Source organism: Serratia sp. PL7 (assembly GCF_945957435.1).
Genome location: NZ_CAMFLB010000009.1, coordinates 1 through 56144, shown reverse-complemented (window position 1 = coordinate 56144; position 56144 = coordinate 1). Strand labels below are relative to the sequence as shown.

The window sequence follows — 56144 nt, the reverse complement described above, 5'->3', positions numbered from 1 at the left end:
ACAGCGCGCCGATGGCCGCCACGCTCATCAGCGTTTCGATGGCGAACGGCGTGCCGGAGCGAATCAGACGTAGCGCCTTGGCGGCGACCGGCGCCAACCCGACCAGCGTGGTGGCGATAAAGGCGATGCGACCCAGCTCCGGGTTAATCCGATCCAGCACCCAGCTGACCACCATCAGGGTAGTTAACAACAGCAGCGGCGCAAATTCGCCGAAGCGCGAGGCTTTTGGCGCGGCATCTTTGGCGGTCTGAGTGCCGAGCAGGGTAAAACCGGCCTGGGCGACCGCGTCCTGGATCCGCAGGCTGAGATCGGACTGTGCGTCGACCACCAGTTTTTCAGTGGCGAACAATACGCGTGCGCTGTCAACGCCGGGGAGCGCGGTGACGGCATTTTCGATTTTCTTGGCGCAGCTGGGGCAGTCCATACCGGTGACTTTCCAGCTGAAACGTTGGCTGCCGGAAGGGGGAGCGGCGGCCAGCCTGTCGCTTTCCTCGTCCGGATCGTCGGGGGCGGCGGTGCAGCAGCCGCTATCGCCATGATCGTGATGATGGTGGGCGTGTTCGGCCTGTACGGCTGCGCTTTTCGGCTCGCTGCTGCAGCCATGCTGCGTTTTGCTGTGGCTGTGGTTGCAGCCGCACCCGCCTTCGGCGTGGTGATGTTCCTGATGATTATGGTTTTGCTGATTGTGCATAACGTCCCCCTTCGGGCTGTTAAACGGGTTTGCTCAGCTGACTCTACACCCTGGAGTCCACTCCAGAGTCAAGCGCCGGATGAGAATTATTGCTAACGGCGTTCGGGCGTAGAAAAGGGGGATTCATTCAATAATGAATAATGCGAATTTAAATATATCGGCTTTTCTTATCCCCTATTTGGGCGAAAAGGCTCGCTGCCGTTAGTTTAAATAAGAAAATAATATTCCTATAGAAACTAAAAAATCGCCCGACCTAATAATAAAGAGTTATTAATCTATAACGCTTTAGCAAAATTTACCTTTTCCCCTAAGTAAAGCCAGCATGATTCGCTTGAGTCTGCAGGCCGCGTTGCTATTGAAGTTTGGTGCCAACTTATCCTCATCAAGTTTCGTTTGCTTTGTAAATAAGCCTAAAAAGCAGCATAACAAACTTTCGTTGCGATAATAAATGGTTGATTATTTTATGTGCAGTTTTACGGTCCTGCCTATAATTGGAATCGATTACCATTTTTAATGGTGATCTTATTTGCTGATATATATGCATTAATTCTACCTAACACACTGCCGGTAACGGCGCATAAGCCCCTTCCAGCAAGCTTGAGGTTCATTAACCGTGGCTTACGGGGAGGTTATGTCTATCTGTCTGATTGATATCAATCAGGTAATGAGTGGAATCGAACCAATGCAATCTACTAAAAAGGCAATTGAAATTACTGAATCCAGCCTCGCGGCCGCGACAACCGGTTACGATGCTGTAGACGACCTGCTGCATTATCATGAGCGGGGTAACGGGATTCAGATTAATGGCAAGGATTCATTTTCTAACGAGCAAGCTGGGCTGTTTATTACCCGCGAGAACCAAACCTGGAACGGTTACAAGGTATTTGGCCAGCCGATCAAATTAACCTTCTCCTTCCCGGATTATAAGTTCTCTTCCACTAACGTCGCCGGCGACACCGGGCTGAGCAAGTTCAGCGCGGAACAGCAGCAGCAGGCTAAGCTGTCGCTGCAGTCCTGGGCCGACGTCGCCAATATCACCTTCACCGAAGTGGCGGCCGGACAAAAGGCCAATATCACCTTCGGCAACTACAGCCAGGATCGCCCCGGCCACTATGATTACGGCACCCAGGCCTACGCCTTCCTGCCGAACACCATTTGGCAGGGCCAGGATCTGGGGGGCCAGACCTGGTACAACGTCAATCAGTCCAACGTCAAGCATCCGGCGACCGAAGACTACGGCCGCCAGACGTTCACCCATGAAATTGGCCATGCGCTGGGCCTGAGCCACCCGGGCGATTACAACGCCGGTGAAGGCAACCCGACCTACCGCGACGTCACTTACGCGGAAGATACTCGTCAGTTCAGCCTGATGAGCTACTGGAGTGAAACCAATACCGGTGGCGACAACGGCGGTCATTACGCCGCGGCTCCGCTGCTGGATGACATTGCCGCCATTCAGCACCTGTATGGCGCCAACCTGTCGACCCGCACCGGCGACACCGTGTACGGCTTTAACTCCAACACCGGTCGTGACTTCCTCAGCACCACCAGCAACTCGCAAAAAGTGATCTTTGCGGCCTGGGATGCGGGCGGCAACGATACCTTCGACTTCTCCGGTTACACCGCTAACCAACGCATCAACCTGAACGAGAAGTCGTTCTCCGACGTGGGCGGCCTGAAGGGCAACGTGTCGATCGCCGCCGGTGTGACCATTGAGAACGCCATTGGCGGTTCCGGCAACGACGTGATCGTCGGCAACGCGGCCAATAACGTGCTGAAAGGCGGCGCGGGTAACGACGTGCTGTTCGGCGGCGGCGGGGCGGATGAGCTGTGGGGCGGTGCCGGTAAAGACATCTTCGTGTTCTCTGCCGCCAGCGATTCCGCACCGGGCGCTTCAGACTGGATCCGCGACTTCCAGAAAGGGATCGACAAGATTGATCTGTCGTTCTTCAACAAAGAGGCGCAGAGCAGCGACTTCATTCACTTCGTCGATCACTTCAGCGGCGCGGCCGGTGAAGCGCTGCTGAGCTACAACGCGTCCAACAACGTGACCGATTTGTCGGTGAACATCGGGGGTCATCAGGCGCCGGACTTCCTGGTGAAAATCGTCGGTCAGGTAGACGTCGCCACTGACTTTATCGTGTAACTCAGCAACGGAGCGCCCGGCGCAGTCTCGGCCGGGCGTGATGTGGGAGCCGGTATGAAAGGTACTTTAACGCGCGCCGCGCTGGCGGCGGGAGGCATGATGGTGACGAGTGCGGTGATGGCCGGCAGTTTGGCGCTGCCGACCGCGCAGTCTCTGGCGGGGCAATGGCAGGTAGCCGACAGCGAAAGGCAATGCCAAATCGAGCTTCTGGCCAATGAGCAAAGCGAGACCAACGGCTACCAGCTGGTGGATCGGCAGCGTTGTCTGCACAGCGTATTTGCGGCCGAGGTGGTGGGCTGGCGCCCGGCGCCGGACGGCATCGCCCTGCTGCAGGCGGATGGCAGCACGCTGGCGTTCTTCTCGCGCGACGGCGATCTGTACCGCAATCAGCTGGGTGCGGGTGATGCCCTGACGTTGAAAGCGCTGGCTTGATGAAGAAACGGGTTCGGCGCGCCGAACCCGCGGCAGGTCTCTACAGGTAGAGCGAACGCACGATCAGGAAGTGGCCGGAAAAGTAACAGAAAGCCACGATGGCGTCCGCCGCGCGGAAGGTGAAGCGGTAGCGGTTGAGCAGCCAAACCACGTTGGCCAGCAGCAGCAGCGAGGTGCCGGTCAGCAGCGAGAAGCCGAAATCGGTGCTGCGCAGGAAATATTGCTCACCCGCCAGCCAGACCATCAGCAGCGTCATCGCCACATAGGTGACGATCGGCCAACGCATCTCTTCCAGCCGGGTCCAAAGGGCGGCCAGCAGCAATGCGCCGATCGCCAGCAGCGCCAGCGGCAGCGGCCAGAACAGACTGAACGTCATCTGGCTGGCGAAACTCAGGGTGTACAGCAAGTGGGACAGGAAAAAGGCGCCGATGGCGTACAGCACCCGCTCGCGCGGCAACAGAAGCAGCGCATCGCCGATCAGCGTTGCCAGCAGGCCGAGTACGATCAGATAACCCGCCGCGCTGAGCACCGGCGCCTGCCAGGCAAGCAGCAACAGCAGCAACAGCGTGACGGGTTTGAACACCCAACGCTGCCAGCGCGGCCCGCGGTAAGAGGCGTCGACGAACAGCCAACCGGAAAAGAATACGGCAAGGAACGGCCAACTCATTGATGTCATCCTTATGTAGGAGGGAGCCGCAACCACCGGCTCCAAACTGTCACCCATGTCACTTCTTATTTCAGTGTAGGTAGCCTGCCGACGATCGACAATGCTTTCTTGAGAATGCTATGTTTACGCCGATTTGGCCGTGAAGGAAATGGGAAACCGATGAGTAAGCCACCGTTATTTTTTGTCGCCGTCATTGCGTTGATCGCCGTGCTGGCCACGCAACGCTACTTCAAACAGCGCCAGCAGGAGGCGGAAAACGATCGTGCGCCGATGCGCAGTCTGCAGGTGACGGTGAGCGACAAGCGGAGCTTCCCGGTCGCCAAGACCCGTGCGCCGCAGCGCGAGCCGTTGGTCAACGAGCCGATGTATTACGAGGTGGTGTTCAGCCCGAACCAGGGCGGTGAAGACATTACGCTGCGGCTGAAGCAATGGCAGTACAACCCGATAGAAAAAGGCGCGCACGGCACGTTAAACATGCAGGGCACGCGGTTCGTCTCGTTCACCGTTCAGCCGTAGCGGTCACTTTTTCTTGATGGGCGGCTGTTTCTTTTGCCAGGCCAGCAGCTCAAACACGCCAAAGATAAAGATCTTGGCCTCTTGCCAGTAGCTGATCGGCTGATCCTTCGGCTGGGTGGATTTCAACAGCACCAGCTGCAGGCCATGCATCACCACCATAAAAAACAGCGCCACGTCGATGAAATACTTCAGCGGCTTGGGAAACGGATGGAACAGGTTAGAGAGCAGGAAGCCCCATACGCACAGCATCAGCAAGCGGCCCAGATTAATCAGCATGGTCGGTTTTCTCTTTCGAACGAAGATAAAGGCGATAAGCCACCTGACCGGCGACCTTCTCCCGGTGCAACTGCCAGCTGGCAGGCACGTCCGCCGCGGCGCTTTCCGCCTCGGCTTCTACATAGATCCACGCCTCGTCGGCCAGCCAGCCACGCTGCTCCAGTAACAAGACGGTCTCCGCCAGCAGGCCTTTGCGAAACGGCGGATCGAGGAACACCACGTCAAACGGTTGACCGTCGCCCGCCAGCCAGCTCAACGCGTTGGTGTTGATAACCCCCCCTTTGCCCTGCAGCAGCGCCAGATTTTTTTCCAGTTGCTGCGCCACCGGCCGCTCGAATTCTAACAGCGTGGCGCTGCCGGCATAGCGCGACAGCGCTTCCAGCCCTAATGCGCCACTGCCGGCGAAGCAGTCCAGGCAGCGCGCGCCCTGAATCACCGGCGCCAGCCAGTTGAACAGGGTTTCACGCACCCGATCGGTGGTGGGGCGCAGCCCCGGGCTGTTTGGCACCGGGAGTTTGCGGCCGCGCCATTGGCCGCCGATGATGCGGATCTGTCCGGCTGCGGCCTGGGGCGGCTTTTTGGCCGCGGCCCGTGGCGAGAGTCTTGTCATAAGCGTTGTTTGATTTCTTTTGCGGCGCGGGGCCGCAGAGGTTAACGAAAAGTTGTCCCTATTCTACCGGTGACGGGCGTCGGGGGGAACGGTAAAACGTTGTTGTCTGATTTCACACCGGAAAGCATGCCGGATACGTGTTGCTGCGCGAGGGAAAGTGATAGACTCGGCGGATTATTGTCAGCATATATCCTTCAGGTATGTAGGGTAAGCGAGCCTTCGGTACGGAGTAGAGTCATAACATGGCAAAAGATAAGAAACGTGGGTTTTTCTCCTGGCTGGGCTTTGGCCAGAAGGAAAAGGAAGAAGAGCAACAGCAACCTGAGCAGCCGGTAGAGCAGGCGGAACCTCAGGCCGCGGAGACGCCGGCTGAACCGGCCGCCGCCAAGCTGGATGACAAGCTCCCCGCCCAGGAATCTGAACCTGCCGCCTCCGTCGACACCCCGGGGGAGTGGGATAACGGTCAGGCCGGCGAGCAAATCGCGGAAAACCTGCCGGCGGCGGCTGAACATCCGGCGGCGCCGCAAGCGTTGGCTGAAGAGATCGTCAGCGTCACCGAGCAAGTGGTGGCGCAGCAGCAACCGGTGGTTGAACCTGAGCCGGTCGTCGAACCTGAGCCGGTCGTCGAGCCTGAGCCGGTCGTCGAGCCTGAGCCGGTCGTCGAGCCTGAGCCGGTGGTCGAGCCTGAGCCGGTGGTCGAGCCTGAGCCGGTGGTTGAGCCCGAGCCGGTGGTTGAGTCCGAGCCGGTCGTCGAACCCGAGCCGGTGGTTGAACCCGAGCCGGTCGTTGAACCCGAGCCGGTCGTTGAACCCGAGCCAATCGTCGAACCTGAACCGGAGCCGGAAGAAGCGCCGCTTGAACCTGTGGTGCCGGCCGCGGCGCAAGAACAGGAAAGGCCGACCAAAGAAGGCTTCTTCGCCCGCCTGAAGCGCAGCCTGCTGAAGACCAAACAAAACCTCGGTTCCGGCTTTATGGGGCTGTTCCGCGGTAAAAAGATCGACGACGACCTGTTCGACGAGCTGGAAGAACAGCTACTGATCGCCGACGTCGGCGTGGAGACCACGCGCAAGATCATCACCTCCCTGACTCAGCACGCCAGCCGCAAGCAGCTGAAAGACGCTGAAGCGCTGTACGGCAAGCTGAAGGAGGAAATGTCCGAAATTCTGGCCAAGGTCGATCAGCCGCTGGATGTCAGCGGGAAAACCCCGTATGTCATCCTGATGGTCGGCGTGAACGGCGTGGGTAAAACCACCACCATCGGCAAGCTGGCGCGTCAGTTCCAGGCGGAAGGCAAGTCGGTGATGCTGGCGGCGGGGGATACCTTCCGCGCCGCCGCGGTGGAGCAGCTGCAGGTGTGGGGCGAACGCAACCGCATTCCGGTGGTGGCGCAGCATACCGGCGCGGATTCCGCTTCGGTGATCTTCGATGCGGTGCAGGCCGCCAAGGCGCGCGGCATCGATGTGTTGATCGCCGATACCGCCGGCCGTCTGCAGAATAAATCGCACCTGATGGAAGAGCTGAAGAAGATCGTCCGCGTCATGAAAAAACTGGACGACCAGGCCCCCCATGAGGTTATGCTGACGCTCGATGCCAGCACCGGCCAGAATGCGGTCAGTCAGGCGAAATTATTTAATGAGGCCGTGGGCTTAACCGGCATCACGCTGACTAAACTGGACGGTACCGCCAAGGGCGGGGTGATCTTCGCCATCGCCGATCAGTTCGGTATCCCGATCCGCTATATCGGCGTCGGGGAAGGCATCGAAGATTTGCGGCCGTTTAAGGCTGACGATTTTATTGAGGCACTTTTTGCCCGAGAGGATTAATACGGATGATTCGCTTTGAACAGGTCAGTAAAGCTTATCTGGGCGGACGGCAAGCGCTGCAGGGGGTTGATTTCCATCTGCGCCCGGCGGAAATGGCGTTTCTGACCGGCCATTCCGGCGCGGGGAAAAGTACCCTGCTGAAACTGATTTGCGGTATCGAACGGCCCAGCGCCGGCCACATCTGGTTTGGCGGGCACGACATCAGCCGTTTGAAAAACCGCGAGGTGCCGTTCCTGCGTCGGCAGATCGGCATGATCTTCCAGGATCACCACCTGCTGCTGGATCGCACGGTGTATGACAACGTGGCGATGCCGCTGATCATCGCCGGCGCCAGCACCGAAGATATCCGCCGCCGCGTTTCCGCCGCGTTGGACAAAGTCGGTTTGCTGGATAAAGCGAAAAACTTCCCGATTCAGCTGTCCGGCGGTGAGCAGCAGCGCGTGGGCATCGCCCGCGCGGTGGTGAACAAGCCGGCGGTGCTGCTGGCGGATGAACCGACCGGTAACCTGGATGATGCGCTGTCGGAAGGCATTCTGCGCCTGTTTGAAGAATTCAACCGCGTCGGCGTGACCGTACTGATGGCGACGCACGACACCGGGCTTATCGCCCGTCGCAATTACCGCATCCTGACGCTGAGCCAGGGCCGCATGCAGGGGGGCGCTCACCATGGCCAATAACGCAAAAACCGCCAAGAGCAAGGCGCTGCGCGGCGGCTGGCGCGAACAGTGGCGTTATGCCTGGATGAACGCCATCAAAGACATGCTGCGCCAGCCGTTGGCGACGCTGCTGACGGTGATGGTGATCGCCATTTCCCTGACGCTGCCGAGCGTGTGCTACATCGTGTGGAAAAACGTCAGCACCGCGGCCAGCCAGTGGTACCCGACGCCGCAACTGACGGTCTACCTGGATAAATCGCTCGATGACGACGCGGCGCTGAAAGTGCTCGACGCCATCAAGGCGGAAGCCGGCGTGGAGAAGGTGAACTACCTGTCGCGTGAAGAAGCGCGCGGCGAGTTCCGTAACTGGTCGGGCTTTGGCGGCGCGCTGGACATGCTGGAAGAGAACCCGTTGCCGGCGGTGGCGATCGTCACGCCGAAGATGAGCTTCCAGAGTTCGGACACCCTCAACACCCTGCGCGATCGCGTAGCGGCGGTGCAGGGCGTGGAAGAAGTGCGTATGGATGACAGCTGGTTTGCCCGACTGGCGGCGCTGACCGGGCTGGCGGGCCAGATCGCGGCGATCATCGGCGTGCTGATGATCGTGGCAGTGTTCCTGGTGATCGGCAACAGCGTGCGTCTGAGCATCTTCAGCCGTCGCGACACCATCAACGTGATGAAGCTGATCGGCGCCACCGACGGCTTTATTCTGCGGCCGTTCCTCAACGGCGGGGCGATGCTGGGCTTTGCCGGTGCGCTGCTGTCGCTGGTGCTCTCCGGCGCGCTGGTGTGGCAGCTGGAGTCGGTGGTCGTCGGGGTCGCCAAGGTATTCGGCACCACCTTCACCCTGCACGGGCTGGGCTGGGATGAGGCGCTGTTGCTGCTGATCATCTCCGCGATGATCGGCTGGATCGCCGCCTGGCTGGCGACGGTGCAACATTTACGCCGATTTACACCACAGTAAGATTTTTTTGGTATACTCTTCTCCTGCTGCTTTTGATCGCGTTGCGGGAGAAGAGTGACCTCAAGCGAAGTCAGCACCACCCCTCTCTTCTTAGCGCACAAATTCCCTATCGGCCTTCACCCTCGTCACGTATTGTCAGCGACAATGCTTGCAAAAAAGGGTGAACTTTTAGGGCGGAGTACGGTCAAAAATTGCAGCAAATGTTAAGGTGCCCGGCGTGTGGAACCGCTTTTGCTTCAGCAACTGCCGTAGAATCAATCATTTCCCCGCTGTAATAATCACCTGCATGATTTTGTATTCTCATAGAGAGGGTTTGAATGACCAAAGAAATGCAAACTTTAGCCTTAGTACCCCAAGGTAGCTTGGAAGCCTATATCCGGGCAGCCAACGCCTATCCGATGCTGACGGCAGAGGAAGAGCGGGAGCTGGCTGAACGGCTGCATTATCAGGGCGATCTGGATGCCGCTAAGCAGCTCATCCTGTCTCACCTGCGCTTTGTCGCTCATATTGCCCGCAACTATTCAGGCTATGGTCTGCCGCAGGCGGATCTGATTCAGGAAGGCAATATCGGCCTGATGAAAGCCGTTCGCCGCTTCAACCCTGAAGTCGGCGTGCGTCTGGTTTCCTTTGCGGTGCATTGGATTAAGGCGGAAATCCACGAGTACGTATTGCGCAACTGGCGCATCGTGAAAGTGGCGACCACCAAAGCGCAGCGCAAGCTGTTCTTTAACCTGCGCAAAACCAAACAGCGTTTGGGCTGGTTCAACCAGGACGAAGTGGAACTGGTGGCCCGCGAGCTGGGCGTAACCAGCAAAGACGTGCGCGAGATGGAATCTCGCATGGCGGCGCAGGACATGACGTTCGATCCGACTCCGGACGACGAGGCCCGCGATGGCCAGTCGATGGCGCCGGTGCTGTACCTGCAGGACAAAAGCTCGGACTTCGCCGAAGGCATCGAGGAAGATAACTGGGAAAGCAACGCCGCAGACAAACTGGCCTATGCGCTGGAAGGTCTGGACGAGCGCAGCCAGCATATCATCCGCGCCCGTTGGCTGGATGATGACAACAAATCGACGCTGCAGGAGCTGGCCGATCAGTACGGCGTTTCCGCCGAACGCGTGCGTCAGCTGGAAAAGAACGCCATGAAGAAACTCAAAATGGCGATCGAAGCCTGAGTCGATGCGAGATTCGATAAAAAAAGCCCGGCAAGCCGGGCTTTTTAGTGCCTGAAATTCGGCGTTATGGCGCCACGGCGGTGAAGTCCGGCGCCGGGCAGTCGTAGCCGAATTTCGCCGCCCACGGATAACGGGTGCCGGTGTTGATATAGCGCTGATAAAGCGCACGGCCGGTTTTGGCATCACGCTTGATAACCCAGCTGGCAGCGTTACACAGCACGGCGGCATAGGCCTGGCTCTTCGGCGGCAGCAGATCGGCCGCCTGTTGCGCCAGCCCCACCGCCTGCCAGCGATAGTGCAGGAAACGGTTGTCTTCCTCCGGTAGCGCCGCCTTGGCGCGCGCCGCTTCTGCGCTGTCGATCCAGCTTTTATGCTTCAGCTCGCGAGTATCGAACGCATCCCCCAGATAGGAATAGCCGGCGCCATAGATGGCGTAATCCGGCGTCATCTCATACCCGGTAAACTCCAGCCCCTGGGCGCGCAGCAGGTTGGCGGCGCGATAGTAAGCCTGCGCGCGCGTCAGCGGCGCGGCGGATTTGTCCTTGGCGGCCTTCAGTTCGTCGGCGAACTGCTGCGCCGCTTGCCGGTAGTTGGGGATATCGAAATAGGCCAGCGCTTCCGGCGCTCGCCCGGCGCGCATCAGCCGCCGCGCCAGCAGTTCGCGCAGCTGCACTTCCGGCGTGATCTGCTGGCCGCCGTAGTCGTCCGGGTTTACCGGCTTGAGCGGCGTCGTCGGCGCCGGGGCGTGCTTATCGACAAAGCCTTTCAACTCATCGACGGTCAGCACCCGTTCCGCCACGTCGGCCACGTCGGCCCAGTAGAGCGCTTTGCCGCGATACAGCAGGTCCATCGCCTGCAGATAGTCGCCGCGGTTCAGCGCCAGGATGGCCTGTTCGCCGGCCACCCGGCACTCGGGCACGATGGTTTCTGCGACGAAGTCGGCGTTGCGTTGTTCACCCCAGCTTTCGTCGGCGGGGAACGCGCTTGCCGCCTTGGCGTAGGCGGCAGTGGCGGCTTTCACGTCGCCGTCGCGCAGCGCCATTTTCGCGCGCAGCCACCACGCCAGGCCGCTGTCGCCGGCGTTTTTCAGCAGGCTCGCCGCCATCGGGTACTGCCCCGAACGGTAAGCCAACGCCGCCAGCCGATCGCTGCCGGCGAAGCCGCTTTTCACTGAGCCGTCCAGCAGCGTCAGGATCTGGCTGATGATCTGGGCGGAGCGGCCGTTGCCGTCGGTATCCGCCATTTGCAGGTTGCCGCTGCGCGCGAACAGCTCAATGGTCACCAACTGCTGGATCAACGGATCGCCGATAATCTGTTTCAGCGTGTCCAAATGGTCGGGGTTGACCAGGAGGCTGGAGACGTACTGCAGCGACTGCCCGCCGCTCGGATCGCCCTGCGCCGCCTGTTGCGCATAGAGGTGGGCGGCGGGGGCGACGTCACCCAGCCACAGGTGGATGCGCGCCTGCTGACCAAGGCTGCTCAATGCCAACTGTTCGGGATCGGCGGCGCCGCTTTTCACCCGGTCGATCACCTGCTGGAATGCCGTCAGCGCCTGTTCAAGTTCGGCTTTAGGCGGATGCTCGGCGGCGGGAACCGCTTCACCGGATTCATTCACCGGTGTACCGTGGTCAGCCATCAGGACGCGGCCAAGCGAATACTGCGCCCGCAGTCCCCAGTCGCCCTGCTCGGCGGCCGGTAGCTTCAGCACCTGCTGGAAATAGTCTGTGGCGCGCGGATCGTGGCTGGCGAAAGCGACGGCGCCCAGTTGATAGAGACGGGCGGCGTTGGACAACCCCTGCGTATTGACGGCGTCAGCCTCTTCCACCGTTTTGGCTGCGCGCATTTTACCGATCGCGATCGTTTCCGGCGATTGCGGCATCGGTTTCGGCGGCATCGGCGGCGGCGGGGCTTGCCAGTGCGGCAACTGTTTATCCATCGGCACCAGCCGGCCGGCTTCGAAGGCGAAATTGCCCTCCGGCATATACAGCAGGGTACCGTTGCGGTCGATCAGCAGCCGGTTAGGGAAATCCGGGCCGCAGGCATAGCCGCTCAGCGGCAGTGCGGCGCCGATCAGCATGGCCAGCGGAAGAAGGCGGCGGGTGTTCCGTGCCGCGCGCGAATCAAGGTGTGACAAGGGTGCCTCCTGGCGTCAGTTGTTGGCAGCGCAGCCAACCCAACGGCCGGGATTGCCCGGCGCGCAGTTGGTCGCTGCTGATGCGAATAAAGCGTTGCTGTTGCGGTGCGGATTCCAGCCGGTAGTGGCCGACCGCGTCCGCCGCCAGGCAGTCGTCGGCGCGGATGACCACCTCTTGCGGCAGCGGGGCGTCCACCGGCCCGTTGTTGTGAATTATCAGATCATACAGCCCGTTTTGCTGTGGCTGAGGCCTAAATTTTACCTGCCAGTCGACGTTCAGCGGCCGGCGCTCGATCACCGCTCGCAGCGTGGCGAGCGACCAGGCGCGCCGATCGTCCGCCAGCGGCAGTCGGAACCAAATCACGCCGCGCAGCCGGGGCGGCGTTTGCTGCGCCAGCGTTTGCAGAAAATCGGCGATCTGCTGCGGCGCGACCGTCAGCTCGCGCCCGTTGCCCGCCACGCGCAGCGAGGATTCGCTCTCCACCTGCGCGCCTTGCGCATCAAAACCCAACAACGCCATGCCGTAGGCCGGCAGCGCGACGTGAAACGGCTTCGGTGTGACGGCAGCGTACTGCCGCACCCAGCGCAGCGCCAGCGGGCCGTCAAACAGCCCCTGCTGCGGCGAGAGCACCGCGTGCACCTGCAGGACGGAACTGTCGGCCTGTTGCAGTACGCCGGGCAGGTTGGGTGAGCCGATCCAGGCCGGCAGGGCGGTGATGCCGAGTTGCAAAGCGGCGGGCAGCCGTTGGCGCAGCCGCTGCAGAAAGCGTTGGTAGTCCGGCAGGCGGGCGGTGGCGGCATCATGATCGATCTCGATGCCGGTGACGGGCAGCCCGGCCGCCTGCCAGCGCTGGGTGAGCGCCAGCAGGCGCTGGATAATGGCCTCTTGATCCAGCTGCGGCAGCTGGCCGTCGAGGCGGGCTACCAGCCAGAGTGGGCGGCCGTCCTGCTTCAGCAGGCTGAGATCGGCCGGGATTTCCCGCCAGCCTTCACGCGGATGCACCTGCAACGCCAGCACCCGCAGCTTGGCGAACAGATCGCGGCTGCTCGCCAGCGCATCGGCGTGCTGCGGCGTCCAAACTCGCTGCCAGACATAAACCTGCTGATCCCAGCCTGAGGCCAGGCGCTGCGCCTGCTGGCGCCCGGCGAACCAGGCCGCCAACCCCAGCGCAATCAAGACCAGCGCCGCCAGCCGGCGCTTCATTTTTGCCAGAGATCGCCCTGCGGCGCGAAGCCGCAGGCGCGCATGAAGTTATCGACTTCCCCACGTTCACGCGGCGCCAGGCCGGCGGTCGACAGCTGCCAGTGGGCGACCTGCGGCAGCTGACGCTGTGCATCCTGCACCAGATAAAGACCGACGCCGCGGCGGCGCGTCACTTCGCGTACCAGCAGATCCTGTAGTTCGGCGCGGTCGTCCTGCAGCGCAATTTTCACCGCACCCAGCAGACGCTCGTTGAAGCGGGCGGCAAACAGCGCCTTGCCGTCGCTCAGCCAGCCTTGCCACTGTTCCGGCTGCTGGTGCGGCCAAATTTTACCGAGGTCGATAAGGTCTTGCGGGGACAGCGCGGTCAGGCGCTCGATGGTCAGTTTCATGCAGAATTTCCGCGCAGCTAAATGATGTCGACAGTGTAATAGATCTTGTGCAGAGCGTTGTGTAAGTTTTTCTGTACGATTACTGTGCAATATGTTTTTTGCACGGGGCATTTTCCGAGTAAATAGTTAGTAAACGGATTGTTAACCAGCACAACGCACTACGCCTCAAGGTAAATAGCGCAGATTTAATTCGAATTTTATCCTGTTTACACCGCTTGTTTCTGCCAGATGAAGTTGATTTGCAGAAGAAAATTCCTGTTTAATGGCATGAAAAATAAAGTCTTATTAGAAAATAATGCCGACAAAACGCCTAAATCATTATTACTTATAACAAAAGCGGTCAATAACGATCGGGCACAGGCAAACACAACAGGTACGTTCACAACGACAGATGGGGATTTGCGGATGAAATTAACAACAGGTAAGGCACTGCTGGCGGGTTGTATTGCGATGGCCATGAGCCAGGCGGCCATGGCGAAAGACATCAAGGTGGCGATCGTCGGGGCAATGTCCGGCCCGGTCGCGCAGTATGGCGACATGGAGTTTACCGGCGCGCGCCAGGCGATTGCCGACATTAACGCCAAGGGCGGCATCAAGGGCGACAAGCTGGTCGGCGTGGAATACGACGACGCCTGCGACCCGAAACAGGCAGTTGCGGTCGCCAACAAGGTGATCAACGACGGCATTCGCTACGTGATCGGCCACCTGTGCTCCTCATCCACCCAGCCGGCGTCCGATATCTATGAAGACGAAGGCGTGATCATGATTACCCCGGCGGCCACCAACGCGGATCTGACTACCCGTGGCTACAAGATGATCCTGCGCACCACCGGCCTGGATTCGGATCAGGGCCCGACCGCCGCCAAATACATCCTCAGCGACATCAAGCCGAAGCGCATCGCCGTGGTGCACGACAAGCAGCAATACGGCGAAGGCCTGGCGCGCTCGGTGCGCGACAGCCTGAAAAAACAGGGCACCGAAGTGGCGATGTTCGAAGGCATCACCGCCGGCGACAAAGACTTCTCCACCCTGGTGGCGCGCCTGAAGAAAGAAAATATCGACTTCGTGTACTTCGGTGGTTACTACCCGGAAATGGGGCAGATCCTGCGTCAGGCCAAGCAGGCCGGGTTGACCACTCGCTTCATGGGGCCGGAAGGCGTGGGCAACTCCTCGCTGTCCAACATCGCCGGCGCCGCCTCGGAAGGCATGCTGGTGACGCTGCCGAAACGCTACGATCAGGTGCCTGCCAACCAGCCGATCGTCGATGCGCTGAAAGCCAAGAAGCTGGATCCGACTGGCCCGTTCGTCTGGACCACCTATGCTGCGCTGCAGTCGCTGACCACCGGCATGGAGCGCAGCGGCAGCCAGGAGCCGGCGGACATCGTCAAGGATCTGAAAACCGGCAAGCCGGTGGAGACCGTGATGGGGCCGCTGACCTGGGATGACAAGGGCGATCTGAAAGGCTTCGAGTTCGGCGTGTTCGAATGGCATGCCAACGGCACGTCCACACCGATCAAATAAGCCATAATGATTAGGGTGGGGCGCAGCCCGCTGCGCCCGGCGGGTCGGCTTGCCGGCCCCGTCTCCCTTTACCCGCCGGTTCTCCGCCGGCGGGTTTCGCAGCCAAGGGTTCAGAGTATGTCAGAGCAACTCCTCTATTTTCTGCAGCAGATGTTCAACGGCTTAACGTTGGGCAGCACCTATGCATTGATCGCCATCGGTTACACCATGGTTTACGGCATCATCGGCATGATCAACTTCGCCCACGGCGAGGTGTACATGATCGGCAGCTATGTCTCCTTTATCGTTATCGCCGCCCTGATGATGCTCGGCATCGACGTCGGTTGGCTGCTGATCGGCGCCGCGTTCCTGGTCTCGATCGTTATCGCCAGCGCCTACGGCTGGAGCATCGAACGGGTGGCCTACAAGCCGGTGCGCAACTCCAAGCGCCTGATTGCGCTGATCTCGGCCATCGGCATGTCGATATTCCTGCAAAACTACGTCAGCCTGACGCAGGGCTCACGCGATCTGGCGCTGCCTAGCCTAGTGACCGGCCAGTGGGTGCTGGGAGAAAGCAACGGCTTCGCCGCCACCATCAGCACCATGCAGCTGACCATCTGGCTCGTGACCTTCCTGGCGATGCTGGCGCTGACGCTGTTTATCCGCTATTCACGCATGGGCCGCGCCTGCCGCGCCTGTGCGGAAGATCTGAAGATGGCCAGCCTGCTGGGCATCAACACCGACCGGGTGATCTCGCTGACCTTCGTTATCGGTGCGGTGATGGCGGCGGTGGCCGGGGTGTTGCTCGGCCAGTTCTACGGCGTCATCAACCCTTACATCGGGTTTATGGCCGGTATGAAAGCCTTCACCGCCGCGGTTCTGGGCGGCATCGGCAGCATTCCCGGTGCGATGATTGGCGGCCTGGTACTGGGCGTGGCGGAAGCGCTGACCTCTGCCTACCTGAGCACCGAATACAAAGACGTGGTGTCGTTCGCGCTGCTGATCGTGGTGCTGCTGATCATGCCGACCGGCATCCTCGGGCGTCCGGAGGTTGAGAAAGTATGAAACTCAATCTGCTCAATGCGCTGATCGCCACGGCGGTGCTGTTCGTGATGGCGTCGTTCCTGATGGGCATGCAGCTCAGCCTGGACGGCACCAAGCTGGTGGTGCACGGCGCGGCGGAAGTGCGCTGGATGTGGATCGGCATCGGCTGCGTCATCGTCTTTTTCTTCCAGCTGTTGCGCCCGCTGCTGCAGCAGGGATTGAAAAAAGTCTCCGGCCCGGCGTTCGTGCTGCCGAGCTTCGACGGCACCACGCCGCGGCAAAAGCTGCTGGCGGCTTTGCTCATCGTCGCGGCGGTCGCCTGGCCGTTCCTGGTCTCGCGCGGCACGGTGGATATCGCCACCCTGACGCTGATCTACGTGATGCTGGGCCTCGGCCTCAACGTGGTGGTGGGCTTGTCCGGTCTGCTGGTGCTCGGCTACGGCGGTTTCTACGCCATCGGCGCCTACACCTATGCGCTGCTGAATCACTATTACGGCCTCGGCTTTTGGGAGAGCCTACCGCTGGCGGGTATCGTCACCGCCGCTTTCGGCTTCCTGCTCGGTTTCCCGGTGCTGCGGCTGCGCGGCGACTATCTGGCGATCGTGACGCTCGGCTTCGGCGAAATCGTGCGCATCCTGCTGCTGAACAATACCGAGATCACCGGCGGGCCGAACGGCATCAGCCAGATCCCGAAACCGACCTTCTTCGGCCTGGAGTTCAACCGCAGCCTGCGCGACGGCGGCTGGGATACCTTCCATAACTTCTTCGGCCTGAAATACGATCCGAGCGATCGCATCGTATTCCTGTACCTGGTGGCGCTGCTGCTGGTGGTGCTGACGCTGTTCGTCATCAACCGCCTGCTGCGCATGCCGCTCGGGCGCGCCTGGGAAGCGCTGCGCGAAGACGAGATCGCCTGCCGCTCGCTGGGCCTCAGCCCGACGCGCATCAAGCTGACCGCCTTTACCATCAGCGCCGCTTTCGCCGGGTTTGCCGGCACGCTGTTCGCCGCGCGCCAGGGGTTCGTCAGCCCGGAATCCTTCACCTTCGTCGAGTCGGCCTTCGTGTTGGCGATCGTCGTACTGGGGGGTATGGGCTCGCAGTTCGCGGTCATTCTGGCGGCAATCCTGCTGGTGGTGTCGCGCGAGCTGATGCGCGATCTGAATGAGTACAGCATGTTGCTGCTGGGTGCGCTGATGGTGCTGATGATGATTTGGCGGCCGCAGGGGCTGTTGCCGATGAAACGGCCGCAGTTGAAGCTGCAGACGGCGGACATTCACGCGGGCAAGGGGGAACAGGCATGAGCGTTCAACCTTTACTGCAGGTAGAGGGCCTGTCGATGCGTTTCGGCGGGCTACTGGCGGTCAACAATGTGGCGCTGACGCTGAACGAAGGCGAAATCGTGTCGCTGATCGGCCCCAACGGCGCCGGTAAGACCACGGTGTTCAACTGCCTGACCGGTTTTTACCGCCCGACCGGCGGCACCATCAAATTGCGCGATCGCCACCTGGAAGGGTTGGCGGGGCAGGCCATCGCCCGCATGGGCGTGGTGCGCACCTTCCAGCATGTGCGGCTGTTCCGTGAAATGACGGTGATTGAGAACCTGCTGGTGGCGCAGCATCAGCACCTGAAAAGCGGCGTGTTCGCCGGGCTGCTGAAAACCCCGGCCTTCCGCCGCGCCGAAGCCGAGGCGCTGGCGCGCGCGGCGGAGTGGCTGGAGCGCGTCGGCCTGCTGGAGATGGCCAACCGTTCGGCGGGCAACCTGGCCTACGGGCAGCAGCGGCGGCTGGAGATCGCCCGCTGCATGGTGACCCGGCCGGAGCTGCTGATGCTGGACGAACCGGCCGCCGGCCTCAACCCGAAAGAGACCGACGAGCTGGATCACCTGATCGTCGAGCTGCGCGATCGGCATAAGGTCTCGGTGTTGCTGATCGAGCACGACATGAAGCTGGTGATGGGCATTTCCGACCGCATTTACGTGGTGAATCAGGGCACGCCGCTGGCGCAGGGCACACCGGCGGAGATCCGCAACAACCCGGACGTGATCCGGGCTTATTTGGGCGAAGAATAATATGTTGTCATTCAATCAGGTATCCGCCCATTACGGCAAAATTCAGGCGCTGCATCAGGTCAGTCTCACGATAAGTCAGGGCGAAATTGTGACGTTAATCGGCGCCAACGGCGCCGGTAAAACCACGCTGCTCGGTACCTTGTGCGGCGAACCGCGCGCCAGCGAAGGCAGCATCGTCTTTCAGGACCAGGACATCACCCAGTGGCAAACCTCGCGCATCATGCGCGAAGCGGTGGCGATCGTGCCGGAAGGGCGGCGCGTCTTCTCGCGCATGACGGTGGAAGAAAACCTGGCGATGGGCGGCTTCTTCGCCGATCGCCAGCAGTATCAACAGCGCATTGAACGGGTGTTCACGTTGTTCCCACGCCTGCTGGAGCGCCGAAGCCAGCGTGCCGGCACCATGTCCGGCGGCGAACAGCAGATGTTGGCCATCGGCCGCGCGCTGATGAGTCAGCCGAAGCTGCTGCTGCTCGACGAGCCCTCGCTGGGGCTGGCGCCGATCATTATCCAGCAGATTTTCGACATCATTCAGCAACTGCGGGAAGAGGGCATGACCATCTTCCTGGTGGAGCAAAACGCCAATCAGGCGCTGAAATTGGCGGACCGCGGTTATGTGCTGGAAAACGGCCGCGTGGTGTTGGAAGATACGGGGGCTGCATTGTTAGCCAACGAAGCAGTGAGGTCGGCGTATCTGGGCGGTTAATCCGCCCCCCTACGAATTAAAATAATCAGGTACGAGAAGAAGAAATGAAGACAGAAGGGTTACTCGCGCAGCGCATCGTTAACGTAAAAAGTTCGGCCATCCGTGAATTGCTTAAGCACAGCAAGATGGAACACGTCATTTCGCTGGCGGGCGGCATCCCCTCTGATGCGCTGTTCGATTTCGAAGGATTGAGCATCGCCACCCAGCAGGCGATCACCGAACAGCCGAAAAGCGCGTTCCAGTATGGCCTGACCGAAGGCAGCCCGCTGCTGCGTGAGCGTATTTGCGCGCTGTGCGCCGAGCGCGGCGTCACCGCTGGCGCGGAAGAGGTAATGGTCACCGCCGGCTCTCAGCAGGCTCTGGATTTGGTGATGCGCGCCATCGTCAACCCAGGCGATGTGTTCGTGGTGGAGCGCCCGACCTACCTGGCGGCGCTGCAAACGCTGGAGCTGGCGGAGGCCAACATCATGTCGGTCTCGTCCGACAGCGACGGCATGGTGGTGGAAGAGCTGGCCGAGCTGCTGAAAACCCAGCGCATCAAGGGCGTGTACGTGGTGCCGAACTTCGGCAACCCCAGCGGCATCACCCTCAGCGCCGCGCGCCGTGAACTGCTGGTGAAGCTGGCTGCTGAACATAACTTCCTGATCATCGAAGACGATCCGTACGGCGAATTGCGTTTCACCGAAGAGCGCCACCCGACGCTGCATCAGGTGTCACAGCAGGTGCTGGGCAACACTGACCACATCATCTATACCTCGACCTTCTCCAAGATCCTGGCGCCGGGCCTGCGCTTGGGCTGGGCGATCCTGCCGCCGTTCCTGCTGCACAAAGTGGCGATCATCAAACAGGCGGCGGATCTGCACGCCAGCGCGTTGTCGCAGAGCATCGTCGAATGCTATCTCGGCCTGGATCGCCTGCCGGCGCAGATCGACAAGATCCGCGCCGCTTACAAGCAAAAGGGCGAGATCCTGGCCGGTTTGGTGGAGCAGGAGCTGGGCGACTACATCACCTTCGATAAGCCGAAGGGCGGCATGTTCCTGTGGGCGCGCTTCCGCCAGCCGTTCAACGCCACCGAATGGCTGAACACGACCTTGCAGCAGGGTGTGGTGTTCGTGCCGGGGGAATACTTCTTCTCCGACAACCCGGATCGTTCAACCTTCCGCCTGTCGTTCGCCACCGCCACCGAGCAGCAGATGCAAGAAGCGGTGGCGCGCCTGCGCCGTTCGCTGTAATCCTCGCGGCGGCGGAGCCCATGCCCGCCGCCGACATCAAACCGCCATCTTCACTTCACCTTGCCGTCATGTGGCTGTCATATAACGGTTATTTTTCTGTCATCCGCGCATGGCATGTTAGCTTCCGAACAAAAAACTGATTCTTTTCGCTCACGCGCTTTTACACCAGCTTTTTCAGGAGTTAGGCATGCTCACCTACGCTATTCGCAAAACCACGCTGTGCGTCGCGTTGACCCTGGCGGTCAGCACTCAGGCGCTGGCGGCGACAGAAATCCCGTTCTGGCATTCAATGGAAGGTGAACTGGGTAAGGAAGTGGATTCCCTGGCGGATCGCTTCAATCAGTCGCACAGCGACGTCAAGATTGTGCCGGTTTATAAAGGCAACTACGAACAGAGCCTGGCGGCGGGCATCGCTGCTTACCGCTCCGGCAAGGCGCCGGCGATCCTGCAGGTTTACGAGGTGGGCACCGCCACCATGATGGCCAGCAAAGCCATCAAACCGGTCTATGAAGTGTTTAAAGAGGCCGGCATCAACTTCGACGAGTCGGTGTTCGTGCCGACGGTGGCCGGCTATTACACCGACAACAAGAGCGGACATCTGCTGTCGCAGCCGTTCAACAGCTCCACGCCGGTGCTGTACTACAACAAAGATGCCTTCAAAAAGGCCGGCCTAAACCCGGACCAGCCGCCGAAAACCTGGCAGGAGCTGGCGGCGGATACCGCCAAGCTGCGTGAGGCCGGCATGAAGTGCGGCTACGCCAGCGGCTGGCAGGGTTGGATCCAGCTGGAGAACTTCAGCGCTTGGCACGGCGTGCCGTTCGCCAGTGAAAACAACGGTTTCGGCGGCACCAACGCCAAGCTGGAGTTCAACCAACCGCTGCAGGTCAAGCACATCGCGCTGCTGGAGGCGATGAACAAGAAGGGCGACTTTACCTACTTTGGCCGCAAAGACGAATCCACCGAGAAGTTCTATAACGGCGACTGCGCCATCACCACCGCCTCTTCCGGTTCGCTGGCGGACATCAAGCACTACGCCAAATTCAACTACGGCGTCGGCATGATGCCGTACGACGCCGACGCGAAAAATGCGCCGCAGAACGCCATCATCGGCGGGGCCAGCCTGTGGGTGATGAACGGCAAAGATGCCGCCACCTACAAGGGCGTGGCCGAGTTCCTGCAGTACCTGGCGCAGCCGGAAATTGCCGCCGAATGGCACCAGAAGACCGGCTATCTGCCGATCACCACCGCGGCTTACGATCTGACCAAGCAGCAGGGCTTCTACGACAAGAACCCGGGTGCCGACGTCGCCACTCGCCAGATGCTGAACAAGCCGCCGTTGCCGTTCACCAAGGGCCTGCGCCTGGGCAACATGCCACAGATCCGCAGCGTGGTGGATGAGGAGCTGGAAGGCGTGTGGACCGGCAAGAAAACGCCACAGCAGGCGTTGGACGCCGCCGTACAGCGCGGTGACGTGCTGCTGCGCCGCTTCGAAGCATCGACCAAGTAACCCTGCGTCGCGAGCCCGACAGACCGGGCTCGCATCTTCACGCCGATCCTTCCTTACCCGATCAATGGTTTAACTGCTATGTCATCTTCCCGTCCCGGTTTCGGCTGCAGCTGGTTGCCCTATGCATTGGTGCTGCCGCAGCTGCTGATTACCGCCGTCTTCTTTTTATGGCCCGCCGGCGAAGCGCTGTGGTATTCGGTGCAGAGCCTCGATCCGTTCGGCCTCTCCAGCCAGTTTGTCGGGCTGGATAACTTTAAACAGCTGTTCCAGGATCCTTACTACCTCGACTCGTTCTACACCACGCTGATCTTCAGCTTCCTGGTGGCGGGCATCGGGCTGGCGGTTTCGCTGTTCTTCGCCGCGCTGGTGGACTACGTGCTGCGCGGCAGCCGCCTCTATCGCACGCTGATGATCCTGCCCTACGCGGTGGCGCCGGCGGTGGCGGCGGTATTGTGGATCTTTCTGTTCAACCCCGGCCTGGGGTTGATCACCCATTTCCTCAACGGGCTGGGCTATAACTGGAACCATGCGCAAAACAGCGGCCAGGCGATGTTCCTGGTGGTGCTGGCCTCGGTATGGCAGCAGATAAGCTATAACTTCCTGTTTTTCCTAGCGGCGCTGCAGTCTATCCCGCGTTCGCTGGTGGAAGCGGCAGCCATCGATGGCGCCGGCCCGGTGCGGCGCTTCTTCCATCTGGTGCTGCCGCTGATCGCGCCGGTGAGCTTCTTCCTGCTGGTGGTCAATCTGGTGTACGCCTTCTTCGATACCTTCCCGGTGATCGACGCCGCCACCGGCGGCGGGCCGGTGCAGTCCACCACCACGTTGATCTACAAGATCTACCGCGAAGGCTTCGCCGGGCTGGACCTCTCCAGCTCCGCCGCACAGTCGGTGATCCTGATGCTGTTGGTGATCGGCCTGACGGTGATCCAGTTCCGCTTCGTTGAACGTAAGGTGCGCTATCAATGATTGAGAATCGACGCGGGCTGGACATCTTCAGCCATGTGATGCTGGTTATCGGCGTGCTGGTGGTGCTGTTCCCGCTGTACGTGGCCTTTGTCGCCGCCACGCTGGATGACAAACAGGTGTTTCAGGTGCCGATGACGCTGGTGCCCGGCGGCCACCTGTGGGAGAACATTCGCAATATCTGGCAGGGCGGCGTGGGCAACCTCAAGGTGCCGTTCTCGCTGCTGCTGCTCAACAGCGTGATCATGGCGTTGGCGATCACCTGCGGCAAAATCGCGGTGTCGGTACTGTCGGCTTACGCCATCGTGTATTTCCGTTTCCCGCTGCGCAGCCTGTTTTTCTGGCTGATTTTCCTCACCCTGATGTTGCCGGTGGAAGTGCGCATTTTCCCGACGGTGGAGGTGATCTCCAACCTCAACCTGCTGGACAGCTATACCGGCCTGACGCTGCCGCTGATGGCCTCGGCCACCGCTACCTTCCTGCTGCGCCAGTTCTTCATGACGCTGCCGGATGAGCTGCTGGAGGCGGCGCGCATCGACGGCGCCGGGCCGATGCGTTTCTTCTGGGACATCGTGCTGCCGCTGTCGAAAACCAATCTGGCGGCGCTGTTTGTCATCACCTTTATCTACGGCTGGAACCAATATCTGTGGCCGATCCTGATCACCAGCGACGCTTCGATGGGCACCGCGGTGGCGGGCATCAAGAGCATGATCTCCACCTCCGGCGCGCCGACCCAGTGGAACCAGGTGATGGCGGCGATGATTCTAACTTTATTGCCACCGCTGGCGGTGGTGCTTCTGATGCAGCGCTGGTTTGTGCGCGGTCTGGTTGATAGCGAGAAATAACGACGATGGCAGGATTAAAACTACAGGCGGTCACCAAGTCTTACGACGGTAAAACGCCGGTGATCAAACAGATCGACCTCGACGTGGCGGACGGTGAATTCATCGTGATGGTCGGCCCGTCCGGCTGCGGCAAATCTACGCTGCTGCGTATGGTGGCCGGGCTGGAGCGCACTACCAGCGGCGATATCTATATCGATACCCGGCGCGTGACCGATCTGGAGCCCAAGGATCGCGGCATCGCGATGGTGTTCCAGAACTACGCGCTCTATCCGCACATGAGCGTGTACGACAACATGGCTTACGGCCTCAAGATCCGCGGTTTCGGCAAGGAGCATATCCGCCAGCGGGTGGAGGAAGCGGCGCGCATCCTGGAGCTGGAGCCGCTGCTCAAGCGCAAACCGCGCGAACTTTCCGGCGGCCAGCGCCAGCGGGTGGCGATGGGGCGCGCCATCGTGCGCGAACCGGCGGTATTCCTGTTCGATGAGCCGCTGTCCAACCTGGACGCCAAGCTGCGGGTGCAGATGCGCCTGGAGCTGCAACAGCTGCACCGCCGTCTGAAAACCACCAGCCTGTACGTGACTCACGACCAGGTGGAGGCGATGACGCTGGCGCAGCGGGTGATCGTGATGAATAAGGGCGTGGCAGAGCAGATCGGCACCCCGAGTGAAGTGTACCAACGGCCGGCTTCGCTGTTCGTCGCCGGCTTTATCGGCTCGCCGGCGATGAACCTGCTGCCCGGCACCCTGAGCGCCGACGGCGGCCAGCTGCTGTTGGCGGACGGCATGACGCTGCCGTTGCCGGCGGCCAAGCCGCAGTGGGCGGGGCGGCAGTTGACGCTGGGTATTCGGCCGGAGCATATTCAATTGGTGGCGCAAGGCCAGGGCGTGCCGCTGCAGCTGCAGACGCTGGAACTGCTGGGAGCCGACAATCTGGCGCACGGCCAGTGGGGCGGTCACGGGGTGATCGCGCGGCTGTCGCATGAAACCTTGCCGACGGCGGGCAGTACGCTATATTTGCAGCTGCCTGCTCAGGCGCTGCACTTCTTTGACACCCACAGCGGATTACGGATGGATTGATGACGAGACCCTGGCCTTACCCTCATATTGTCGCCCACCGCGGCGGCGGTTCTCTGGCGCCGGAAAACACCCTGGCGGCGATCGACGTCGGCGCGCGCCACGGCCACAAGATGATCGAGTTCGACGCCAAGCTGGCGCAGGACGGGCAAATTTTCCTGCTGCACGACGACACGCTGGATCGCACCAGCAACGGTTGGGGCGTGGCGGGCGAGCTGCCGTGGGACAAACTGGTGCAGCTGGACGCCGGCAACTGGTACAGCTCGGCCTTCAAGGGCGAGCGGTTGCCGCTGCTGTCGGAGGTGGCGGAACGCTGCCGGGAACACGGCCTGATGGCCAATATCGAGATCAAACCGACCACCGGTAGCGACGATGAAACCGGCCGGGTGGTGGCGCTGGCGGCGCGGTTGCTGTGGCAAGGGCAGACCGATCCGCTACTCTCCTCCTTCTCGGTAGAAGCGCTGGCGGCGGCGCAGCGCACCGTGCCGGATTTGCCGCGTGGCCTGCTGCTGGAGGCCTGGGACGACAACTGGCGCGAGCTGACGGAGCGTCTGGACTGCGTCTCGCTGCATATCGACCACAAAGCGCTGACCGCCGAGCGGGTGAAAGCGTTGAAAGACGCCGGGCTGCGTATTTTGGTGTATACCGTCAACCAACCGGATCGCGCGCGCCTGCTGCTCGACTGGGGCGTTGACTGCATTTGCACCGACCGGATAGATTTGATTGGCCCGGCTTTTTAATCCGGCGCCGATGAATCCCGCGACGACAAGCCTTGCCGCCGCACCACCGGAAGGAATGCGATGCCTGGCTTTATCCTGTCACTGTGGCACCAGATCGTGCTGTCTTTACCGCTGTTCGTCCTGATCGCATTGGGTTATGGGCTGATTCGCTGGGGGAAATGGCCCTCCAGCATCACCGATGGCCTGACGCGCTTCGTGTTTTCCCTCGCCTTGCCCGCCATGCTGTTTCGCATGATGTGCGACTTCTCGCAGCGCCCGGCGGTCGACGCCCGGCTGCTGATCGCGTTCTTTGGCAGCTGCCTGATCGTATTTGTGCTTGGCCGCCTGGTCGCCCGGCACCTCTTCCGGTTGGATGGCGTCGCCGGATCGGTGTTTGCGTTAGGCGGTATTTTCTCCAATAACGTGATGCTCGGTTTACCTATCGCCAGCGTAATGCTGGGGCAGGCGGCGATCCCGTCGGTGGCGCTGGTGCTGGTGTTCAACGGCCTGATCCTGTGGACGCTGGTGACGGTGTCGATCGAATGGGCGCGCAACGGCTCGCCGACGCTGAGCGGCTTCGCCAAAACCGCCCGCAGCGTGCTGACCAACCCGCTGATCGTCGGCATTTTGTCCGGCACGCTGTTTAGCCTGACCGGCTTGCCGCTGCCGGACTTCGTCGATCGACCGGTCAGCATGCTCGGCCAGGTGGCGGCGCCGCTGTCGCTGGTGGTGCTTGGCATGGGGCTTGCCGAGTACCGCATCAGCGAAGGCTGGCAGCTGAGCAGCGCCATCTGCGTGCTGAAGTTGCTGGTGCAGCCGCTAGTGATTTGGCTGCTGGCCTGGATGATGGATCTGCCGCCGATGGAAACCCGCGTTGTTGTGCTACTTGGATCGATGGCGGTGGGGGTGAACGTCTACCTGATGTCGCGCCAGTTCAATACGCTCACCGGCCCGGCCGCCACCAGCCTGGTGATGTCCACCGTGCTGGCGGCGATCACCACGCCGCTGATCCTCACCGTTATGGGCGTGCGGGCGTAGCCGGCATCGGCGCCTGCGGCACCGCCGGTGCGGTGCGATTGAACGGATCGCGCGGCTGGTTGCCGTTAGGCAGCAACTGCCCGCCGTTCGGCGTGGTTTGCATCAGCTGTTGCCGCTGATTGTCGAACTGTCGCTGCTGCTGCAGGCGGCGTTGATCCATCTGCCGGTTGTTCAACAAGCGCTGTTGCTGCGCTTGCTGGTTGTTTTGGTTGAGTAACTGCTGCTGTGAGCGCAGGTCGGTTACGCCGTTGGCCGCCGCCGCCAACCCAGGCAGCAACAGCAGAGCGAACAGAATGTGAGACGTTTTCATGATGGTTACCTCGCCTTTTTATTAAGCCTAACCCAGCGGTGAAATTTTGCCGGTAGTTTGTCTTTTGTTCAGATGTAAACTGCCTTTCATCCCCTTAGGCGTCCATCTTCCGTTACAATCGCCCTTTCGGTCTTTTTAGGGTGAACCCATCGTGCTGCTTTTGGTTATAACCACCATTCTGTGGGCATTTTCTTTCAGCCTGATTGGCGAGTACCTGGCGGGCCACGTCGACAGCGGATTCTCGGCGCTGGTGCGCATCGGGCTGGCGGCGCTGGCGTTTCTGCCGTTTCTGCGTTGGCGCAACATCAAACTCAAGGTGATCCTGCTGTATATGCTGGTGGGGGCCTTCCAACTGGGCATCATGTACCTGTTCAGCTTCCGCGCCTATCTCTACCTGACGGTGCCGGAATTCCTGCTGTTCACCGTGCTGACGCCGCTGTACATCACGCTGATCTACGACTTGCTGAGCGGCCGACGCCTGCGTTGGGGCTACGTCTTCAGCGCGCTGCTGGCGGTGCTGGGCGCGGCGATCATTCGCTATCACCAACTGAGTGAACACTTCTGGTGGGGGCTGCTGTTGGTGCAGGCGGCGAATATCAGCTTCGCCATCGGCATGGTCGGCTATAAGCGCCTGATGGAAGTGCACCCCTTGCCGCAGCACACCGCCTTTTCCTGGTTCTACCTGGGGGCGGCGGTGGTGGCGGTGGTGGCCTGGTTCCTGTGGGGTAACCCGCAGCAGCTGCCAACCACCAACCTGCAGTGGGGCGTGCTGATCTGGCTGGGCGTGGTGGCGTCGGGACTGGGTTACTTCATGTGGAACTATGGCGCGACGCAGGTCGATGCCGGCACGCTCGGCATCATGAACAACATGCATGTGCCGGCCGGGCTGCTGGTCAATCTGGCCATCTGGCAGCAGCAGCCGCACTGGCCGAGCTTTATCATCGGCGGGGCGGTGATCGTCGCTTCACTGTGGGTGCATCGACGCTGGGTGGCGCCGAAGCAGCTCGGCTAAACGGGGGCCGGCAGTTTATACGCCGGCCGCCAACGCTTTGGCGCCGGTCGCGCCAGGGCGTGCGGCGTCGCGCACGAACGGCAGATGATCGCAGGCGTGCTGGCGGGCCGAGCGGATAAAGGCTTCGGTCACCGCCTGGCGCTGTTCACCGTCGCGCACGGCGGCGTACAGGCGGCTCCACAGGCCGTCACCCAGGGTTTTGGTCACCACCAGCCCCTGCCGTTCGAAACTCTCCACCACCCAGTGCGGCAGCGCCGCAATCCCCATCCGCGCCGATACCATCTGGATCAGCAGCAGCGTGTTATCGACGTTCTTCAATGCCGGGTTGACGCCCGCCGGCTGCAGGAAATGCCGCCAGATATCCAGCCGTTGGCGCTGCACCGGGTAAATCAACAGTGTTTCATCGCTCAAGTCTTCCGGCTCGATGTGCGGCTTGCCGGCGAGCGGATGATCCGGCGCCAGCACCAGACGCACCTCGAAATCGAACATCGGCGAATAGTGCAGGCCGCTGCGCGGCAGAATATCCGACGTCATCACCAGATCCAGCTCGCCCTGTTGCAGGGCCGGCTGCGGATCGAAAGTGACGCCGGAGGTGAAGTCCATCACCACCTGCGGGAAACGCTGGCGGAAGTTGTCCAGCGCCGGCGTCAGCCACTGAATGCAGCTGTGGCATTCGATGGCGATGCGCAGCGTGGTCTGATGCGGCTCGTGGCAGGCCTGCAGCGCCTGTTGGATCTGCGGGAGGACCTGCTCCGCCAGCTGCAGCAGGATCTCGCCCTGGGCGGTGAAGCGCAAGGGCTGGCTCTTGCGCACGAACAGCTTGAAGCCCAGACGTTGTTCAAGATCGCTGAACTGGTGCGACAGGGCAGACTGCGTCTGGTGAAGTTGGGCCGCCGCCCCCGCCAGCGAACCGCTGTTGCGCAGGGCCTGCAGCGTCCGTAAATGTTTCAGTTCGATCATGAGAGTCCTTCACATTGACAGTGAATAAATTGCGCTTGTGGTTAATACAGTACCTGCTGATTATGGATGTGTAAACATCTGGACGGCTAAATGGGGAATATGACGATGGCAATTTTGAATCACACACTGGGTTTTCCTCGCGTTGGGCTACGACGTGAGCTGAAAAAAGCTCAGGAAAGCTACTGGGCCGGCAACTCAACGCAGGAAGAGCTGTTGGCGGTTGGCCGTGAGCTGCGCGCTCGTCATTGGCAACAGCAACAGCAGGCCGGGGTGGATTTGGTGCCGGTCGGCGATTTCGCCTGGTACGATCATGTGTTGACCACCAGCCTGCTGCTGGGCAACGTGCCGGCGCGCCATCAGAATGCGGATGGCTCGATCGATCTGGACACGCTGTTCCGCATCGGCCGTGGCCGCGCACCGACCGGCGAGCCGGCGGCCGCGGCGGAAATGACCAAATGGTTTAACACCAACTATCACTACATGGTGCCCGAATTCCAGCAAGGCCAGCAGTTCAAACTGGGCTGGACTCAGCTGTTGGACGAAGTGGATGAAGCGCTGGCGCTCGGCCATCGCATCAAGCCGGTGCTGCTTGGCCCGGTGACTTATCTGTGGTTAGGGAAAGTGAAGGGCGAGCCGTTCGACCGCCTGTCGCTGCTGAAAGAGATCCTGCCGGTTTACCAGCAGGTGCTGGCCGAGCTGGCGAAGCGCGGCGTCGAGTGGGTGCAAATTGACGAACCTGCGCTGGTGCTGGAGCTGCCGCAAGCCTGGCTGGACGCGTTCAAACCGGCTTACGACGCGCTGCAGGGGCAGGTGAAGCTGCTGTTGACCACGTATTTCGACAGCGTAGGCCACAACCTCGACACCATTCGCACGCTGCCGGTGCAGGGGCTGCATGTCGATCTGGTCGCCGGTCATGACGATATCGCCACGCTGAGCGCCGCATTGCCGCAAGACTGGCTGCTGTCGCTGGGGGTGATCAACGGCCGCAACGTTTGGCGCGCCGATCTGAGCCGCTGGTTTGAACGTCTGCAGCCGCTGGTGGGCACCCGCCCGCTGTGGATTGGCTCCTCCTGTTCACTGCTGCACAGTCCGATCGACCTGAGCGTGGAAAGCCGTCTGGACGAAGAAGTGAAAAGCTGGTTCGCCTTCGCGCTGCAAAAATGCGCCGAGCTGGCGCTATTAAGCTCGGCGCTGAACGCGCCTGACACGACGAAACAGGCTGAACTGGACGCCTACAGCGCGCCGATCCGCGCCCGCCGTCAGTCGAGCCGCGTGCATAACCCACAGGTTGAGCGCCGGCTGGCCGCGATCACCGCGCAGGACAGCGAACGCCACAGCGCTTACGCCGAGCGCGCCAGGGCGCAGCGCGAGCGTTTCAACCTGCCGGCCTGGCCGACCACCACCATCGGTTCGTTCCCGCAGACCACCGAGATCCGCGGCCTGCGTCTGGACTTCAAACAGGGCCGTTTGGACGGCAACAACTACCGCACCAGCATCGGTGAGCACATCAAACAGGCGATCGTCGAGCAGGAGCGCCTCGGGCTTGACGTACTGGTGCACGGTGAAGCCGAGCGCAATGACATGGTGGAATATTTCGGCGAGAACCTGGACGGCTTCGTGTTTACCCAGAATGGCTGGGTGCAGAGCTACGGCTCCCGCTGCGTGAAGCCGCCGGTCATCATCGGTGACGTCAGCCGCCCGGAAGCCATCACCGTCGACTGGGCCAAATTCGCCCAGTCGCTGACCGACAAGCCGGTAAAAGGCATGTTGACCGGGCCGGTGACCATCCTGTGCTGGTCGTTCCCGCGTGAAGACGTGACCCGCGAAGTGATCGCCAAGCAGATTGCGCTGGCGCTGCGCGACGAGGTGGAAGATCTGGAAAAAGCCGGTATCGGCATCATCCAGATCGACGAGCCTGCGCTGCGCGAGGGGCTGCCGCTGCGCCAATCCGACTGGGCCGCCTACCTGAATTGGGCGGTGGACGCCTTCAAACTGAATGCCGCCGTGGCGCAGGATGACACCCAGATCCACACCCACATGTGTTACTGCGAGTTCAACGACATCATGGACTCCATTGCCGCGCTGGACGCCGATGTGATCACTATCGAGACCTCGCGTTCCGATATGGATCTGCTGGAAGCCTTCAAAGAGTTCGAATACCCGAACGAAATCGGGCCGGGTGTCTACGATATCCACTCGCCGAACGTGCCGAGCGTGGAATGGATTGAAGCGTTGCTGCGTAAAGCGGCGCAGAACATCCCGGCGGAACGTCTGTGGGTCAATCCGGATTGCGGCCTGAAAACCCGTGGCTGGCCGGAAACCCGGCAGTCGCTGGCCAACATGGTATTGGCGGCGCAGCGCCTGCGCGAGCACGCGTGATGCCGTGCGGCGGGTAAACCGCCGCTTATAGATTTACTGGTGTGATGATTGGGCGCTTCGGCGCCCTTTTTTATGCGCGGGAAATTATTTGACGCCGTGCTGGGCGAACCACGCCAGCATGCGCTGCCAGCCGTCCTCCGCCGCTTCGGCGTTGTAGCTGGGGCGATAGTCGGCGTTGAATGCGTGCCCGACGCCAGGATATACCACGATTTCGGCCTCGGCGTTGGCGGCGCGGATCGCCTGACGCATGGTTTCCACCGTCTCCAGCGGAATGCCGCTGTCCTGCCCGCCATACAGCCCCAGCACCGGCGTCGACAGGTGGGTGGCGACATCGACCGGATGCTTCGGTGAATTCAGCGTTTTCTCGCCGACCAGTTTGCCGTACCAGGCGACCGCCGCCTTCAACTGCGGGTTGTGCGCCGCGTACAGCCAGGTAATGCGGCCGCCCCAGCAGAAACCGGTGATCGCCAGCTTGCCGGCGTCGCCGCCGTGGCGGATAGCCCAGTGCGCGGCGTGATCCAGATCCGACAGCACCTGACGATCCGGCACCTTGGTCACCAACTGCTGGAACAGTTCGCCGATATCGGTGTAGTCGTTGGCGTCGCCCTGACGGAAATAGAGCTCGGGCGCGATTGCCAGATAGCCCTGCTTGGCCAGGCGACGGCACAGATCCTGAATGTGCTCATGGACGCCGAAGATTTCCTGTACCACCAGCACGATGGGGAAGGGGCCGTTATGGTCGGCGGGTTTGGCGACATAGGCCGGCAGCGCGTCGCCCTGAGAAGGGATGGTCGTTTGCCCGGCGTGAATGCCCTGTTCGTCGGTGATAATCGCGGAGGCGGCCAACGGCGCGGCGGCCGGGGCGAATCCCCCCTGAGCCTGTTCTAATGTCATCACATGTTCGGTTTTCATTGCGGTCTCCGTGCAATAGAAAAAAGCGCTGAGATTAACTATAGGAAAGATTACCCATTATTGGCGCTGCGTGGCGCACTTTCGGACAAGTCGATAAAAAACGGCTAATTATCTGGCTTTGCGGCATTTTTAAGCGCTTTTTATCATGTTATTACGCGTTTTGGCCCACGTAAGTGCCATAAGGTGCGTTAGAGGGCTTTTTTGTCCCTAAGCAACCGATAAGATGGGGGTATTTCGAATTGATGAGCTAAATAGTTTCAGTCGGCAACCAACGGGCAGGGAGCGGCAAGGTTTGTCGGCTAGACTGAGATTTAGCGGTGCGTTCTGGATGCGTCATAGTGATTTTTTTCGTGATAAAAATCACAAAAAATATGTAGCATGTGATTTGTTTCTCTTTTCATAGTGACTATCGTCACGAAATTAAGCGGCGATTTTCAGTAGAGTGCTTTTTTGTTCCTCCCAATAAACATGATCCATGAGGAGTCTCGTATGTCTCAGTCTGATGTTTTTCATCTCGGCCTCACCAAGAACGATTTACAAGGGGCCCAGCTTGCCATCGTGCCGGGCGATCCGCAGCGCGTAGAGAAGATTGCCAAGCTGATGGAAAATCCGGTGCATCTGGCCTCCCATCGTGAATTCACCACCTGGCGCGCAGAGCTGGACGGCAAGGCGGTGATCGTCTGCTCCACCGGTATCGGCGGCCCGTCTACCTCTATCGCGGTGGAAGAGCTGGCGCAGCTGGGCATTCGCACCTTCCTGCGCATCGGCACCACCGGCGCCATTCAGGCCAATATCAACGTCGGTGACGTGCTGGTAACTACGGCGGCGGTACGCCTCGACGGTGCCAGCCTGCACTTTGCGCCGATGGAGTTTCCGGCGGTCGCGGACTTCGCCTGCACCACTGCGCTGGTGGAAGCGGCCAAAGCCAGCGGCGCGACCACCCACATTGGCGTGACCGCCTCTTCCGATACTTTCTACCCGGGCCAGGAACGTTACGACACCTACTCCGGCCGCGTGGTCAGCCGTTTTAAAGGCTCGATGGAAGAGTGGCAGGCGATGGGCGTGATGAACTATGAAATGGAATCCGCCACGCTGCTGACCATGTGCGCCAGCCAGGGCCTGCGCGCCGGCATGGTGGCTGGGGTGATCGTTAACCGCACCCAGCAAGAGATCCCGAACGCCGAAACCATGAAAAACACGGAAAGCAAAGCGGTGCAGATCGTAGTGGATGCCGCCCGCCGTCTGCTGTAATCACCTCCCCTCAACGGGCCGCTGACGCGGCCCGTTGAGGTTGATGACAAACCTCATGCCATTGCCGGGTTTGCAAAGAGCTGCGGATAACAAACAGGGAAAATCAATTCATTGATTTTCGGCTGATGACCACAAAGGAGGAAAAACCGCGTTTTTTCCTCCTTTGTCAACGAACTGAACGGGCCGCTGACGCGGCCCGTTTTTCCATTCGCGGCGAATCTGTTACGGTGATACTCCTCAGCGCTGCGCCGATGGCTGCCGCGCGTTGTCATAACAAAAACAACGAGGACGTTTATGACCGCCCAGATCCTGCTTCATCCTTCGCTTGCGCCGCTCGACGGTGGCATCAATTTCCGCGACTTCGGTGGCAACGGCGTGGCCGACGGGCGCCGCATCAAACGCGGCCTGCTGTTCCGCTCCGGTTCTCTCGAACGGCTGACGGAAAGCGACTGTACTTTCCTCGCTGGAGTGCCGGTACGTTCCGTGCTGGACTACCGCGATGCCGACGAGGTGCAGGCCAAACCGGATATTCTGTGGAATGGCGCCGACTATCACCACGTGCCGGCTAACCCGCTGAGCAGCGAAGTTAACGCCAACCTGGAAAAGCTCACCAACGAGACGCTGGCCGCTTTCGACGCCCGGGCGTTCATGCTGGAGCTGTATCGCCGCCTGCCGTTCGGCAATGCGGCCTATCAGCGGCTGGCGCAGCTGTTGAGCAACCCTGGCGGCGGCGCGATCGTGCAGCACTGCGCGGTCGGCAAGGATCGCACCGGGGTCGGTTCGGCGCTGGTGCTGTTCGCGCTGGGCGCCGACGAAGCGACGGTGCTGGAAGACTATCTGCTGACTGAAACCACGCTGGCCACTTTCCGCGAGCAGATGCTGGATCAGCTGTCTATCAAGCTGAATGCGGCGGCGCTGGAGCAATTCGCCTACGTGCTCAGCGCGCGCGAGGAGTTCCTGATGACGGCGCTGGGCTGCATCCGTCAGCAATACGGCTCCACTGACCGCTGGCTGGAAGCGGAATACGGCCTGGGCGCGGCCCAGCGCGAAGCGCTGCAGGCGTTTTACCTCGAGTAAATTACCGCGTGTTTAGCCGGGGTTTAACTCGCCCCGGCTTATCCTAGGCGGCGAATCATCGCGTATCAGGAGCCCTGCATTGAGCCTCAATGACGTTATCAACTGGGTCAGCGACGTCGTGCGTCAGCACGAAGGCTGGGCCATTCCCATCATCTTCTTCCTGGCGTTCGGTGAGTCGCTGGCGTTTTTGTCGCTGCTGCTGCCGGCCACGGTGATCCTGCTGGCGCTGGGCGCGCTGATCGGCGAAAGCGGCATCGCCTTTTGGCCGATTTGGGCCGCCGCCGCCGCCGGGGCGTTTTTCGGCGACTGGCTCTCTTACTGGATCGGCTATCACTATCAGGATCGCGTGGCCCATATGTGGCCGCTGTCGCGCAATCCGCAGCTGCTGGCGCGCGGCCATGCCTTCTTTGAGCGCTGGGGCGTGCTGGGCATTTTCATCGGCCGCTTTTTCGGCCCGCTGCGCGCCGTGGTGCCGCTGGTGGGCGGCATTTGCGGCATGCCGCAGCGCTATTTCCAACTGGCCAACGTCACGTCGGCGATGATCTGGGCGTTCGGCATTCTGGCGCCGGGGGCATTCGGCATCAAGTGGCTCAGCCAGTGGCTGGGCTGATTTCTCGCTAAATTGCGTAGCGCCGCGCAATATTGTGCGCGGCGGGCAAAATCAGGCTGGACATCCATACAGCCTCCCCTTAACGTGACGGGCAATGGGCGTGCGAAACGCCGGAACGGCAAGGTGCAACAGGAGGCAGGGTGGATACCAGTCTGATTTATGGGATTGGCGGCGTCGCGATCGGCATGCTGTTGGGGTGGCTGATCGCCAGTCTGCGGGTGCAGCAGACGAATGCGCAACATGAAACCGAACTGCGGTTGCTGGAGCAAGCGTTGCAGCAGGCGCAGCAGGAAACGGCCGTGCGGCAGGATACCCTGCAGCGTCATGAGCAGCAGTTGCGCCAGAGCGAGCTGGAGCTGCGCAACCTGCACAGCCAGCTGGCAGCCGGACATGAGAAGCTGCAACAGCTCAACCATTGGCGCAACGAATGCGAACTGCTCAATCAGGAGCTGCGCGCCCAGCGCGAGGTTAACAGCGCGCAGGAGGCCGAGCTGCGCGAAGTCACCATCCGTCTGGAAGAGACGCGTATGGCGGCGGAGGAGAAGCAACGCCTGCTGATCAACAGCGAACAGCGCCTCACCACCCAGTTTGAAAATCTCGCCAATCGCATTTTTGAACACAGCGGCCGCAAGGTGGACGAGCAAAATAAGCAAAGCCTGGATCGTTTACTGCTGCCGCTGCGCGAACAGCTGGACGGTTTCCGCCGCCAGGTTCAGGACAGCTTTGGCCAGGAGGCGCGGGAGCGCCACACGCTGACGCACGAGATACGCAATCTGCAGCAGTTGAACGCGCAGATGGCGCGCGAGGCGATCAACCTCACCAAGGCGCTGAAAGGCGACAACAAAACGCAGGGCAACTGGGGCGAGGTGGTGCTGAGCCGGGTGCTGGAAGCCTCTGGCCTGCGCGAAGGGCATGAGTATGAAACGCAGGTCAACGTGCGGGTGGATCACCAGAGCCGCATGCAGCCCGATGTGATCGTACGCCTGCCGCAGGGCAAGGATGTGGTGATCGACGCCAAGATGTCGCTGATCGCCTACGAGCGCTATTTCAACGGCGAGGATGAGGCGGAGCGCGAGGCGGCGCTGAGCGAACATATCGCCTCGCTGCGCGGCCACATCCGCATGCTGGGCCGCAAGGACTATCAGCAACTGCCGGGGCTGCGCTCGCTGGACTATGTGCTGATGTTCATTCCGGTCGAGCCCGCCTTCCTGCTGGCTATCGATCGCGAGCCGGAGTTGATCAGCGAAGCGCTCAAGCACAACATCATGCTGGTCAGCCCGACCACGCTGCTGGTGGCGCTGCGTACCATCACCAACCTGTGGCGTTATGAGCATCAGAGCCAAAATGCCCAGCGCATCGCCGATCGCGCGGCGAAACTGTATGACAAGATGCGGCTGTTCGTGGACGATATGTCCGCGCTGGGGCAGAGCCTGGACAAGGCGCAGGGCAGTTATCGTCAGGCGATGAACAAACTGAGCGAAGGCCGTGGTAATCTTATCGGCCAAATTGAAGGTTTCCGCGCGCTGGGGGTTGAGGTCAAACGGCCGATCAACCCGCTGTTGGCGCAGCAAGCCGGCGCGCAACACGATGACGCGGAAGAGGCGAACGACGATGATGTCGCCGCGCTGCCGCAGACGAAAGACGATGACGATACCGCCGGGGAGCCGGGCTTCGTTTCGCACGGCTGAGGCCGTGGCGAGGTGGGGTATTCCCCAGGCTTCTGGTACACTCATCAACACAAAATTGACTGAATAGCAGGCAGGACAATGGCAGATCAACCGCAGGAAACCACCGATTTCGGTTTTCGCACCGTCGCTAGAGACGAAAAACAGGCCATGGTGGCGGACGTTTTTCATTCGGTAGCGGCAAAGTATGACGTGATGAACGACCTGATGTCGTTCGGCATCCACCGTATCTGGAAGCGTTTCACCATTGACTGCAGCGGCGTGCGCCGTGGGCAGCGCGTGCTGGATCTGGCCGGCGGTACCGGCGACCTGGCGGCCAAGTTCTCCCGCATGGTCGGCGAGCAGGGGCAGGTGGTGCTGGCGGACATCAACGATTCGATGCTGAAGATGGGGCGGGAGAAGCTGCGCGATCGCGGCATCGTCGGCAATATCAATTACGTGCAGGCCAACGCCGAGGCGTTGCCGTTCCCAGATAACTACTTCGATTGCATCACCATCTCCTTTGGCCTGCGTAACGTGACCGACAAAGACAAAGCGCTGCGCTCGATGTTCCGCGTGCTGAAGCCGGGCGGGCGCCTGTTGGTGCTGGAATTCTCCAAGCCGCTGCTGGCTCCGCTGAGCAAGGCTTATGATGCCTACTCCTTCCATGTGTTGCCGAAGATCGGCGAGCTGGTGGTGAAAGATCCGGACAGTTACCGTTACCTGGCGGAATCGATCCGTATGCACCCCGATCAGGAAACCCTGAAAGGCATGATGGGCAACGCCGGTTTTGAAAACGTCACCTATTTCAACCTGACCGGTGGGATTGTCGCCCTGCATCGCGGCTTCAAGTTCTGAGAGGGAGATGCCGATGCTGTTTACCCCTCTGCTGACCGGTGCGCTGGAAACCTCGCTGAATAACCTGCTGTTTCGCGATCGCAGCATGAAAGCCGCTCGCCAACGCCTGGCGGGCAAGGTGCTGCGCATCGAACTGGAAGAGTTGGCTTCACCGCTGGTGCTGGTGTTCAGCGAACTGCGTGTGGATGTGCTGGGGCAGTCTGAAGACAGTGCCGATTGCACCGTGCGCAGCCGCATTCCCGCCTTACTGAAGCTGCGCGATCGCCAGCAGTTGCCAGTGCTGATGCGCAGCGGCGAATTGACGGTGGAAGGCGATATTCAGGTGGTGCAACAGCTGGTTGGCCTGCTCGATCTGGCGGAGTGGGATCCGGCGGAATGGCTGGCGCCTTATATCGGCGATATCGCCGCTCAGGGCATTACGCAGGCGCTGGGCAAAGGCGCTTCGTTACTCAAGGCCGGATTGATGCGTCGGCAGCAAGACATGGCTGAGGCGCTGACTGAAGAGTGGCGTCTGGCGCCGGGGCCGCTGGAAGTGGTGTGGTTCAATGAAGAAGTGGATGCGCTCGCCCGCGGCGCGGAAGCGCTGATTGCCCGCATGGATAAGTTGGAGGGCAAGCGATGACCCCAGGCGAACTGCGTCGTTTGTATTTTATCGTCCGCGTTTTTCTCAGCTATGGGCTGGACGAGCTGATCCCGACAATGCGTTTGACGCTGCCGCTGCGCTTCGGCCGCCGGCTGCTGTTCTGGATGCCTAATCGGCACAAGGACAAACCGCTGGGCGAACGTCTGCGGCTGGCGCTGCAGGAATTGGGGCCAGTCTGGATCAAGTTCGGCCAGATGATGTCGACCCGCCGCGATCTGTTCCCGCCGCACATTGCCGATCAGCTGACGCTGCTGCAGGATCGGGTGGCGCCTTTCGACGGTGCGCTGGCGCGCAAGCATATCGAGCTGGCGATGGGCGGCCCGCTGGAAGCCTGGTTCGACGACTTCGATCAGCAGCCGCTGGCCTCTGCCTCGATCGCGCAGGTGCATACTGCGCGGTTGAAAACCACCGGCCAGGAAGTGGTGCTGAAGGTGATCCGGCCGGATATCGGGCCGATTATCAAAGCCGATGTGCGCTTGATGTACCGGCTGGCCGGTTGGGTGCCGAAGCTGTTGCCGGACGGCCGCCGCCTGCGTCCGCGCGAAGTGGTACGCGAGTACGAGAAAACCCTGCTGGACGAATTGAATCTGCTGCGTGAAGCGGCCAACGCCATTCAGCTGCGTCGCAATTTCGACGGCAGCCCGATGCTGTACGTGCCTGAAGTCTACTCCGACTACTGCCGCGAAAGCGTGTTGGTGATGGAGCGTATCTACGGCATTCCGGTCTCGGACATCGCCACGCTGGAGCAGCAGGGCACCAACATGAAACTGTTGGCGGAACGTGGCGTTCAGGTGTTCTTTACCCAGGTCTTCCGCGACAGCTTCTTCCATGCGGACATGCATCCCGGTAATATTTTCGTCAGCTACGAACATCCGGAAGATCCCTGCTACATCGGCATCGACTGCGGCATCGTGGGTTCGTTGAACAAGGATGACAAACGCTATCTGGCGGAAAACTTCATCGCCTTCTTCAACCGCGATTACCGCAAGGTGGCGGAACTGCACGTCGACTCCGGTTGGGTGCCGCGTGACACCAACGTGGAAGATTTCGAGTTTGCTATCCGCACCGTGTGCGAACCGATTTTCGAGAAGCCGCTGGCGGAGATTTCCTTCGGCAACGTGCTGCTGAATCTGTTTAACACCGCGCGCCGCTTCAATATGGAAGTGCAGCCACAGCTGGTGTTATTGCAGAAGACCTTGCTGTATGTTGAAGGACTGGGACGTCAGCTCTACCCGCAGCTGGATCTGTGGACCACCGCCAAGCCGTTCCTCGAGAGCTGGCTGCGCGATCAGGTCGGCATTCCCGCCGTGGTGCGTGCGTTGAAAGAGAAAGCGCCGTTCTGGGCGGAGAAACTGCCCGAACTGCCCGAGCTGTTTTACGACAGCCTGCAGCAGCATAAACTGTTGCAACAAAGCGTTGATAAGCTGACCAACCAGATGCAGGCTCAGCGGGTTCGTCAGGGGCAGTCACGTTATTTGTTCGGCGTTGGCGCTACACTGTTGGTAAGCGGCACGCTGTTGCTGCTGGGGCAAATCGAGGTGTTTCCCGCCTGGATGATGGCCGCCGGCATCGTATGCTGGGTGATTGGCTGGAAGCGAACCACCTGATTTAATTCGTTACTCTGGTAAAGTCGGCTCTATAATGCGGGCTGGCTTTAAAAGACCCTTTAAAATTAGAGGTAATTAAAATGGGCGGTATTAGTATTACGCAATTGTTGATCATCGCAGTGATCGTGGTGCTGCTGTTCGGTACCAAAAAACTGCGCACGCTGGGCTCCGATCTCGGCGCCTCGATCAAGGGCTTCAAAAAAGCGATCGGCGACGATACGCCGTCGACCCCCAATACGGCTGAAAAAAGCAGCCTGGATGATGCTGACTTCTCGGCCAAGCCTATTACCGATAAGCAGCCGGAAGTGAAACCGGAAGAGTCGAAGAACAAAGAGCAGGTATAAACCGTGTTTGACATTGGGTTTAGTGAGCTGCTGCTGGTGCTGGTGATCGGCCTGGTTGTTCTGGGGCCGGAACGCTTGCCGGTTGCGGTCAGAACGGTATCGGGCTGGATCCGCGCGCTGCGCTCGCTGGCGGCCTCGGTGCAGCACGAACTGTCTCAGGAGCTGAAGCTGCAGGAACTGCAGGACAGCCTGAAAAAAGCCGAACAGGCCGGCCTGCAGAACCTGACACCGGAGTTGAAGGCGTCGATGGATGAGCTGAAAGACGCGACGGAATCTTTGAAACGCACCTACCGGGGCGAGAAAGAAGAGCTGGCGAACACCATTCATAACCCGCAGGCCATCGATCCGGAAGCTTTGCACGACGGCGTGACGCCGGCGGAAGCGGCAACCAGCGCCAGCGCGCCCGCCGCGGTGCCAAAACCGGCAGTGGAACCTGAAGCCGTCGTGGCGGCGCAACCGGCTAAAGCGCCGGTGGAAACCGTGCCTGCTCCTGTCGAACCTGTTGCGGATAAAACCCCAGCGTCTCACCAACCTAGTGGCGATCGTTAATACATGGCTGTTGAAGATACCCAACCCCTTATCAGTCACCTGATAGAGCTGCGCAAGCGGCTGCTTAACTCGATTATTTGCGTGCTGGCGGTGTTCGTGGTGCTGGTGTTTTTCGCCAACGACATCTACCAGCTGGTCTCTGCGCCGCTGCTCAAGCAGCTGCCGGCCGGGGCGAGCATGATCGCTACCGACGTGGCGTCGCCGTTCTTTACGCCGATCAAGCTGACCATGATCGTCTCGGTGTTCGTCTCTGCGCCGATGATCCTGTATCAGGTGTGGGCATTCATCGCGCCGGCGCTGTACAAGCATGAACGCCGCCTGATGATGCCGCTGCTGGTGTCCAGCAGCCTGTTGTTCTACCTCGGCATGGCTTTCGCCTACTTCATTGTGTTCCCGCTGGCCTTCGGTTTCTTCGCCAAGACCGCGCCAATGGGGGTGACCATTGCGACCGATATCAAAAACTACCTCGATTTCGTCATGGCGCTGTTTATGGCGTTTGGCGTCGCTTTCGAAGTGCCGGTCGCCATCATTCTGCTGTGCTGGAGTGGCGTCACCTCACCGGAAGATCTGAAGAAGAAACGGCCGTATGTGTTGGTTGGCGCGTTTGTGGTCGGCATGTTGTTGACGCCGCCGGACGTGTTCTCGCAAACCCTGTTGGCGATACCGATGTATCTGCTGTTTGAAGTGGGGGTGTTCTTCGCTCGCTTCTATACCGGAAAACGTCGTCCACAGGCGGAAGAAGAAGACGAGGGTGACGAACCCCCAGCCCCCTGATCCATCTTGATTGCTAAGCCGCCCATTGGGCGGCTTTTGCTTTGGAAAAAACCATGTTTGATATCGGCGTTAACCTCACCAGCAGCCAATTCGCCAAAGACCGCGAGACCGTGGTGGAGTGCGCTCGCGCGGCGGGCGTTACCGGGATGTTGATTACCGGCACCGATCTGCCTGAGAGCCGCGAGGCCGCCAAACTGGCGCAGCAGCATGCGGGCTATTGCTGGTCCACCGCCGGTGTGCATCCGCATAACGCCAGCAGCTGGGATGTACACAGCGCCGAGCAGATTTATGCCCTGGCCGCCGGCCCAGAAGTGGTGGCGATCGGTGAATGCGGTCTGGATTTCAACCGCAACTTCTCGACGCCCGCGCAGCAGGAAGCGGCGTTCACTGCGCAGCTGGCGCTGGCGGCGGAGTTGGCACTGCCGGTGTTTCTTCATTGCCGCGACGCACACGCACGTTTTGCCGAGCTACTGACGCCGTGGTTGGATAAACTGCCCGCGGCCGTGGTGCACTGCTTCACCGGCACCGCCGAAGAATTAGCAAGCTGCCTGTCGCTAGGCCTGTCGATCGGGATTACCGGTTGGGTCTGCGACGAGCGGCGCGGCCTGGAGTTGCGTGCCCTGTTGCCGCAGATCCCGGCCGAGCGTCTGCTGCTGGAAACGGACGCCCCTTATCTGTTGCCCCGGGATTTACAGCCTAAACCCGCATCTCGCCGCAACGAACCCTGTTTCCTGCCCCATATCGTGCATCAGGTCGCCGTCTGGCGACAGGAAGAGCCGCAATGGCTGGGGCAAAAAACCGATGAGAACGCCCGCCGGCTATTCCGGCTGGTTTGAGCTAGGAGAAAACTATGAGCTATGCATTTCCGGGTACCTTCCCTGGTCGTCGTATGCGCCGCGTGCGCCGTCATGACTTCAGCCGCCGCCTGGTCGCCGAGAACCAACTGACGGTCAATGACCTGATTTATCCGGTGTTTGTCATGGAAGGCAGTAACCGCCAGGAAGAAGTGGCCTCGATGCCGGGCGTATCGCGCATGACGATCGATCTGCTGATTAAGGAAGCGGAAACCATCGCCAAACTCGGCGTGCCGGTAATCTCCCTGTTCCCGGTGATCGAACCGGGTCTGAAATCGCTGCATGCGGAAGAAGCCTATAACCCAGAAGGGCTGGTACAGCGCACGGTGCGCGCGCTGAAAGACGCGGTGCCTGAGCTGGGCATTCTGACCGACGTCGCGCTCGATCCCTACACCACCCACGGGCAGGACGGAGTGATCGATGAGCAGGGCTACGTGATTAACGACGTGACCAAAGACATTCTGGTGCGTCAGGCGCTGTCTCATGCCGAAGCAGGCGCAGAAATCGTGGCGCCGAGCGACATGATGGACGGCCGTATCGGGGCGATCCGCGATCGTCTGGAACTGCAGGGTTTGGTGAATACCCAGATTATGGCCTACTCCGCCAAGTATGCTTCCTGCTACTACGGTCCGTTCCGCGATGCGCTGGGTTCCAGCGGCAACCTGAAGGGCGGCAACAAAAAAACCTATCAGATGGATCCGGCCAACAGTGACGAAGCGCTGCAGGAGATTGCGCAGGATCTGCAGGAAGGTGCGGACATGGTGATGGTGAAACCGGGCATGCCTTACCTGGACGTGGTGCGCCGCGTGAAGGATACCTTCGGTGTGCCGACTTTCGCTTATCAAGTGTCCGGCGAGTACGCCATGCACATGGCGGCGATTCAGAACGGCTGGCTGCAGGAGCAACCTGCGGTGATGGAGTCGTTGATGTGCTTCAAACGCGCCGGCGCCGACGGCGTGCTGACCTACTTCGCCAAGCGTGTCGCCCAGTGGCTGCACGACGACGCGATGCGCCGCTAAGCGGAACATGAGCCAACAAAAAGGCGCCTGAGGGCGCCTTTTGCATTACATCTTCTGGAACTGTCGGTTGTCGATGCTTTGACTGACCTGCTTGTTGATCAGGTTCAGCAACAACATGGAACGCGCCTCGCCGTCCGGCTCGGTGTAGATCGCCTGCAGCCCTTCGAACACGCCGTCGACGATCAGAACAGTATCCCCCGGCTGTGGGGTTTCCGGATCGACATAGGTTTCGCAGGCGTGCGTGCGCAGTTCATCGATCACCTTGCTCGGGATGACGCTCGGCAACGTGCCGAAACGCACGAAGTGGCTGACGCCACGGGTAGCGCTGATGGTGGTGGTGTGAATGCGCTCCGGGTCGAACTCCACAAACAGATAGTTGGGAAACAGGGGTTCGCTGACCGCGATGCGCTTACCACGCACGATCTTTTCCAGCGTGATGATCGGGCTGAGGCAGTTTACCTGCTGCCGCTCCAGATGTTCCTGCGCTCGCAACAGCTGACCGCGTTTGCAATAAAGTAGATACCAGGATTCCATAGTTTCACATGCCTTTCTGCCAGCCGGTAAGCATATCAAAAGCTATTCCGGATACATAGTGATGCAAGTTTCAGCGTGTAACATCACCTATCTCTATGAATCTGCGGCTATTAGCGAGGGGTCACACACTTATCGATACGGCGCTGGTATAACAGAGGGCTAAAAATTTGTTACCGTCACAGTATGGCAAGGCGTTGCGCTACCGGCTGTGACGCTATTCATCGTTTTCGACCGAGGGAGAAAGAAATGGAGCTGTTTCTGTTGAGCAACGGCAAGCTGTCTGGTGAAGCCGAGCTGCTGGGGTACGCTAAAAGCCAACTGCTGGCGATGATTGCGCGTCGTGGCATCAAATCCGCCGTCTTTATCCCTTACGCCCTGATCCGTTACGACTACGACCAGCGTGCGCAGGAACTGGCGCAAACGCTGGGCATCGAAGTCACCAGCATCCACCACACCGCTTCACCGGCGGCGGCGATCGCGCAGGCGGAATGCATTTTGGTCAGCGGCGGCAATACCTGGTTGCTGAACCAAATGCTGCACGAGCAAGGCCTGATCGTGCCTATCCAGCGCGCGGTGCGCGAGCGTGAAGTGCCTTACGTCGGCTGGAGCGCCGGTTGCAATGTGGCCACGCCGAGCATTCGCACCACCAATGACATGCCGGTGCGCTGCAGCGTGGTGCTGTCGGCGCTGGGGCTGTTCCCGGTACAGATCAACCCGCATTACATCGACGCGCACATCAGCGGCCACATGGGCGAAACCCGTGACGAGCGCCTGGCGGAGTTCTGCGCGATCAACCCGAGCGAATCGGTGGTGGCGCTGCGGGAAGGCAGCCTGCTGCATGTTGAAGGCAATGCGCTGCGTTACTTCAGCGCTAATGGGCAGGGCTTCAAGGTGTTCCGCCATGGCGAGGAGACGCGCGAATATCAGGATACGCGCGCGCTGGCTGCGCTGGTGCCGTTCAACTGCGGCTGAGAGCCACCCGGCAGCGGGCGGCGTTAACAAAATTGCAGCAACAACCGTGAAGAGGGCTTATAATGCCCTCCCCACAGGCCGTTATAATGATCAGCATGAAATACCGTGACTTACGCGATTTCCTCTCGTTGCTGGAGAAGAGAGGGGAACTAAAACGCATCAGCCAGCCGATCGATCCTTACCTGGAAATGACGGAGATTGCCGATCGCACCCTGCGGGCAGGCGGCCCGGCATTGCTGTTTGAAAACCCGAAAGGGTACGACATGCCGGTGCTGTGCAACCTGTTCGGCACCGCCAATCGCGTGGCGATGGGCATGGGGCAGGAAGACATCAGCGCGCTGCGCGAAGTCGGCAAACTGCTGGCGTTTCTCAAAGAACCGGAGCCACCGAAAGGCTTCCGCGATCTGTTCGACAAAATGCCGAAGTTCAAGCAAGTGCTGAACATGCCGACCAAGGTGCTGGGGTCCGCGCCTTGTCAGGAGCAGGTATGGCAGGGTGAGGATGTCGATCTGGGCCGTATTCCGGTGATGCACTGCTGGCCGGAAGACGCCGCGCCGCTGATCACCTGGGGGCTGACGGTGACCCGTGGCCCGCATAAGGAACGGCAAAACCTCGGCATCTATCGTCAGCAGGTGCTGGGCAAGAATAAAGTGATCATGCGCTGGCTGTCGCATCGCGGCGGCGCGCTGGATTATCAGGAGTGGTGCCAGGCGCACCCCGGCGAGCGTTTCCCGGTTGCGGTGGCGCTGGGCGCCGATCCCGCCACTATCCTCGGTGCGGTCACGCCGGTGCCGGATACCCTGTCTGAATATGCCTTTGCCGGGCTGCTGCGCGGCAATAAAACCGAAGTGGTCAAGTGTCTTTCCAACGATCTGGAAGTGCCAGCCAGCGCCGAAATCGTGCTGGAAGGCTATATCGAGCCGGGTGAAATGGCGCCGGAAGGCCCCTACGGCGACCACACCGGTTACTACAATGAAATCGACCAGTTCCCGGTATTTACCATCACGCACATCACCCAGCGTCGCAACGCGATCTACCACTCGACCTATACCGGCCGCCCGCCGGATGAGCCGGCGATCCTGGGCGTGGCGCTGAATGAAGTGTTCGTGCCGATCCTGCAAAAACAGTTCCCGGAAATCGTCGATTTCTATCTGCCACCGGAAGGGTGCTCGTACCGCCTGGCGGTAGTGACCATGAAAAAACAGTACGCCGGCCATGCGAAACTCGTGATGATGGGCGTCTGGTCGTTCCTGCGGCAGTTTATGTACACCAAATTTGTTATCGTCTGCGATGACGACGTCAATGCGCGCGACTGGAACGACGTAATTTGGGCGATCACCACACGAATGGATCCGGCAAGGGATACCGTTCTGGTGGAGAATACGCCGATCGACTATCTGGACTTCGCCTCGCCGGTTTCCGGTCTGGGTTCGAAGATGGGGCTGGACGCCACCAATAAATGGCCGGGTGAAACCGATCGCGAATGGGGCCGTCCGATTCAGATGGATGAAAAGGTACGTGCGCGCGTCGACGAAATCTGGGATGAGCTCGCAATCTTCAGTGACAGGGAACCGACGCTGTAGCGTCAGGCCCTGTTCTCAGCTTTGCATTGATGACCCGACAGAGGGAACGCATGACAATATTGAGCTGTAAAGTGACCTCGGTAGAGGCCATTACCGATACGGTTTATCGGGTACGTCTGGTGCCCGAGCAGCCGTTTTCTTTCAAGGCAGGGCAATATCTGATGGTGGTGATGGACGAGCGCGACAAGCGCCCGTTCTCGCTGGCATCAACCCCGACGCAGCAAGAGTACATCGAGCTGCATATCGGTGCTTCGGAGCTGAATCTGTACGCCATGGCGGTGATGGATCGCATCCTGAAAGAGCAGGCGATCACCGTTGACGTGCCGCATGGCGACGCCTGGCTGCGGGAAGAGGGCAGCCGTCCGCTGGTGCTGATCGCCGGCGGCACCGGTTTCTCTTACGCGCGTTCAATCTTGTTGACCGCGCTGGAGCAGCAGCCCGATCGCGACATTTCAATCTACTGGGGCGGGCGTGAGCTGAAGCACCTGTACGATTTGAGCGAGCTGGAAGCGCTGTCGTTGCAGCATCCGAATCTGAAGGTGATCCCGGTGGTCGAGCAGCCGGAAGCCGAATGGCGCGGCCGCAGCGGCACCGTGCTCAGCGCGGTGCTGCAGGATTTCGGTACGCTGGCGGAGCACGACATCTACATCGCCGGGCGTTTCGAGATGGCGAAAATCGCCCGCGAGCGTTTCTGCGCCGAACGCGGCGCGCAGGAAGCGCATATGTTTGGCGACGCGTTTTCGTTTATCTGACCGAGGCGATACGCAGTGAACGGGGTGGCCGAGGGTCGCCCCGTTTTTATTTGGGCGCCGGCAAACTTCAGGCATAAAAAACCCGCCCCTGACAGGCGGGAAGAACGGCAACTAAACTTGGCGGGATGCCGCGATTTGAAGTGGTGACGCGGTCATCCCAAGATAGACACAGCTAAACGCGTTCAAATACGGTGGCGATGCCCTGGCCTAGGCCGATGCACATGGTCGCCAGACCGAACTGTGCGTCGCGACGTTCCATGTTGTTCAACAGGGTGGTCGAGATGCGGGAGCCTGAACAGCCCAGCGGGTGGCCGAGCGCGATGGCGCCGCCGTTCAGGTTGATCTTGTCGTCGATACTGTCCATCAGCCCCAGATCTTTGATGCACGGCAGCGACTGGGCGGCGAACGCTTCGTTCAGCTCGAACAGATCGATGTCCTGCACGCTCAGGCCGGCGCGTTTCAGCGCCAGCTTGCTGGCCGGCACCGGGCCGTAGCCCATGATGGAAGGATCGCAGCCGACGACCGCCATCGAGCGGATGCGGGCGCGGGCCTTCAAACCGAGCGCTTTGGCGCGCGACTCGCTCATCAGCAGCATGGCGGAAGCGCCGTCCGACAGGGCGGAAGAACTGCCAGCGGTGACGGTGCCGTTGACCGGATCGAACGCCGGACGCAGGGCCGACAGGCTTTCGACGGTGGTTTCCGGGCGAATGACTTCATCGAAATCGTAACGGGTCAGCACGCCGTCGGCGTCGTGGCCGTTGGTCGGAATGATCTCGTTTTTAAAGTAACCCGCCAGCGTCGCTGCATGTGCGCGCTGGTGGGAGCGGGCAGCAAACTCATCCTGCATCTGGCGGCTGATGTTGTGCATCTTGGCCAGCATTTCGGCGGTCAGCCCCATCATCCCGGCGGCTTTTGCCACGCTGCGGCTCAGCCCCGGATGGAAATCCACGCCGTGGTTCATCGGCACATGGCCCATGTGTTCCACGCCGCCGATCAGGCTGACGTGTGCGTCGCCAACCATGATGGCGCGCGCCGCGTCGTGCAATGCCTGCATCGAAGAGCCGCACAGGCGGTTGACGGTCACCGCCGGCACGCGGTGCGGGATTTCGGCCAGCAGTGCGGCGTTGCGGGCGATGTTGAAGCCTTGCTCCAGCGTCTGCTGCACGCAGCCCCAGTAAATGTCATCGATCTCGGCGGCGTCCAGCGCCGGGTTACGGCTCAACACTTCACGCATCAGGTGAGCGGAGAGATCTTCGGCGCGCACCTGGCGGAAGGCGCCGCCCTTGGAGCGGCCCATCGGCGTGCGTACGGCATCAACAATAACTACGTTTTCCATCTTTATGACCTCATGCCGGTTGGCGGGTAGCGACGTCGGACAGCGGTGTCGCCACCGGGTAGTAGCTTTCATTGCGCTCGGCCTTGGCGCGCAGACCGGTCGGCACCTGATACAGGGCGCCGAGGTGTGCGTAACGCTGGGCCAGCTCAACGTAGTTGGCGGTGCCGAGCGTATCCAGGTAGCGGAATGCGCCGCCATGGAACGGAGGGAAGCCGATGCCGTACACCAGTGCCATATCGGCTTCCGCCGGGCTGGCGACGATCTTCTCTTCCAGGCAACGCACCACTTCGTTGATCATCGGGATCATCATGCGCGCAACGATCTCTTCGTCGCTGATGGTCTGGCGCGGTTGGCTCACTTCGGCCAGCAGCGCATCGGTCTGCTCGTCGTTTTCCTTGCGCGGCTTACCTTTGTTGTCCTGGCTGTAGCGGTAGAAGCCCAGCTGGTTTTTCTGACCGAAGCGCTGGTTGTCGAACATCACGTCAATGGCATCGCGATAGTCTTTGCTCATGCGCTCCGGGAAGCCGGCGGCCATTACCGCCTGCGCGTGGTGTGCGGTGTCGATGCCCACCACGTCGAGCAGGTAGGCCGGGCCCATCGGCCAACCGAACTGTTTTTCCATCACTTTATCGATCTGACGGAAGTCGGCGCCGTCGCGCAGCAGCAGGCTGAAACCGGCGAAGTATGGGAACAGCACGCGGTTGACGAAGAAGCCCGGGCAGTCGTTCACCACGATCGGCGTTTTGCCCATGCGGCTGGCGTAGGCCACCACTTTGGCAATGGTCTCGTCGCTGGTTTGTTCGCCGCGGATGATTTCAACCAGCGGCATGCGGTGTACCGGGTTAAAGAAGTGCATGCCGCAGAAGTTTTGCGGGCGCTTCAACGATTTTGCCAGGTGATTAATCGGAATGGTCGAGGTGTTCGACGCCAGAACGGTCTCTTCGCCGATCAGGTTTTCCACTTCCGACAGTACGGCGGCTTTGACCTTCGGGTTCTCCACGACCGCTTCGACGATCACCTGCGCGCGCTCGATGCCGGCGTAGTCCAACGTTGGTTGAATGGTCGACAGCACCTGCGCCATTTTCAGGCCATCCAGTTTGCCGCGTTCCAGCTGCTTATTGAGCAGCTTGGCCGCTTCGTTCATGCCCAGCGTCAGTGATTTGTCGCTGATGTCCTTCATGATCACCGGCACGCCTTTCAGCGCCGATTGGTAGGCGATGCCACCGCCCATGATGCCGGCGCCCAGCACCGCCGCCTGTTTCGGCGCGTCCACATTCTTGGCCAGCTTTTTCGCCTGGCCTTTCACGAACTGATCGTTAAGGAAGATGCCGACCAGCGCACGCGCTTCGTTGGATCGTGCCAACGGCACGAAGCTGGCGGTTTCCAGTTTCAGTGCCTCATCGCGGCCCAGCTTGGCGGCGGCTTCAATGGTTTTCACCGCGGTCATCGGTGCCGGGTAATGTTTACCGGCGGTCTGCAGCACCATGCCTTTGGCGGTGGTGAAGCTCATTGCCGCTTCGATCGGGCTGAGCTTCAGCGGCTCCAGCTTAGGTTGACGCGCGGCGCGCCAGTCCAGCTTGCCGTCGATCGCCTGTTGCAGCATTTTCAGCGCCGCTTCGGCCAGTTTTTCCGGTGCTACCACCGCATCCACCAGGCCGACTTTCAACGCGTCTTTGGCGCTGACGTCTTTGCCGGCGGCGATGATTTCCAGCGCGCTGTCGTTACCCAGCAGGCGTGGCAGGCGGACGGAACCGCCGAAGCCCGGCATGATGCCCAATTTGGTTTCCGGCAGGCCGATGCGCGCGTCCGGTGAGGCGACGCGGAAATCGGTCGCCAGAATGCATTCGCAACCGCCGCCGAGTGCATAGCCGTTAATGGCCGAAATGGTCGGTACCGGCAAATCTTCCAGCCGGTTAAAGACGTTGTTGGCGAATACCAGCCACTCGTGCAGCTTTTCAGCCGGTGCGGCGAACAGAGAAAGGAATTCGGTGATATCGGCGCCGACGATAAACGCGGCTTTGGAGGAGCGCAGCAGCAACCCCTTGAGCTCAGGCTGGTTTTCCAGCACGGTGAGCGCTTCACCCAGGCTGGCGACGGTACGGGTGTCCAGCTTGTTGACCGAGCCTGATGCGTTGAACACCAGCTCGGCGATGCCGTTATCGAGCCAGTGCAGTTGTAATGTTTCGCCTTGGTAGAGCATGTCTATCTCCTGAATCAGCGTATGATCTGGTATGACCAGATGAAAAGGAGTGTGGTTTTTATGTTAAAAATATGCAAATGAGAGATTGCATATTTGCTGGCCGGATCACATGTCGCCAAGTTAGTTTTTTGATTTGAAACGAAGTTATATTTTATGTGCTATCGGCATTTGCTGGAGTGTGTCGGCACTCATACACTTGCTCGCAGCGAATGAACATTCAGACGAGGTTACGCATGACTAAGGCGGCTTGTGTTAAACGCAGCGGCTTGTGGAGCATTCCCGCCAGAACCATGGCGCTGGCGTGTCTGTTGGTGTTTATGGCGCAAATGGCGACGACCGTGTATTTGCCTTCGCTGCCAACGGTGATGCGGGAGCTGGCGATGAGCCGGCGTGTCACCGAGCTGTCCATTTCAATCTTCGTCATCGGCGCCGCCTTGCCGGTGCTGTTTTGGGGCGCGGCCGCCGATCGCTTTGGCCGCCGCGCGCCCCTGACGCTGTCTTTGTTTCTTTTCATTGGCTGCAGCGGGCTGTTGGCGCTGTGCAGCAACGGCGCCCAATTGCTGACGCTGCGTGCGCTGCAGGGCGTGGGTGCCGGCGGTGCGGCGATCATCGCGCGTATCATCGTGCGGGATAACTGGAGCGGTGACGAGCTGGCGCGACGGCTGTCGGTGCTCTCCATCGCTTTTATCACCGCGCTGGGCGGCGGCCAGTTCGTCGGCGGCCTGCTCAGCCAATATTCACACTGGCAGATGGGCTTCGTCTTGATGGGCGCCACCGGTTTGGCCATTCTGGCGCTGATGGCGACGCTGCCGCTGGAGGCAGGGCGCGCTCGTGGGCCACGTCCAGCGATGGCGGCCACCTACTTCGCCATCCTGCGGCGGCCGGGATTTTTTTGGCCGGCCTGCGTCGGTGGGCTGGGTTTTGCCACCACGGTGACACTGCAGGAAGTGAGTCCGTTCGTCATGCAGCAGGGGTTTGGTCTCAACGTCACGGCGTTCGGCGCCCTGGGGCTGGTGATCGGCGTCGCCTACTTCAGCGGGGCGCTGACGGTGAACCGTACGGTGGCGCGTCTCGGCGGGAAAAAACTGATGCAGGCCGGCAGCGGCATCGTGGCGCTGGCGACGGCGGCGATCCTGCTGCTGTGGTGGAGCGGCGTCCTGGCCGGCCTTTCCGGTATGGCGCTGTTCATTGCGCTGTATTGCCTGACCATTTTTGGCCAGGCGGTGCTGTTTCCCAACAGCATGGCGATGGCGGTCAGCGATGCCAAAGAGTACGGTGCCTATGCGATGGCGCTGTGCGGCTTTCTGCAGCAGTGTCTGGCGGGCGTCGCCGCGGCCGGTGCGGTGTTGTTGGAACACCATGGCCTGTGGGCGCTGGCGATAGCGCTGCTCGGTTTGGGCGGCTGGTTAATGGTTAAGCTGCGGATGTAACGGCATTTGCAGGGAATTGCGAGCTGCTCCGCATGCCCAACGCGATGAGGTTGGAGCGTCGGAGCGCTGTGTTAAGATGACTTCTTTCGTGCTAAGGCATAAGGGTACTGTGATGGAAACGCTGGCTTCTTTGTATAACGACCACCTAGCAGAGCTGCAAAAACGCGCGCGCGAAGTGCTGGAGCGCAACAAGTTGGATGCGCTGCTGATTCACTCCGGGGAACTGCAAAAGGTATTTTTGGACGACCATAGCTATCCGTTCAAAGTGAACGCGCATTTCAAAGCCTGGGTGCCGGTGACGTCGGTGCCGAACTGCTGGTTGTGGATAGATGGCGTCAACAAGCCGAAGCTGTGGTTCTACTCCCCGGTTGACTACTGGCACAGCGTAGAGCCGCTGCCGGACAGTTTCTGGACCAAATCCCTTGAATTGATGCCGCTGGCCAACGCCGACGCCATCGCCCAGCAGCTTCCGTCGCAGCGCGAGCGCGTCGGCTATATCGGTTATGCCCAACAGCGCGCCCGCGATCTCGGCATCCCTTCTGAGAACATCAACCCGAAAGCGGTGCTGAACTACCTGGATTTCCACCGTTCGATTAAAACCGGCTATGAGCTGGCCTGCATGCGCGAAGCGCAGAAGACGGCGGTAACCGGCCATCGTGCCGCGCATGAGGCCTTCCTCTCCGGCATGAGCGAATTCGACATCAATCTGGCCTACCTGACGGCGACCGGCCACCGCGATACCGATGTGCCTTACGACAACATCGTGGCGTTGAACGAGCACGCTTCGGTGCTGCACTACACCAAGCTGGATCATCAGCCGCCGGCCGAGTCCCTGAGTTTTCTGATCGACGCCGGGGCGGAATATAACGGCTACGCCGCCGATCTGACGCGTACCTATGCGGCGCAAAGCGGCAGCGAGTTCGCTCATCTGGTGAAAGATCTCAATAGTGAACAGCTGGCGCTGATCGACACCATTAAAACCGGCGTGCGCTATACCGACTACCATGTGCAGATGCACCAGCGCATCGCCAAGTTGCTCAAGAATCACAAACTGGTGAATGGCCTCAGCGAAGAGGCGATGGTTGAAACGGGCATCACCACGCCGTTCCTGCCGCACGGGTTGGGCCATCCGCTGGGCCTGCAGGTGCACGACGCCGCAGGCTTTATGCAGGACGAGCAAGGCACCCATCTGGCGGCGCCGTCCAAGTATCCGTTCCTGCGTTGTACCCGCGTGTTGCAGCCGGGCATGGTGTTGACCATCGAGCCGGGTCTGTACTTCATCGAATCTCTGTTGGCGCCGTGGCGCAGCGGTGAGTTCAAGCAGCACTTCGCCTGGGATCGCATCGATGCGCTGAAACCGTATGGCGGTATTCGCATCGAAGACAACATCGTGATCCATGAAAAGCGTATCGAGAACATGACGCGCGATCTGAACCTGGCCTGATGCGGCCGTACCCGATACCGGCGGAAGCAACCCGCTTTACCGAAGAAATAAAGAAGAGCCGTTTTATCACCCTGCTGGCGCCAACCAGCGGGGTAGAAGCGGCAAAGGCGTTTATTCAGCAGGTGCGGGATGAGCACCCGGCGGCGCGGCACCATTGTTGGGCCTTCGTCGCCGGTAGCCCCGATGACTCACAGCAGCTGGGGTTCTCCGACGATGGAGAACCGTCGGGCACCGCTGGCAAACCGATCCTCGCGCAGCTGATGGGCAGCGGTATCGGCGAAGTGACCGCCGTGGTCGTTCGTTACTATGGCGGCGTCAAGTTGGGCACCGGCGGGCTGGTGAAAGCCTATGGCAACGGTGTTCAACAGGCGTTGAAGCAGCTGGTGTTGGTAGAAAAGGTGCCGGAAGCCGAATATATCTTGCAGTGCGACTATGCGCAGTTGGCGCTGGTGGAGAACTTGCTGCAGCAAACCGCAGGTCGGATCCTGCAGGGCGAATACGGTGCCGCCGTCGTGCTGCATCTGGCGTTGCCGGCCACCGAGGTCGAGCTGTTTGGGAATAAATTGCGTGATCTCAGTCGCGGTAATTTGCAATTAACCCCCATTTCGCAATAATTCCTCCCAATTGAATTGCTAAGGATCGTGCTGAAATGCATTTTCGCGCCATAACCCGTATCGTTGGTCTGCTGGTCATCCTGTTCTCCGGGACGATGTTTATTCCCGGCCTGGTGGCATTGATTTATCGCGATGGGGCGGGGCGCGCGTTCAGCCAAACGTTCTTCGTGGCGCTGACCATCGGGCTGATGCTGTGGTGGCCGAACCGCAAGCAAAAACACGAGCTGAAGCCGCGTGAAGGCTTCCTGATCGTCGTGCTGTTCTGGACCGTGCTGGGCAGCGTGGGGGCATTGCCGTTCCTGTTTTCGGAACGGCCCAATTTGTCGCTGACCGACGCCTTCTTTGAATCCTTCTCGGGATTGACGACCACCGGTGCGACGACGCTGGTGGGGTTGGACTCGCTGCCGAAGGCTATTCTTTTCTATCGCCAAATGCTGCAATGGATGGGCGGCATGGGGATCATCGTGTTGGCGGTGGCGATACTGCCGATACTCGGCGTCGGCGGCATGCAGCTGTATCGGGCGGAAATGCCCGGGCCGCTGAAAGATAACAAGATGCGTCCACGCATCGCCGAAACCGCCAAAACCCTGTGGCTAATCTATGTGTTGCTGACCGTCGCCTGTGCGCTGGCGCTCTGGGGGGCTGGGATGTCGGTGTTCGATGCCATCGGCCACAGTTTCTCGACCATCGCCATCGGCGGTTTTTCTACCCACGACGCCAGTATCGGTTATTACGCCAGCCCGACCATCAACACCATCATCGCCGTGTTCCTGCTGATTTCCGGCTGTAACTACGGCCTGCACTTCGCTTTGCTGAGCGGCCGCAGCCTGAAGGTGTATGGGCGCGATCCTGAATTCCGCATGTTTATCTTCGTTCAGTTGACGTTGGTGGTGGTGTGTACGTTGGTGCTCTGGGGACATGGCGTCTATAAGAGCGGTATGGAAACGCTCAATCAGGCGTTCTTCCAGGTGGTATCGATGGCGACTACGGCCGGTTTCACGACCGACAGCATCGCCAAGTGGCCGCTGTTCCTGCCGATGTTGTTGCTGTGCTCGGCGTTCATCGGCGGTTGCGCCGGCTCGACCGGCGGCGGCCTGAAGGTGATCCGTATCCTGCTTCTGTACCTGCAAGGTTCGCGCGAGTTGAAAAGGCTGGTGCACCCCAACGCGGTCTATACCATCAAATTGGGCAACCGTGCGCTGCCGGAACGCATTCTGGAGGCGGTGTGGGGATTCTTCTCTGCTTATGCGCTGGTGTTTATCGTCAGCATGCTGGCGATCATTGCCACCGGCGTTGACGACTTTTCCGCGTTCGCCGCAGTGACGGCAACGCTCAATAACCTCGGCCCCGGTCTGGGCGTAGTGGCGGATAACTTCACCACGATGCCGGCGGCGGCCAAGTGGGTCCTGGTGGTGACGATGCTGTTCGGGCGCCTGGAAGTGTTTACATTGCTGGTGCTGTTCACGCCAACCTTCTGGCGTGAGTAAGCCTGATATAAGGAGTAGGCCATGAAGGCATTGATACTTTATTCGAGCCGTGACGGGCAAACACGTGCTATCGCTTCTTATATAGCAAGCAAGTTGCAGGACACGCTGCGTTGTGAGGTGATCGATCTGCTGCAGGCAGAACAGGTCGATCTTAACCAGTATCAGCAGGTGATGATCGGCGCTTCTATCCGTTACGGGCACTTTAACCCGGCGCTGGATAAATTCGTCAAGCGTCATGCTGAGCAGTTGAATCGGATGCCGAGCGCATTCTTTGCCGTCAACCTGACCGCGCGCAAACCGGAAAAGCGTTCGCCACAAACCAACGCCTATACCCGCAAGTTCCTGTTGGCTTCGCCGTGGCAGCCAAAACAGTGCGCGGTGTTTGCCGGCGCATTGCGTTATCCGCGCTATCGCTGGTTCGATCGCATCATGATTCAATTCATTATGCGTATGACGGGCGGTGAAACGGATACCAGTAAAGAAGTGGAGTACACAGATTGGCAACAGGTCGACCGCTTTGCCCAGGAATTTAGCCAGATCCAGTACGAAAAGTGACAAAAACGCGGGTTTGGCCAGCGTTTTGCCGAAAAAATC

Annotated in this window: 54 protein-coding genes (1 of these 54 running past the window's edge); 41 read left to right on the top strand and 13 right to left on the bottom strand. The window is 60.4% G+C overall.

Annotation, left to right across the window (positions count from 1 at the left end; genetic code table 11):
• Positions 1–691: the start of a zinc/cadmium/mercury/lead-transporting ATPase gene (locus N6G83_RS29425; protein ID WP_060448389.1), read on the bottom strand. The gene continues 1628 nt to the left of window position 1, outside the view; 691 of the gene's 2319 nt are visible here — the first part of the coding sequence; the start codon lies at positions 689–691; the stop codon falls past the left edge of the window.
• A gap of 682 nt (positions 692–1373) precedes the next feature.
• Between N6G83_RS29425 and N6G83_RS29420 the strand changes: the two genes are divergently transcribed.
• The gene (locus N6G83_RS29420) at positions 1374–2837 is read left to right on the top strand and encodes a serralysin family metalloprotease (RefSeq protein ID WP_025304892.1); all 1464 of its coding nucleotides are present in this window, start codon (positions 1374–1376) and stop codon (positions 2835–2837) included.
• Positions 2838–2891: 54 nt separating this feature from the next.
• Entirely contained in the window at positions 2892–3269 is a 378-nt protein-coding gene (locus N6G83_RS29415; RefSeq protein ID WP_260515964.1) for a protease inhibitor Inh/omp19 family protein, read from the top strand.
• A gap of 40 nt (positions 3270–3309) precedes the next feature.
• On the opposite strand, the gene N6G83_RS29410 is transcribed toward N6G83_RS29415, so the two are convergent.
• Positions 3310–3936, bottom strand: a complete 627-nt coding sequence (locus N6G83_RS29410) for a lysoplasmalogenase (protein ID WP_033644998.1) — start codon at positions 3934–3936, stop codon at positions 3310–3312.
• A gap of 159 nt (positions 3937–4095) precedes the next feature.
• On the opposite strand from N6G83_RS29410, the gene N6G83_RS29405 reads away from it, so the two are divergent.
• Positions 4096–4452, top strand: a complete 357-nt coding sequence (locus tag N6G83_RS29405) for a DUF2500 domain-containing protein (protein WP_025304895.1) — start codon at positions 4096–4098, stop codon at positions 4450–4452.
• 3 nt (positions 4453–4455) lie between these two features.
• On the opposite strand, the gene N6G83_RS29400 is transcribed toward N6G83_RS29405, so the two are convergent.
• Together N6G83_RS29400 and rsmD are read right to left on the bottom strand one after the other, a co-directional pair.
• Positions 4456–4728 carry a DUF1145 family protein gene (locus N6G83_RS29400; RefSeq protein WP_004934327.1) on the bottom strand — a complete coding sequence of 91 codons (273 nt, stop codon included), beginning with the start codon at positions 4726–4728 and terminating at the stop codon, positions 4456–4458.
• Positions 4718–5338 carry a 16S rRNA (guanine(966)-N(2))-methyltransferase gene (gene rsmD, locus N6G83_RS29395; protein WP_197791449.1) on the bottom strand — a complete coding sequence of 207 codons (621 nt, stop codon included), beginning with the start codon at positions 5336–5338 and terminating at the stop codon, positions 4718–4720. Before rsmD ends, N6G83_RS29400 begins: the two co-directional genes overlap by 11 nt.
• 242 nt (positions 5339–5580) lie before the next feature.
• On the opposite strand from rsmD, the gene ftsY reads away from it, so the two are divergent.
• The 4 genes from ftsY (at position 5581) to rpoH (ending at position 9956) form a co-directional block, all read left to right on the top strand.
• Positions 5581–7161, top strand: coding sequence for a signal recognition particle-docking protein FtsY (ftsY, locus tag N6G83_RS29390; RefSeq protein WP_089196411.1), 1581 nt, complete (start codon positions 5581–5583; stop codon positions 7159–7161).
• A 5-nt stretch (positions 7162–7166) separates the two neighbouring features.
• Complete coding sequence (ftsE, locus tag N6G83_RS29385) at positions 7167–7838, top strand: cell division ATP-binding protein FtsE (protein WP_004934337.1); 672 nt, start codon at positions 7167–7169, stop codon at positions 7836–7838.
• Positions 7828–8781, top strand: a complete 954-nt coding sequence (ftsX, locus tag N6G83_RS29380; protein WP_025304898.1) for a permease-like cell division protein FtsX — start codon at positions 7828–7830, stop codon at positions 8779–8781. The genes ftsE and ftsX overlap by 11 nt, the downstream gene beginning before the upstream one ends.
• A gap of 317 nt (positions 8782–9098) precedes the next feature.
• Positions 9099–9956, top strand: a complete 858-nt coding sequence (gene rpoH, locus N6G83_RS29375) for an RNA polymerase sigma factor RpoH (RefSeq protein WP_004934345.1) — start codon at positions 9099–9101, stop codon at positions 9954–9956.
• A gap of 64 nt (positions 9957–10020) precedes the next feature.
• On the opposite strand, the gene N6G83_RS29370 is transcribed toward rpoH, so the two are convergent.
• From N6G83_RS29370 to panM, 3 genes are read right to left on the bottom strand one after another with little or no spacing between them, the layout of a single operon-like run.
• Positions 10021–12033 carry a hypothetical protein gene (locus N6G83_RS29370; RefSeq protein WP_373276042.1) on the bottom strand — a complete coding sequence of 671 codons (2013 nt, stop codon included), beginning with the start codon at positions 12031–12033 and terminating at the stop codon, positions 10021–10023.
• Between the two features lie 43 nt (positions 12034–12076).
• Positions 12077–13294, bottom strand: a complete 1218-nt coding sequence (locus N6G83_RS29365; protein ID WP_260515958.1) for a DUF3142 domain-containing protein — start codon at positions 13292–13294, stop codon at positions 12077–12079.
• Positions 13291–13683 (bottom strand): aspartate 1-decarboxylase autocleavage activator PanM, encoded by a 393-nt coding sequence (panM, locus tag N6G83_RS29360; RefSeq protein ID WP_049209366.1) that lies wholly within the window; start codon positions 13681–13683, stop codon positions 13291–13293. Before panM ends, N6G83_RS29365 begins: the two co-directional genes overlap by 4 nt.
• 405 nt (positions 13684–14088) lie before the next feature.
• Here panM and N6G83_RS29355 point away from each other — a divergent pair, with 405 nt between their 5' ends.
• The 12 genes from N6G83_RS29355 (at position 14089) to N6G83_RS29300 (ending at position 26375) form a co-directional block, all read left to right on the top strand.
• Positions 14089–15204, top strand: a complete 1116-nt coding sequence (locus N6G83_RS29355) for a branched-chain amino acid ABC transporter substrate-binding protein (RefSeq protein ID WP_025304902.1) — start codon at positions 14089–14091, stop codon at positions 15202–15204.
• 117 nt (positions 15205–15321) lie between these two features.
• Positions 15322–16248: a high-affinity branched-chain amino acid ABC transporter permease LivH gene (gene livH / locus N6G83_RS29350; RefSeq protein WP_015376290.1), complete on the top strand. Its 927-nt coding sequence runs from the start codon at positions 15322–15324 to the stop codon at positions 16246–16248.
• Complete coding sequence (locus N6G83_RS29345) at positions 16245–17528, top strand: high-affinity branched-chain amino acid ABC transporter permease LivM (RefSeq protein ID WP_260515957.1); 1284 nt, start codon at positions 16245–16247, stop codon at positions 17526–17528. The genes livH and N6G83_RS29345 overlap by 4 nt, the downstream gene beginning before the upstream one ends.
• On the top strand, positions 17525–18295 hold the full coding sequence (livG, locus tag N6G83_RS29340) for a high-affinity branched-chain amino acid ABC transporter ATP-binding protein LivG (RefSeq protein ID WP_025304904.1): 771 nt from the start codon (positions 17525–17527) through the stop codon (positions 18293–18295). The genes N6G83_RS29345 and livG overlap by 4 nt, the downstream gene beginning before the upstream one ends.
• A 1-nt stretch (position 18296) precedes the next feature.
• Entirely contained in the window at positions 18297–18998 is a 702-nt protein-coding gene (gene livF / locus N6G83_RS29335; RefSeq protein WP_025304905.1) for a high-affinity branched-chain amino acid ABC transporter ATP-binding protein LivF, read from the top strand.
• Positions 18999–19042: 44 nt separating this feature from the next.
• The gene (locus tag N6G83_RS29330; protein WP_025304906.1) at positions 19043–20230 is read left to right on the top strand and encodes a PLP-dependent aminotransferase family protein; all 1188 of its coding nucleotides are present in this window, start codon (positions 19043–19045) and stop codon (positions 20228–20230) included.
• Positions 20231–20417: 187 nt separating this feature from the next.
• Positions 20418–21737, top strand: coding sequence for a sn-glycerol-3-phosphate ABC transporter substrate-binding protein UgpB (gene ugpB / locus N6G83_RS29325; RefSeq protein WP_049209367.1), 1320 nt, complete (start codon positions 20418–20420; stop codon positions 21735–21737).
• Between the two features lie 78 nt (positions 21738–21815).
• Positions 21816–22703 (top strand): sn-glycerol-3-phosphate ABC transporter permease UgpA, encoded by an 888-nt coding sequence (ugpA, locus tag N6G83_RS29320; protein WP_015376293.1) that lies wholly within the window; start codon positions 21816–21818, stop codon positions 22701–22703.
• Entirely contained in the window at positions 22700–23545 is an 846-nt protein-coding gene (gene ugpE, locus N6G83_RS29315; protein WP_025304908.1) for a sn-glycerol-3-phosphate ABC transporter permease UgpE, read from the top strand. The genes ugpA and ugpE overlap by 4 nt, the downstream gene beginning before the upstream one ends.
• A gap of 5 nt (positions 23546–23550) precedes the next feature.
• Positions 23551–24621: a sn-glycerol-3-phosphate import ATP-binding protein UgpC gene (locus N6G83_RS29310; protein ID WP_060434765.1), complete on the top strand. Its 1071-nt coding sequence runs from the start codon at positions 23551–23553 to the stop codon at positions 24619–24621.
• Positions 24621–25358 (top strand): glycerophosphodiester phosphodiesterase, encoded by a 738-nt coding sequence (gene ugpQ, locus N6G83_RS29305; RefSeq protein ID WP_025304910.1) that lies wholly within the window; start codon positions 24621–24623, stop codon positions 25356–25358. The genes N6G83_RS29310 and ugpQ overlap by 1 nt, the downstream gene beginning before the upstream one ends.
• A 60-nt stretch (positions 25359–25418) precedes the next feature.
• Entirely contained in the window at positions 25419–26375 is a 957-nt protein-coding gene (locus N6G83_RS29300) for an AEC family transporter (protein WP_025304911.1), read from the top strand.
• Here the strand turns inward: N6G83_RS29300 and N6G83_RS29295 are convergent.
• Complete coding sequence (locus N6G83_RS29295; RefSeq protein ID WP_025304912.1) at positions 26356–26685, bottom strand: hypothetical protein; 330 nt, start codon at positions 26683–26685, stop codon at positions 26356–26358. The genes N6G83_RS29300 and N6G83_RS29295 overlap by 20 nt on opposite strands.
• 151 nt (positions 26686–26836) lie before the next feature.
• Here N6G83_RS29295 and N6G83_RS29290 point away from each other — a divergent pair, with 151 nt between their 5' ends.
• Positions 26837–27697, top strand: a complete 861-nt coding sequence (locus N6G83_RS29290; protein ID WP_260515956.1) for a carboxylate/amino acid/amine transporter — start codon at positions 26837–26839, stop codon at positions 27695–27697.
• Positions 27698–27712: 15 nt separating this feature from the next.
• Here the strand turns inward: N6G83_RS29290 and metR are convergent, their stop codons facing one another.
• Positions 27713–28657: an HTH-type transcriptional regulator MetR gene (gene metR / locus N6G83_RS29285; RefSeq protein ID WP_016929455.1), complete on the bottom strand. Its 945-nt coding sequence runs from the start codon at positions 28655–28657 to the stop codon at positions 27713–27715.
• 90 nt (positions 28658–28747) lie between these two features.
• Between metR and metE the strand changes: the two genes are divergently transcribed.
• Positions 28748–31036, top strand: a complete 2289-nt coding sequence (gene metE / locus N6G83_RS29280) for a 5-methyltetrahydropteroyltriglutamate--homocysteine S-methyltransferase (RefSeq protein ID WP_197813046.1) — start codon at positions 28748–28750, stop codon at positions 31034–31036.
• 84 nt (positions 31037–31120) lie between these two features.
• On the opposite strand, the gene N6G83_RS29275 is transcribed toward metE, so the two are convergent.
• Entirely contained in the window at positions 31121–31948 is an 828-nt protein-coding gene (locus N6G83_RS29275; protein WP_025304915.1) for a dienelactone hydrolase family protein, read from the bottom strand.
• Between the two features lie 489 nt (positions 31949–32437).
• Between N6G83_RS29275 and udp the strand changes: the two genes are divergently transcribed.
• From udp to hemB, 12 genes are all read left to right on the top strand, one after another.
• Complete coding sequence (gene udp, locus N6G83_RS29270) at positions 32438–33199, top strand: uridine phosphorylase (RefSeq protein WP_004934432.1); 762 nt, start codon at positions 32438–32440, stop codon at positions 33197–33199.
• Positions 33200–33493: 294 nt separating this feature from the next.
• Positions 33494–34276: a tyrosine-protein phosphatase gene (locus tag N6G83_RS29265; RefSeq protein ID WP_025304916.1), complete on the top strand. Its 783-nt coding sequence runs from the start codon at positions 33494–33496 to the stop codon at positions 34274–34276.
• 79 nt (positions 34277–34355) lie between these two features.
• Positions 34356–34886: a DedA family protein gene (locus N6G83_RS29260; RefSeq protein ID WP_004934438.1), complete on the top strand. Its 531-nt coding sequence runs from the start codon at positions 34356–34358 to the stop codon at positions 34884–34886.
• A 140-nt stretch (positions 34887–35026) separates the two neighbouring features.
• Positions 35027–36574, top strand: coding sequence for a DNA recombination protein RmuC (gene rmuC, locus N6G83_RS29255; protein ID WP_049209369.1), 1548 nt, complete (start codon positions 35027–35029; stop codon positions 36572–36574).
• A gap of 78 nt (positions 36575–36652) precedes the next feature.
• Positions 36653–37408 (top strand): bifunctional demethylmenaquinone methyltransferase/2-methoxy-6-polyprenyl-1,4-benzoquinol methylase UbiE, encoded by a 756-nt coding sequence (ubiE, locus tag N6G83_RS29250; protein ID WP_025304918.1) that lies wholly within the window; start codon positions 36653–36655, stop codon positions 37406–37408.
• A gap of 13 nt (positions 37409–37421) precedes the next feature.
• Positions 37422–38030 (top strand): SCP2 domain-containing protein, encoded by a 609-nt coding sequence (locus N6G83_RS29245; protein ID WP_025304919.1) that lies wholly within the window; start codon positions 37422–37424, stop codon positions 38028–38030.
• Positions 38027–39658: a ubiquinone biosynthesis regulatory protein kinase UbiB gene (ubiB, locus tag N6G83_RS29240; protein ID WP_025304920.1), complete on the top strand. Its 1632-nt coding sequence runs from the start codon at positions 38027–38029 to the stop codon at positions 39656–39658. The genes N6G83_RS29245 and ubiB overlap by 4 nt, the downstream gene beginning before the upstream one ends.
• A gap of 80 nt (positions 39659–39738) precedes the next feature.
• A complete protein-coding gene (tatA, locus tag N6G83_RS29235; protein ID WP_004934452.1) occupies positions 39739–40002 on the top strand; it encodes a Sec-independent protein translocase subunit TatA in 264 nt (87 codons plus the stop codon).
• 3 nt (positions 40003–40005) lie between these two features.
• The gene (gene tatB / locus N6G83_RS29230; RefSeq protein ID WP_025304921.1) at positions 40006–40551 is read left to right on the top strand and encodes a Sec-independent protein translocase protein TatB; all 546 of its coding nucleotides are present in this window, start codon (positions 40006–40008) and stop codon (positions 40549–40551) included.
• Positions 40552–40554: 3 nt separating this feature from the next.
• Entirely contained in the window at positions 40555–41325 is a 771-nt protein-coding gene (gene tatC / locus N6G83_RS29225) for a Sec-independent protein translocase subunit TatC (RefSeq protein ID WP_004934456.1), read from the top strand.
• 53 nt (positions 41326–41378) lie between these two features.
• Complete coding sequence (gene tatD / locus N6G83_RS29220; RefSeq protein ID WP_141997036.1) at positions 41379–42161, top strand: 3'-5' ssDNA/RNA exonuclease TatD; 783 nt, start codon at positions 41379–41381, stop codon at positions 42159–42161.
• 14 nt (positions 42162–42175) lie between these two features.
• The gene (gene hemB / locus N6G83_RS29215; protein WP_025304923.1) at positions 42176–43198 is read left to right on the top strand and encodes a porphobilinogen synthase; all 1023 of its coding nucleotides are present in this window, start codon (positions 42176–42178) and stop codon (positions 43196–43198) included.
• 45 nt (positions 43199–43243) lie between these two features.
• Here hemB and rfaH read toward each other — a convergent pair whose 3' ends face one another.
• Entirely contained in the window at positions 43244–43732 is a 489-nt protein-coding gene (rfaH, locus tag N6G83_RS29210) for a transcription/translation regulatory transformer protein RfaH (RefSeq protein ID WP_025304924.1), read from the bottom strand.
• Positions 43733–43978: 246 nt separating this feature from the next.
• On the opposite strand from rfaH, the gene pepE reads away from it, so the two are divergent.
• The 3 genes from pepE (at position 43979) to fre (ending at position 47039) form a co-directional block, all read left to right on the top strand.
• Positions 43979–44704: a dipeptidase PepE gene (gene pepE / locus N6G83_RS29205; RefSeq protein WP_260515955.1), complete on the top strand. Its 726-nt coding sequence runs from the start codon at positions 43979–43981 to the stop codon at positions 44702–44704.
• Between the two features lie 86 nt (positions 44705–44790).
• Positions 44791–46287, top strand: a complete 1497-nt coding sequence (ubiD, locus tag N6G83_RS29200; protein WP_260515954.1) for a 4-hydroxy-3-polyprenylbenzoate decarboxylase — start codon at positions 44791–44793, stop codon at positions 46285–46287.
• A gap of 50 nt (positions 46288–46337) precedes the next feature.
• Entirely contained in the window at positions 46338–47039 is a 702-nt protein-coding gene (fre, locus tag N6G83_RS29195; protein WP_025304927.1) for an NAD(P)H-flavin reductase, read from the top strand.
• Positions 47040–47211: 172 nt separating this feature from the next.
• Here the strand turns inward: fre and fadA are convergent, their stop codons facing one another.
• Positions 47212–48375: an acetyl-CoA C-acyltransferase FadA gene (gene fadA, locus N6G83_RS29190; protein WP_025304928.1), complete on the bottom strand. Its 1164-nt coding sequence runs from the start codon at positions 48373–48375 to the stop codon at positions 47212–47214.
• A 10-nt stretch (positions 48376–48385) separates the two neighbouring features.
• Entirely contained in the window at positions 48386–50575 is a 2190-nt protein-coding gene (gene fadB / locus N6G83_RS29185; protein WP_260515953.1) for a fatty acid oxidation complex subunit alpha FadB, read from the bottom strand.
• Between the two features lie 233 nt (positions 50576–50808).
• On the opposite strand from fadB, the gene N6G83_RS29180 reads away from it, so the two are divergent.
• From N6G83_RS29180 to hemG, 5 genes are all read left to right on the top strand, one after another.
• Positions 50809–52005: an MFS transporter gene (locus N6G83_RS29180; RefSeq protein ID WP_260515952.1), complete on the top strand. Its 1197-nt coding sequence runs from the start codon at positions 50809–50811 to the stop codon at positions 52003–52005.
• Positions 52006–52117: 112 nt separating this feature from the next.
• Positions 52118–53449: a Xaa-Pro dipeptidase gene (pepQ, locus tag N6G83_RS29175; protein ID WP_043137478.1), complete on the top strand. Its 1332-nt coding sequence runs from the start codon at positions 52118–52120 to the stop codon at positions 53447–53449.
• Complete coding sequence (locus tag N6G83_RS29170) at positions 53449–54063, top strand: IMPACT family protein (protein ID WP_016929437.1); 615 nt, start codon at positions 53449–53451, stop codon at positions 54061–54063. Before pepQ ends, N6G83_RS29170 begins: the two co-directional genes overlap by 1 nt.
• 35 nt (positions 54064–54098) lie before the next feature.
• Positions 54099–55550 carry a Trk system potassium transporter TrkH gene (trkH, locus tag N6G83_RS29165; protein ID WP_025304932.1) on the top strand — a complete coding sequence of 484 codons (1452 nt, stop codon included), beginning with the start codon at positions 54099–54101 and terminating at the stop codon, positions 55548–55550.
• A gap of 21 nt (positions 55551–55571) precedes the next feature.
• Positions 55572–56105: a menaquinone-dependent protoporphyrinogen IX dehydrogenase gene (gene hemG / locus N6G83_RS29160; RefSeq protein WP_043137471.1), complete on the top strand. Its 534-nt coding sequence runs from the start codon at positions 55572–55574 to the stop codon at positions 56103–56105.
• Positions 56106–56144 lie beyond the last annotated feature (39 nt).

What these genes read in the sequence shown, in the direction of transcription:
- N6G83_RS29420 (WP_025304892.1), top strand. Translation starts at nt 1,374, where the DNA reads ATGCAATCTACTAAAAAGGCAATTGAAATTACTGAATCCAGCCTCGCG.
- N6G83_RS29415 (WP_260515964.1), top strand. Translation starts at nt 2,892, where the DNA reads ATGAAAGGTACTTTAACGCGCGCCGCGCTGGCGGCGGGAGGCATGATG.
- N6G83_RS29410 (WP_033644998.1), bottom strand. Translation starts at nt 3,936, where the DNA reads ATGAGTTGGCCGTTCCTTGCCGTATTCTTTTCCGGTTGGCTGTTCGTC.
- N6G83_RS29405 (WP_025304895.1), top strand. Translation starts at nt 4,096, where the DNA reads ATGAGTAAGCCACCGTTATTTTTTGTCGCCGTCATTGCGTTGATCGCC.
- N6G83_RS29400 (WP_004934327.1), bottom strand. Translation starts at nt 4,728, where the DNA reads ATGCTGATTAATCTGGGCCGCTTGCTGATGCTGTGCGTATGGGGCTTC.
- rsmD (WP_197791449.1), bottom strand. Translation starts at nt 5,338, where the DNA reads ATGACAAGACTCTCGCCACGGGCCGCGGCCAAAAAGCCGCCCCAGGCC.
- ftsY (WP_089196411.1), top strand. Translation starts at nt 5,581, where the DNA reads ATGGCAAAAGATAAGAAACGTGGGTTTTTCTCCTGGCTGGGCTTTGGC.
- ftsE (WP_004934337.1), top strand. Translation starts at nt 7,167, where the DNA reads ATGATTCGCTTTGAACAGGTCAGTAAAGCTTATCTGGGCGGACGGCAA.
- ftsX (WP_025304898.1), top strand. Translation starts at nt 7,828, where the DNA reads ATGGCCAATAACGCAAAAACCGCCAAGAGCAAGGCGCTGCGCGGCGGC.
- rpoH (WP_004934345.1), top strand. Translation starts at nt 9,099, where the DNA reads ATGACCAAAGAAATGCAAACTTTAGCCTTAGTACCCCAAGGTAGCTTG.
- N6G83_RS29370 (WP_373276042.1), bottom strand. Translation starts at nt 12,033, where the DNA reads ATGCTGATCGGCGCCGCACTGCCGCTGAGCGGCTATGCCTGCGGCCCG.
- N6G83_RS29365 (WP_260515958.1), bottom strand. Translation starts at nt 13,294, where the DNA reads ATGAAGCGCCGGCTGGCGGCGCTGGTCTTGATTGCGCTGGGGTTGGCG.
- panM (WP_049209366.1), bottom strand. Translation starts at nt 13,683, where the DNA reads ATGAAACTGACCATCGAGCGCCTGACCGCGCTGTCCCCGCAAGACCTT.
- N6G83_RS29355 (WP_025304902.1), top strand. Translation starts at nt 14,089, where the DNA reads ATGAAATTAACAACAGGTAAGGCACTGCTGGCGGGTTGTATTGCGATG.
- livH (WP_015376290.1), top strand. Translation starts at nt 15,322, where the DNA reads ATGTCAGAGCAACTCCTCTATTTTCTGCAGCAGATGTTCAACGGCTTA.
- N6G83_RS29345 (WP_260515957.1), top strand. Translation starts at nt 16,245, where the DNA reads ATGAAACTCAATCTGCTCAATGCGCTGATCGCCACGGCGGTGCTGTTC.
- livG (WP_025304904.1), top strand. Translation starts at nt 17,525, where the DNA reads ATGAGCGTTCAACCTTTACTGCAGGTAGAGGGCCTGTCGATGCGTTTC.
- livF (WP_025304905.1), top strand. Translation starts at nt 18,297, where the DNA reads ATGTTGTCATTCAATCAGGTATCCGCCCATTACGGCAAAATTCAGGCG.
- N6G83_RS29330 (WP_025304906.1), top strand. Translation starts at nt 19,043, where the DNA reads ATGAAGACAGAAGGGTTACTCGCGCAGCGCATCGTTAACGTAAAAAGT.
- ugpB (WP_049209367.1), top strand. Translation starts at nt 20,418, where the DNA reads ATGCTCACCTACGCTATTCGCAAAACCACGCTGTGCGTCGCGTTGACC.
- ugpA (WP_015376293.1), top strand. Translation starts at nt 21,816, where the DNA reads ATGTCATCTTCCCGTCCCGGTTTCGGCTGCAGCTGGTTGCCCTATGCA.
- ugpE (WP_025304908.1), top strand. Translation starts at nt 22,700, where the DNA reads ATGATTGAGAATCGACGCGGGCTGGACATCTTCAGCCATGTGATGCTG.
- N6G83_RS29310 (WP_060434765.1), top strand. Translation starts at nt 23,551, where the DNA reads ATGGCAGGATTAAAACTACAGGCGGTCACCAAGTCTTACGACGGTAAA.
- ugpQ (WP_025304910.1), top strand. Translation starts at nt 24,621, where the DNA reads ATGACGAGACCCTGGCCTTACCCTCATATTGTCGCCCACCGCGGCGGC.
- N6G83_RS29300 (WP_025304911.1), top strand. Translation starts at nt 25,419, where the DNA reads ATGCCTGGCTTTATCCTGTCACTGTGGCACCAGATCGTGCTGTCTTTA.
- N6G83_RS29295 (WP_025304912.1), bottom strand. Translation starts at nt 26,685, where the DNA reads ATGAAAACGTCTCACATTCTGTTCGCTCTGCTGTTGCTGCCTGGGTTG.
- metR (WP_016929455.1), bottom strand. Translation starts at nt 28,657, where the DNA reads ATGATCGAACTGAAACATTTACGGACGCTGCAGGCCCTGCGCAACAGC.
- metE (WP_197813046.1), top strand. Translation starts at nt 28,748, where the DNA reads ATGGGGAATATGACGATGGCAATTTTGAATCACACACTGGGTTTTCCT.
- N6G83_RS29275 (WP_025304915.1), bottom strand. Translation starts at nt 31,948, where the DNA reads ATGAAAACCGAACATGTGATGACATTAGAACAGGCTCAGGGGGGATTC.
- udp (WP_004934432.1), top strand. Translation starts at nt 32,438, where the DNA reads ATGTCTCAGTCTGATGTTTTTCATCTCGGCCTCACCAAGAACGATTTA.
- N6G83_RS29265 (WP_025304916.1), top strand. Translation starts at nt 33,494, where the DNA reads ATGACCGCCCAGATCCTGCTTCATCCTTCGCTTGCGCCGCTCGACGGT.
- ubiE (WP_025304918.1), top strand. Translation starts at nt 36,653, where the DNA reads ATGGCAGATCAACCGCAGGAAACCACCGATTTCGGTTTTCGCACCGTC.
- N6G83_RS29245 (WP_025304919.1), top strand. Translation starts at nt 37,422, where the DNA reads ATGCTGTTTACCCCTCTGCTGACCGGTGCGCTGGAAACCTCGCTGAAT.
- ubiB (WP_025304920.1), top strand. Translation starts at nt 38,027, where the DNA reads ATGACCCCAGGCGAACTGCGTCGTTTGTATTTTATCGTCCGCGTTTTT.
- tatA (WP_004934452.1), top strand. Translation starts at nt 39,739, where the DNA reads ATGGGCGGTATTAGTATTACGCAATTGTTGATCATCGCAGTGATCGTG.
- tatC (WP_004934456.1), top strand. Translation starts at nt 40,555, where the DNA reads ATGGCTGTTGAAGATACCCAACCCCTTATCAGTCACCTGATAGAGCTG.
- tatD (WP_141997036.1), top strand. Translation starts at nt 41,379, where the DNA reads ATGTTTGATATCGGCGTTAACCTCACCAGCAGCCAATTCGCCAAAGAC.
- hemB (WP_025304923.1), top strand. Translation starts at nt 42,176, where the DNA reads ATGAGCTATGCATTTCCGGGTACCTTCCCTGGTCGTCGTATGCGCCGC.
- rfaH (WP_025304924.1), bottom strand. Translation starts at nt 43,732, where the DNA reads ATGGAATCCTGGTATCTACTTTATTGCAAACGCGGTCAGCTGTTGCGA.
- pepE (WP_260515955.1), top strand. Translation starts at nt 43,979, where the DNA reads ATGGAGCTGTTTCTGTTGAGCAACGGCAAGCTGTCTGGTGAAGCCGAG.
- ubiD (WP_260515954.1), top strand. Translation starts at nt 44,791, where the DNA reads ATGATCAGCATGAAATACCGTGACTTACGCGATTTCCTCTCGTTGCTG.
- fre (WP_025304927.1), top strand. Translation starts at nt 46,338, where the DNA reads ATGACAATATTGAGCTGTAAAGTGACCTCGGTAGAGGCCATTACCGAT.
- fadA (WP_025304928.1), bottom strand. Translation starts at nt 48,375, where the DNA reads ATGGAAAACGTAGTTATTGTTGATGCCGTACGCACGCCGATGGGCCGC.
- fadB (WP_260515953.1), bottom strand. Translation starts at nt 50,575, where the DNA reads ATGCTCTACCAAGGCGAAACATTACAACTGCACTGGCTCGATAACGGC.
- N6G83_RS29180 (WP_260515952.1), top strand. Translation starts at nt 50,809, where the DNA reads ATGACTAAGGCGGCTTGTGTTAAACGCAGCGGCTTGTGGAGCATTCCC.
- pepQ (WP_043137478.1), top strand. Translation starts at nt 52,118, where the DNA reads ATGGAAACGCTGGCTTCTTTGTATAACGACCACCTAGCAGAGCTGCAA.
- N6G83_RS29170 (WP_016929437.1), top strand. Translation starts at nt 53,449, where the DNA reads ATGCGGCCGTACCCGATACCGGCGGAAGCAACCCGCTTTACCGAAGAA.
- trkH (WP_025304932.1), top strand. Translation starts at nt 54,099, where the DNA reads ATGCATTTTCGCGCCATAACCCGTATCGTTGGTCTGCTGGTCATCCTG.
- hemG (WP_043137471.1), top strand. Translation starts at nt 55,572, where the DNA reads ATGAAGGCATTGATACTTTATTCGAGCCGTGACGGGCAAACACGTGCT.